Below are 57,067 nucleotides of genomic sequence, written 5' to 3' on the forward strand. Positions count from 1 at the left end.
GCTGATGGTTCGCGAGACGCCACTGCACCGCAATCACCTGCGCAGCATGACCGAGTTGGCCGAACTCGGTGCAGTGATCGCGCCGCCAGTGCCAGCGTTCTATGCCAAGCCGACCAGCCTGGAAGACATGATCGATCACACCGTTGGCAGGGTGCTGGATATGTTCGATATCGAACTGGGTGTCGTCCGTCGCTGGCGTGAACGGCCGGAGCGCGTAGCAACGCTGGATGAGGTGGTCGATGGTTGAGTCACGTTCGGTACATTCAGGCGGGGAGGCGCTCCAGGAATTCGCAGACCAGCTCCAAGGTCCGCTCGGTCGCTTCGGTCTGGGGAAAGTGCCGGCAGTCATCCAGCAACACACAGCGGCAGGGCCCAGGCACCTGTCGCTGGATGACCACCAGTTGCTCGGGCGTGGCGTAGTGGTCTTCGCGACCCTGAATGACCAGCAGCGGCTTTTCGATATAAGCCAACTGCGCTTCAAGATCGTCCAGGGAAAAGTCCGGGTGCAACCAGCTGTCGCTCCAACCGTGAAAAGCGCCGTCGACATTGGTTCCATGGTGGCGTGCCAGGCGTTCGCGCAATTCGCCCTGTTGCCAAACCTCGGTGGTATGTCGAATGCCATCGAGGCTCTCGGTCTCGACAATCACGTGAGGCGCCAGTGCAATGCTGCCCAACACCCTTGGATCGTTGGCGGCGGCATAGGCGAGGACGATGGATGCACCGTCACTGTGACCGAGCAAGACCACGTGCGGCAGTTGCAGGGCATCGAGCAATTGCCGCAGTTCACGTGGGCCGTCGCTGCTCAGGTAGTTCAGCGGACGCGGCAGGGTTACCGGGCTCGAATGCCCGTAACCCTGACGGCTGTAAGTGACCACACCGCAACCGCTGGCCTGGGCCAGGCGCAGGGGGAAGTCTTTCCATTGGTCGGCGCTGCCGAGGCCTTCATGCAACAGCACAAGCGTCGGTCGCGATGGGTCAGCTGCAGGCAGGTGGCGGTATTCCAGACGCAGCGGCCCAAGTTGCAAAAATTGTTGTGGCGACATGTTGAATCAACGATTGGACAAGGTTGCTCGCAGGTTACCGTAAACGTAACCCTGCAGGCAGCACCACGCTTTGCTTGAGGTATAAAACATGCGTCATCTCGATGTTCAGGTGATCGACCAGGCACTGCAATGGGCTCGCGCCGGGCAGGCCCAGTGGCTGTGCACGGTGCTCTCCACCTATGGCTCTGCGCCGCGTGCGCCGGGTGCGATGCTGGTGACCAATGGCACGGGCGAACACGTCGGCTCGCTGTCGGGTGGCTGCGTCGAAGAGGAATTTCTCGAAAGCCTGGCGCGGGGTGAATTACGCGAACCGGCGCAGATCGTCAGCTATGGCGACAGCGTCGAGCAACGCCACCGTCTGCGATTGCCCTGTGGTGGCGTGCTGATCGTGCTGGTCGAGCACCGCGCTGCCAGTCTCGAATGGATCGCGCACCTGGAGGGTCTGCAAGCGGCGTTATTGGGTCAGCGCCGTCTGCTGCGTCACGTCGAGCTGAGTAGCGGTGCCCTGCGCCTGGACCCGGACACCGGGCACGGCAGCGAACGGGTGCAAGTCGTCGACGAAAGGGTGCGCATCAGTGTTGGCCCGGCGCTACGACTGATTCTGGCAGGACTCTCGCCGGTCGCTGAAGTTTGCGCCAGTTTCGCCCGAGCCATCGGCTGCGAAGTTATCGCCTGCGACCCCCGGGAAGAGATGCTGCATGTACATCTCGAAGGCGTGGAGATGCAGCGTGTACTGCCCTCGATGTTTATCGCCGCCGGAGGTTGCCACGCAGCGACCGCGGTGGTGGCGCTGACTCATGATCCGCGAATCGATGATCTGGCGCTGATGGAAGCGGTTCACACCCCGGCGTTTTACGTCGGCGCCATGGGCTCTCAGGCAACCTCGGCCAAGCGCGCCGAGCGGCTCAAACGCATCGGTGGTCTGACGGATGAACAGATTGCCCGTTTGCACATGCCCATCGGCCTCGATCTGGGCAGCAAGGCCCCGGCGGAAATCGCTCTGGCGGTGGTGGCCGATATCCTGCGCGTCTATCACGGGAAAGAACGCCATGCCCTGTAAGGCGGTTTTTCCGATGAGCGTGGGGGCTGCGAAAGTCGAGGTAGACGCTCGGTCATTCGCGCGCGATAGTGGCCAGAAAAGTGCTGAATCATTGAGTGATCGCCGGGGTCCGGAAACACATGGACGCCGCGATAATCCTTCATGGTGGCCGATAACAATATCGCTTCAAGCGAGCGGAGGAATCTGATGTCGATTGCCCAACGGGTTTTCCACGGCAGGTTTGGCCGGGTCGCCTTGCTGAACATGGATCGTTCGCTGGTTACCCACACCCATTCCGAATGCCATGTGCTGGTCAAAGTGTCCGGTGAAGACACTTACTTCAACGTCAACGGGCGGCGGGTGCCGCTCAGCGATCGCACGGCGGTGCTGGTCAACGCCTGGGAGCCGCATTTCTACGATCCGCAGCCGGGTGCCGGTGCCACTGTCATCCTGGCGCTCTACATCGAGCCCGCCTGGCTGGCCACTGCCCAGCAGTCGCTGGCGCTCAGCGGTCGGCCGGACTTTTTTGCCCGGTCATGCATCGAGCTGTCGAGTCGTAATCGCACCTTGGCCGATATCCTGGTCGCCGAAGCGCATGGCTGCGGGATCGTGCCGAAAGAGCGCATGGAATTCATGCTGTTCGACTTCCTGATCGAACTGATCGAGGACTTTTCCAGCTGGCGGCATTTGTCGCTATTAGGGGCGCCGAGCTCAGGTGAGTTCCGGGACGCACGTGTGCGCCGTGGCACCGCCTGGTTGCTTGAGCACCTCGATGATCCGCACCCGATCGACAACGCCGCGCGGGCTTGTGGTCTGTCCCGGGCGCACTTCTTTGCGCTATTCAAGAAAGATACCGGTATGACGCCGACCCTGTTGCTCAACGACGCGCGCATGCGCCGGGCTTTCGCCTGGCTGGAGCGCGAGCGCAGTGGGACGTTGGGCCTGTTGTCGGAGAACCTCGGGTTCTCCGAGCAAGGTCATTTCACGCGGTTTTTTCAGCAACACATCGGCGCCTCTCCCAGCCAGTACCGGAGGGTAGTGGATAGTTATGCGGGGGGTTGAATATCGCCTCAGCTGAATCCTGGTCTGCTCAGGTTCTTTCCTGAAATTCAGACACTAAGGCAAACTTGCGGACGGCAGCGCAAAACTCCATCGCTCAAGGCAAGGCATTCCCTGTGCCTTTCTCCCACACTCGGCTCTAATGCCAGGGGCCGGGTGTGGTTGGCAAAAGCGTTGGCTATGTCTATAGCCGCTTAACCATCCCCGGTCACAATACTGAAAAATGGCTGGACTCGAGAAAATAAAGACTTTTTACGTATAAATGGTTCCTTAAAATAATATTGGACCAGTATTAGTCGACGACTTAGATTCACATTACAAGAAAAGCAAGAACGTGAGTTGAAAATAATATGGCTAATGATGCGATTCTGGAAACTGTTGGTTTGACCAAAGAGTTCAAAGGATTTACCGCTGTTGAAAATGTCAACTTGCGTGTGAAGCGTGGCTCAATTCATGCCCTGATCGGTCCCAACGGTGCCGGAAAGACGACATGTTTTAACTTGCTCACCAAGTTTCTCGATCCTACCCAAGGGACTATTCGCTTCAACGGCCAGGACATCACTCGTGAGCACCCAGCTGCAGTAGCGCGCAGAGGGATGATTCGATCTTTCCAGATATCGGCAGTCTTTCCTCGCCTTACCGTGCGAGAAAACATCTATATTCCGCTACAGCGAAGCCTGGGGACTTCCTTCCATTTCTGGAAGTCGCGCGCTGCACTTGCCGCTCTTGACGATAGAGCGATGGAGTTGCTCGCCCAAGTGGGATTGGAGTCATTCGCCGATCTAGTAGCAATGGAACTGTCCTATGGCCGCAAGCGCGCGCTGGAAATAGCCACCACTTTAGCGCTGGACCCTGAGTTGATGTTGCTCGATGAACCCACCCAAGGCATGGGGCATGAAGACGTCGATTGGGTCATGGAGCTGATCAAGAATGTCGCCGCCAACCGCACTGTCCTGATGGTCGAGCATAACATGAAGGTTGTAGAGGGGATTTGCGACACTATCACGGTACTTGCTCGCGGCAGTGTGCTCGCCGAGGGCAGTTATTCTGAAGTTTCAGTCAATCCACTCGTGGTCGAAGCCTATATGGGGAGTGCCGACAGTGAGCTGCACTCTCCAGGGAGCCATTGATATGACCAATGCTACCGAATACATGCGAGTTGCCAACTTGCAAGCCTTCTACGGTGAGTCTCACGTTCTCCACGGCATTGACTTCACTGTGAAGCAGGGTGAATGCGTTACTTTGTTAGGTCGCAATGGCGCAGGCCGCACCACCACCTTGCGAGCCATTATGGGGCTCACGGGGAAGCGCCAGGGTTCGATCATAATAGACGGTACTGAAACCATCGATCTATCGCCCCATAAGATTGCGCGCCTGGGTGTGGGTTATTGCCCAGAGGAAAGAGGCATCTATGCCAGTCTTTCGTGTGAGGAAAATCTGCTGTTGCTGCCGCGTTTAGGAAACAATGGAATGTGCCTGGAGGAAATCTATGAGATGTTCCCCAACCTCTACGAGCGTCGTCACAGCCAAGGTACCCGCATGTCGGGTGGTGAACAGCAAATGCTGGCCCTGGCCCGAGTCCTGCGCACTGGTGCGCGCCTTCTACTGCTTGACGAGATATCCGAGGGACTTGCACCGGTCATCGTCCAGCGGCTCGCCGAAATCATCCGCCAGCTCAAGAGCAAGGGCTTCACAATCCTTCTGGTCGAACAGAATTCACGTTTTGCCGCCCCCCTCGCGGATCGCATGTACATCGTCGAGCACGGCAAGATTATCGCTGAGATTCACCAGCACGAAGTTGGGCAAAAAAGCGATCTGCTTCAAGAATATTTAGGGATCTAATATCGGCTAAAGCACTTGTCTGGTTTAGACGGTTCCAACGGCGAGCCAAGGGATTTAAAGCCTGCAACCCCTACAACGCACCTTCTGGGTACAAGGCTGAAGCGTGTGGCTCTATAAGTATTCCAGGCTCTTCGGCGAATATCCTACTAATAACAAATCGTCAGGATAAACAATATGGCAACACTCTTCGATGTTCCATTGTCGGCCTTGACAGGCCAACTTATGCTAGGACTGGTTAACGGCTCGTTTTACGCGATCCTCAGCCTGGGCCTGGCAGTTATATTTGGCATGCTTCGCATCATCAATTTCGCGCACGGTGCGTTTTTCATGATGGGAGCGTTTTTTTCATGGATGTGTCTCAATTATTTTGGCGTCAACTATTGGTGGTCATTGTTGCTTGTACCACTCACGGTGGGGATTGTCGGCGTTGTGATCGAACGCGCTCTGCTGCAGTGGTTGTATAAGCTCGATCATCTATACGGTTTATTGCTGACATTTGGGATGGCGCTCATCATCGAGGGCGTTTTCCGTAATGAATTTGGTGTTTCAGGTCAACCCTACGCAGTCCCTGAGGCACTGAAAGGGGCAATGAATCTGGGTTTCATGTTTCTACCCGTCTACCGAGTCTGGGTGATTGTTGCCTCGCTTGCCGTATGCGCCCTGACATGGTTCATGATCGAAAGGACACGCTTGGGGTCATACTTGCGTGCTGCCACGGAAAACCCGGCATTGACCCAGGCCTTCGGCATTAATGTACCTGTCATGGTGATGCTGACTTATGGTTTCGGCGTCGCGCTGGCCAGTTTTGCCGGGGTGCTGGCTGCGCCAGTATTACAAGTCAGTCCCATGATGGGCTCGCAGTTGATTATTGTGGTATTTGCGGTAGTGGTGATTGGCGGGATGGGCTCAATTTTTGGCGCCATTATTACCGGTCTTTCACTCGGCGTGATTGAGGGTTTGGCCAAGCTGTTCTATCCGGAAGTTTCCGCAACCATTGTTTTTATTATCATGGCGATCGTCCTGTTATTTCGGCCGCGGTCTATTTGGGAGGGCTGAGTAACATGTCATCGAGAACGCGACTATTAGGCTGTATCCTTCTGCTCATCTGCGGCGCTATTGTCCCCTTCGCCATATACCCGATACTGGCCATGAAGGTGCTTTGTTTTGCGCTGTTTGCCTGTGCATTCAATCTTTTGCTTGGCTATACCGGCTTGCTTTCGTTCGGTCATGCCGTCTTTTTCGGCGCAGCCGCTTATGTGAGCGCCTACAGCATCAAGGTGTGGGGCTTCCCGCCCGAGCTGGGGATCCTCACAGCGGTTGTGGCTGCCGCCGTGCTGGGGTTGGGATTCGGCCTGTTGGCGATACGGTGCTCAGGCATCTACTTTGCGATGATCACATTGGCGTTGGCGCAGATGATGTATTTCGTCTTCCTGCAATCTCCGTTCACCGGAGGGGAGGACGGTTTACAAGGTGTGCAGCGCGGGCTGTTATTTGGGTTTATCGACCTCAGCAACGACGTAAATCTGTACTACCTGGTGTTTGCCATCTTTGTTTTTGGCTTCTGGTTGATCCATCGCGTTATCCAGTCTCCTTTTGGCCAGATTCTCAAAGCCATTCGAGAAAACGAGTCGAGGGTGATTTCCCTGGGCTATCAGGCAGCCCGATACAAATTGTTGGCCTTCGTTCTTTCGGCTGCTCTGGCGGGGCTCGCTGGCGGTACAAAAGCCGTGGTGTTTCAGTTCGCGACCTTGAGCGACGCCCATTGGCAGACCTCGGGCGAAGTAGTGCTGATGACCCTGCTCGGAGGCCTGGGCACCGTCTTCGGCCCACTGATAGGGGCCGCCATCGTTGTGACTCTGCAGAACGCATTGGCCGATAAGGTGGGCGCGCTCTTGCCAGTCATCATGGGCGTCATTTTCATCGTTTGCGTGCTGCTCTTTCGCCGCGGTATTGCCGGGGAGTTTGCGGCTTTCTACCAAAGCAGGCTGGCGGCAAGGCGCGCTGATGCAAACCGCCGAAAGTCTCTTGGGGCCTCTCGCAAAGGGGGCGGTGCAAGGGGAGCGGATGGTTCGGCGAGGGAGGCGAACCCGTGATGCGGATGTCGAGCATTCAACTTCGAAAAATATAAAAAAACCCGTACTAAACACCCGAATGAACGAGTAGGAGAAAATAATAATGATCAAACAACTGAATACTCATCTGCGCAAGATCTGCTTCGGGCTGTTGGTAGCCGCTCCGGCCGTGCAAGCCCAGGTTTCAGATGGTGTAGTGCGTATCGGCGTATTGAATGATTTGTCAGGTACCTATGCCGGGCTTTCCGGTCCGGGCTCGGTGTGGGCGGCAAAGCAGGCGGTGGCCGACTTCGAGCCTGAAAAACATGGCCTGAAGGTCGAGGTCGTGGCGGCTGATCACCAGAACAAGCCAGATGTAGGGGCCAGTGTGGCCCGTCGTTGGTTCGATGTGGATAAGGTGGATGTGATCGTCGACGTGCCGACTTCGTCGGTCATCCTGGCCGTCAATGAAGTGGTGAGGGAAAAAAACAAGGTGCTCCTGGTATCCGGTGGCGGCAGTTCCGATCTGACCGGTAAGGCGTGCAGCCCGAACACCATTCATTGGACCTACGACACATGGGCGCTTGCCAACGGTACCGGTAAAGCGGTGGTGGGGAGTGGCGGCAAAAGCTGGTTTTTCATGACGGCGGATTACGCCTTTGGTCACGCATTGGAACGTGATACGGCGTCGGTCGTTGAAAAAAGTGGCGGAACAGTGATGGGCAAGGTTCGCCATCCGTTCCCGGGCACCGATTTTTCGTCTTACTTGTTGCAGGCCCAGGCTTCCGGGGCGCAGATAATCGGGTTGGCAAATGCCGGTGGGGACACCATTGTCGCCGTCAAGCAAGCGTCTGAATTTGGCATCACCGCCGGTGGCCAGAAGCTAGCCGGTTTGTTGGTGTTCATTAGCGACGTGCAAGCGTTGGGCCTGGAGGCGGCACAAGGGTTGATGCTGACGGCTGCCTGGTACTGGGACATGAATGACGCGAGCCGTGAATTCGGTAGAGCATTCGCGGCTGCCAACGGCGGGAAATTTCCGACAATGGCGCAGGCTGGTGTTTACTCCGCCGTCACGAACTATCTGCGAACAGTTGCCGTCAACAATGACGATGGTAATGGCGCAGAAGTCGTCGCCCGGATGAAGGCGGTCAAAACCGAGGATAAGCTCTTCGGCGAGGGAAGTATTCGTGCCGATGGTCGCAAGATCCACCCACTCTATCTCTTCGAAGTGAAAAAGCCCTCCGAGTCCAAGTACCCTGGCGACTATTATAAGTTGCTGTCCACAATACCTGCCGATGAAGCATTTCGGCCGATGTCCGCAGGCGGTTGCTCGCTTGTTACTTTCAAATAAGCACTGGGGTTTCAGACCGGTCGAGCATTGGCTTGGCCGGTTTAGAACAAAGGGAGAGCTATAGTGCTATTCGCGGTAGCGATATTGGGTGGCTGGATATAAGAGTTAAAACATTTTCCTTGCAAGTTATGGCGCCACAGAGGGCGCCTTGTCAATTATTAAAGTCGCTCGTGCTCGAAGGCCGTCATCACTTCTTTTGCGGTATCAATAAACGACTGCAATAGCGGCGAAGTGTTACTGCTGCGCCATCCAAGCATCACTTTTACCAAGGGCATCTGCCCCTGAATAGGCCGGTATGTAAGGTGCTCAAGGTGAATGCGCTGAACAGAACTCGGTACCAGGGCCAGGCCTACGCCTGAGCTGACGAGGCCCAGGCAGGCATAAATCTGGCCGACCTCCAGTGCCGCGTTGGGTGTGAAACCTGCTTCCGCGCAAAGGCGATAAATCATGGTATGAAAATCGGGAGCCAGTTTGGGCGCGTACAGGACAAAGCGCTCGGTGGCACACTGACTCAGCGCCACGCTGTCCTGGGACACCAGCGGGTGGTGCTCCGGGATCGCAAGTACGAAGGGTTCTGTCAGCAGCGTCTCGGTGCTGATTCCGTCGAATTGCGATGTGGGGCGCATGAAGGCGATATCGACATCGCCTCGCAGGAGCGCATCGGCCTGGTCCACCACAGGGAACCAGCGCAGGACCACTTCCACATCCGGGAAGCGTTCGCAAAAGGCGCGGTAAATCGGCGGCAGCAGGGTATAGGACATATGTTCGAAGAAGCCCACGGACAGCCGGCCAATCTCTCCGCGTTCGGCGCGTTGAGCCTCCAGTGCCGCGACATCCGTGGCCCGTAGAATCTGCTTGGCATGAATATAAAATACCTGGCCGGCATCTGTAAGTTGCACATGACGCTTGGTCCGTTGAAATAGCGTTACGCCGAGCTCCTCTTCTAATTGACGAATCTGTTGACTCAGAGGCGGCTGGGCAATGTGCAGTCGTAACGCGGCCTGAGTGAAACTCAGCTCCTCCGCAACTGCAATAAAATAGCGCATGTGCCGCAGGTTCATATTAATACCTTTTTAATATTATTCTTGATCAAATTATATATTGGAAGTCTCGGAAGTCAACTCGTAACATGTCTTCCGTGGCCTCAAGACAGTGGCTCAATACATTGATTCGGCTCTTATCGAAAGACATTTTCTGCCATTTGAAAACGGCGCAACTATAGGAGAGATAAGTTGGATAACAAGATTCTCAAGCGCGCAATCGATAGAGTGTTGACACGCATTGACGCGACCCTCGATCAGCCCGGCCAAGGGTTTCCCCATTACGCCGACCAAACCACTGGTGAATGGACTCGTAGTCCGGCAGGTGACTGGACGGGGGGATTTTGGGTGGGCATGCTTTGGCTTGCCGCCTGGCATACAAAAGAGCCGCGTTACCATGATCAAGCGCGGATCTGGGCCGAGCGCCTTGGGCCACGCGCTTCGTCCCAATCGGCGTTCAAGGGCTTTCTCTTCTGGTATGGCACCGAGCTGGGCGCTGAGCTTCTGAACGACGAAACGGCGCGCAATTTGTCGTTGGCAGGCACTCGCGGATTGCTCGACATGTACAACCCCCAAGCGCAATTGATTCCCTTGGGCAAAGAGGCCGAGGAGGCCTCGGATGTCGGCAGCAACGAGGCAAACATCGATGCGCTGCCAGGGCCGGTTCCTTTATTGATCAAGCATGCGGCAGCGCTTGACTCCCTCGAGATTGCTCGCAATCACCTTCGCCAACATATCGCGCTGTGCGTGCGCGATGACGGATCTGTCTGTCAGTCCGCCAGTTTCGATCCGCAAACCGGGGCATTACTGCGCCGTTACACCCACAAGGGCATTCACGGCGAAAGCACGTGGACTCGTGCCCAGGCGTGGGCGATGGTTTCCCTCGCTCAGGTGCTCAATCGCGGAGAAATGGAATTCCGAGACGTCGCCATTCAGGTTGCTGACTGGTGGTTGGAACATCAGCCCAAAGACCATGTGGCGTACTGGGACTTCGATGATCCGGCAATTCCCGATACCAGTCGCGACACCTCGGGTGCTGCCATCGCCGCCGCCGCATTGTTAAAGCTTGCAGTCTGCTTGCCGGAAAGACGTGAGCGTTATCGGCAGTCCGCAGAGGCGATCGTTGAGGCATTGGTGCTGCGCTATCAGACCCCGGTCGATGCCAGCGACTCCCGTCCCGTCGGCATCCTCACCCAGGGTTGTTTCAATCGAAAGCTCGGTGTCGCTATGGAAAACGAGCTGATCTGGGGTGACTACTTTCTTTTCGAAGCCCTGTTGGTGCTCGACGGTCGCCTGGCTTCCGAGCGGGTATGAGCACACAAATCAGTCACAAGGAGACAGCCATGCCTGAGTTCAATAGTCCTCATCGCGGAGAGGTTTCGTCCCTCATCGGCACGCAGACCAGCTACACCCGCACAGTCAGTGAATACGATATCTACGCGTTTGCCGGGATCAGCGGTGACAACCATCCCAATCATGTCGACGAGGAGTATTGCAAGCGCGTCGGCTTGGGCGCTCGGGTGGCCCAGGGGGCAATGTTGGTGGGTTACATCGCTGGCGCCGTCACCAAGTACCTGGGGCTGATCGACCGTCCGGCCGTTTCCTACGGATACGACCGGGTACGTTTCACCCAGTCCGTATTCATAGGTGACACCTTGACCGTGAGCTACCGCATCGCCCGTGCCGATGATGAGAAGAAGCGGCTTTGGGCAGAGGCAGTGCTGACCAACCAGCACGGCGACACCGTGTGCGTCGGCACCCACATCATTCACTTCCAAGAGTAACGCCCTCGGCACTCATAAAAACAAGAGGAGAGTGTAATGACCAAAATATGCTCGGCTGCCGAGGCCGTGGCCGATATTCAGTCTGGCCAGACGGTTGGCTGTGTCGGTGTTATCGGATGGCTCACGCCGGATACCTTGCTGCAGGCGCTGGCGCAGCGTTTCGAGGAGAGTGCCTCGCCCCGGGATCTGACTTTTTTCTTTCCGGTCAGCGTTGGCGACGCGATGGACATCCGCGGGATGGATCATGTCGCGATAGAAGGCTTGATGAAGCGCGTCATCTCGGGCAACTACATCAATACGCTGGATCCGAAGACCGGAAAACGTCCGCAAATGATGCGCTTGATCCGCGAGAACAAGGTCGAAGCCTATTGCTGGCCCATCGGCGCGACCATGCATTGGCTCCGGGAAGTGGCGCGCCGCGGTCCGGGTTACCTCACGCGCATCGGCCTGGGTAGTTACATCGACCCGCGCCAGCAAGGGGGTAAATATACGGCGTGCGCTGAGGAAGATCTGGTCAAGCTGGTGGAGTTCGAAGGCCAGGAATATCTGTTTTATCCTGCTCGACCAGTGGACGTAGCCTTGCTGCGCGCAAGCAGTGCCGATGAGTACGGCAACCTCAGCTTCGAAGACGAGCCGATCACTTCCAGCGCCTTGGCCATGGCGCTCGCGGTAAAGGCCTGTGGCGGCACAGTGATCGCGCAGGTCCGCAAGATCGTCCCCCGCCAGGCGCGGCCGGTGCACGCTGTGCGTGTTCCCGGCGAACTGGTGGATCGTGTTGTCGTTGCCCCTCAAGCCATGATGACCACCGAGGTCGTGTATGACGACAGCTACCTGGGGGGGCAGCTCTTTCCTGGTGGCTGCTCGGCAGTACTGCCGGCCGGTGCCGACAAGATTATCGCCCGGCGGGCGGCTTGCGAGATTCGTCCGGGCGTGCCGAGCATCTTTGGCTTCGGCGCATCTTCCGATATCCCGGGCGTGATGATGGAAGATGGCGCCTTCGATGGCGACGGACTCCTGCGTCACCGCTTTACGACGGAGCACGGTCCGTTCGGTGGCATCGTCATGAGCGGCTGGCAGTTCTCCGCCAATAAGTATCCGGAGGCGCTGCTCGATGGCCCGGCCCAGTTCGACTTCATCAATGGCGGCAACTGCAAGGTCGCAGCGCTGGCGTTCGCCCAGTTCGATGAAAACGGCAACGTCAACGTCAGCCGATTCGGCGCTGCGAACCCGGGGCCTGGCGGGTTCATCGATATCGCCTACAACGCTGAAACCTTGATTTTCACCGGCACCTTCACGACCGGTGGGCTGGAGGTGGCGTACGAGGGTGGCGAGTTGCGCATCGTGCGTGAAGGATCGGTACGCAAGTTCGCCCGCCACGTGCAGGAAATTACCTATCCGGTGCGCCTCAACGTCGCCACCCGTGGCCAGCGCGCCATGCTCATCACCGAGCGGGCGGTGTTTGCCATCGAGCCCGATGGGCTGGTGCTGACGGAAATCGCTCCCGGGATCGACCTGCAAAGCCAGGTACTCGATCTGATGGACTATGCCCCGATGCGCATAGCCGACCCCTTGCCCCTGATGAATGCGGCCGTGTTCAAGTCCTGAGCACGCCATCGTCGCGCCAATAAACGAGGAGATTCCACGCTATGGCTGTTATCAACTATTTGACCACCATCCAATTCGAACAGGGCGCAATCGAGCTATTGCCGTCCGAGCTTGATCGCCTGGGCATACGGCGGCCCTTGATCGTCACCGACCAGGGCGTGCGCGCTGCCGGGCTGCTTGATCGCGTACTCGGGACCCTGGCCTCGCCTCCCGCCGCGATCTTCGACCAGACGCCAGCCAATCCCACCGAGGAGGCGGTCGTCGCCGCTACTGCGATGTTCAAGGACAATGACTGCGATGGCATCGTTGCCCTGGGTGGCGGATCGCCGATCGATCTGGGCAAAGCGACGGCGCTTCTGGCCACCCATCCTGCGCCGCTGCAGCAGTATTCCGTGGTGGATGGCGGTGTCGGGCGAATCACCGATAAAGTCGCGCCACTGGTGGCGATTCCCACGACGGCAGGGACCGGCAGCGAAGTAGGGCGGGCCGGCGTTATCGTGATGAAGTCCGGGCGCAAGCTTGGCCTGTTGAGCCCTTATCTGATGCCTAAAGTGGCCATTTGCGACCCGGATCTGACGTTGGGCCTGCCGCCGATGTTGACAGCGGCTACCGGCATGGATGCGATCGCCCACTGCATCGAGACCTTCCTGGCGCCTGCCATCAACCCGCCGGCCGAGGCCATTGCCCTGGATGGTTTGCGTCGGGGCATGGCCAATATCGAGCGCGCGACGATCGATGGCAGTGACCGGGAGGCGCGCTGGAACATGATGATGGCGGCGACTGAAGGCGCGATGGCGTTTCAGAAAGGACTGGGAGCGGTGCATGCCCTGTCCCATCCCCTGGGGGCCGTGCCCGGCATTTCCTTGCACCATGGCACCCTCAATGCGGTGCTGCTGCCGGCAGTCATGCGTTTCAACCGGCCAGCCGTCGGTGCCAAGTACGAGGCGTTGGCCCAAGCCATGGGACTGAGTGCAGGCGTCGCCCCGGATGAAGCCATTGCCCGGTTGACCGCCCGCCTGGGTCTGCCCGTGAGCCTTGGCGCGATGGGCCTGAACCGGGCTGCGCTGCCAGAGATTGCCCAGGCCGCCCTCAAAGACCACTGCCACGCCACCAACCCCCGTCCTGCCACCGCAGAGGACTACCTGCGGATGCTCGAGGAGTCTTACTGATGAATGAGCAACATGTAATGATTCGCGATGCCGTCAGGCGGTTCGCCGAGCAGGAGATTGCACCGGTCTCCGAACGCCTTTGGGAGGAGCAGGAGTTTGCCTATCAGGTCTGGAAGCAGGCCGGAGAGTTGGGCTTCCTCGGCCTTCCCTACCCGGAGGAGCACGGTGGCGGTGGCGGGGACTGGCTTGGCTTTACCATTGTGCTGGAGGAAATCGCCCGGGTAGACGCGGCTGTGGCATCGTCCATGATGGCCAATTCCACGCCCGCCAGCCTGATCAACAACTATGGCACTCCTGCGCAGAAGGAGCGTTACTTGCGCCCCATCATCGACGGGACGCAGGTCGGCTGCATTGGGCTGACCGAGCCGAATGCAGGCTCGGACGCCGCCAATATCCAGACCCGTGCCGTTCTGCGAGACGGTCAGTGGATCATCAATGGTTCCAAGACCTTCATTACCAATTCGGGTACCGACATCACCGGTCCGATCGTGATCGCAGCCGTTACCGGCACGCGGGACGACGGGCGCAAGGAAATCTCCAACTTTATCCTGCCGTCCGATACCGCCGGTTTCAGTCTGGGGCGCAAGCTGCAGAAGATCGGTTGGCGCGGATCGACCACTTATGAGCTGTTCTTCGAAGATTGCGTGCTGCCGGCCGACCATCTACTCGGCGAACAAGGCGCGGGGCTCAAGCAGACCCTGGGCAACATAAGCACCGGGCGCATCCTGATCGGTGCGCTGGGGCTGGGTATTCTGCAAGGCTCCATGGAACGCTCGGTCGCCTACTTGAAGGATCGCAGCGCCTTCGGCAAGCGGCTCGAACATTTTCAGGCGCTGCAGTTCAAGGTCGCCGACATGGCCACCCATGCCCACGCCGCCCGCCTGATGCTCTACGACGCGGCCTCGCGCAAGGACGCCGGTTTGTCATGTGATGTCGAGGCGTCCATGGCCAAGCTCTTCGCTACCGAGAGGGCGATGGAGGCGGCTCACCAGGCGATCCAGATCCATGGCGGCAACGGCATCATGACTGAATACCCGGTCGCACGCGCTTTCGGCGACGCCAAGGTATTGGAGATCGTCGAAGGCACTTCCGAAATCCAACGCATGATCATTTCCAGGCAAGTGCTGAGCTAAACGCGTCCTGCAGCCTGTGCCGGTTCCGTTGGGGAGCCGGTCGTTCAGCTTTCTTCGGGGAAAATCAGCATGCCAGGCTCCAATCCTTATGACCTCGGCCTTGAGCAAAGTCCGGTCAACTACCGGCCTCTCACGCCGCTGGGCTTCATAGCCCGCACCGCCCAGGTATATCCGCAGCGGCTGGCGGTTATCCATGGTGCGCGTCGATACAACTGGTCCGAGACCTACGACCGGGTCTGCCGCCTGTCATCTGCGCTCAAGGCCGCGGGCATTGGCCGTGGCGATACGGTGGTATTGATCGCCGCCAACACCCCGGAGATGATCGAGGCGCATTTCGGCGTACCGATGTGTGGCGCGGTCTTGTGCACGGTCAACACCCGGCTCGATCCTGCGGCAATCGCCTACATCCTGATGCATTGCGAAGCCCGGCTCGTGATCAGCGACACCGAATACGCGAGCGCCGTCGGCCAGGCGCTGGCACTTTTGGAGCACCGGCCAAGGGTGATCGACATCGATGACAGCGAGGGGCCGGGCGGCGAGCGTCTGGGTGAGCTCGACTACGAGGCGTTCATCGGCGCGGCTTCTACAGACGAGCATTGGCAGGAACCTGTGGACGAGTGGCAGCCGATTGCCCTGAACTACACCTCGGGCACCACAGGGCGTCCCAAGGGGGTGGTTTATCACCATCGGGGGGCTTATCTGGCGGCGCTTTCAAATATGCTCGACTGGCAAATGCCGCGGCACTCCATCTTCTTGTGGACCCTGCCCATGTTCCATTGCAATGGCTGGGGCTTCGTCTGGACCATGGCGGTCAACGCCGGCACTCACGTGTGTCTTCGCCGCTGTGAACCGCAACGCGTGCTGTCGATGATTCGACAACACGGTGTTACCCATTACTGCGGCGCGCCAGTGGTGCACGCCATGCTGGCCCATGCGCCAAAGGAGTGGAAAGTCGGGATCAGCCACCGTGTTCATGGCCTGATCGGTGGCGCTCCGCCCCAACTGCCGGTGATTGCGGCGTTGCATCGAATGGGCATCGATCTTTTGCAGATATACGGTCTGACGGAGGTCTACGGTCCCGCTGTGGTATGTGCCGAGCACCAGGAATGGAGCGAGCTTTCCACCGACTTGCTGACCGAACGCAAAGGTCGACAAGGCGTGCGTTATACGGCTCAGGAAGATATGGCGGTCCTGGACCCCGAGGACTTCACGCCGGTGCCGCGCGATGGCCGCAGCATTGGCGAAGTGATGTTCCGCGGCAACATGACGATGATGGGCTACCTGAAGGATCCGCAGGCCACCGCCGAGGCCTTTTTGGGTGGCTGGTTTCATTCCGGCGATCTTGCCGTTGTGCATGAGGACGGCTACATCCAGATCAGAGACAGGGCTAAGGACATCATCATTTCAGGTGGTGAGAACATCAGTTCGGTCGAGGTCGAGGAAGTGCTTTACCGCCATCCGGCTGTCCGTACCGCGGCGGTGGTTGCCATGCCCCATGCCAAGTGGGGCGAGACCCCCTGTGCCTTTGTCGAGACGAGCCCTGACGCGAGCATCGGCGAAGCGGAACTCATCGCCCATTGCCGTTCCTGCCTGGCCCATTACAAGGTGCCGACGCGGGTCATCGTGGGGGACTTGAGCAAGACGGCAACTGGCAAGGTGCGCAAAGTCGAACTGCGTGAACATGCCTTGCGGCTGGCTACCAGAGATGCGGCCATCCCGATCGATTGAAGGACGTTCGAGACTGAAATTCCGGTTTCCGTAGGCCTGTTCGGGCTTGCGCGATGTTGTGCAAAAAAAATTCAACTGGATGCCTCATCCAGGTCGAGTGACGTTGCAGACGCGGACAGTGTCGGCGGCGATCACGACGGCCCGGTGGTTTCGGTATCCCTGCCTTTTGAGCGAGGAGACACCCATGAAAATTCTCGGCCATAACTACACTGGCGGTACACGTCGCGGTGAAAGCGGCGTCTATCTGCACAGCTACGATGCGACCTCTGGCGAGCGGTTACCCTATGACTTCGTCCAAGCGAGCCCCGCCGAAGTCGATGCGGCTGCCCTGGCCGCCGCTTCGGCTTATCCCACCTTTCGTGCACTGCCGGCTGTCAAGCGTGCGGCGTTTCTCGACGCTATTGCCGACGAACTGGATGCACTGGGTGATGACTTCGTTTCCCTGGTAACCCGCGAAACCGCGCTGCCTGCCGGCCGTATCCAGGGTGAGCGTGGCCGTACCAGCGGCCAGATGCGGCTGTTTGCAAACGTGTTGCGCCGTGGCGATTTCTACGGTGCCCGTATCGACCTGGCGAACCCGATCGCAAGCCGCTGCCGCGTGTCGATCTGCGTCAGTGCAAGATGGGCGTCGGCCCGGTGGCTGTATTCGGTGCCAGCAACTTCCCGCTGGCATTCTCCACGGCAGGTGGTGATACCGCCGCCGCCCTGGCTGCCGGTTGTCCGGTGGTGTTCAAGGCGCACAGTGGCCATATGGCGACCGCCGAGTGCGTGGCCGATGCCATCATCCGTGCCGCGGAACAGACCGGCATGCCCAAAGGCGTGTTCAACATGATCTACGGCGCAGGCGTTGGCGAGGCACTGGTTAAACACCCGGCGATCCAGGCCGTTGGTTTCACCGGCTCGCTCAAAGGCGGTCGCGCGCTGTGCGACATGGCCGCGGCGAGGCCGCAGCCGATTCCGGTGTTCGCCGAGATGTCCAGCATCAACCCGGTTCTGGTGCTACCCGAAGCGCTCAAGCAGCGTGGTGCCAGCGTGGCCAACGAGCTGGCCGCTTCGGTGGTCATGGGCTGTGGCCAGTTCTGCACCAACCCCGGTCTGGTGATCGGCATTCGCTCGCCAGAGTTCTCCAGCTTTATTGAAAAACTTGCCGGCTTGATGGGCGATCAGCCAGCGCAAACCATGCTCAATGCCGGCACCCTGCACAGCTACGAGAAGGGGCTGGCGGCACTTCATTCGCACAAGGCCATCAAGCATCTGGGGGGCCAGGCGCAGGAAGGTGAGCAAGCCAGGCCGCAGTTGTTCCAGGCTGATGTCAGCCTGTTGCTGGATGACGACGAGTTGCTCCAGGAAGAGGTTTTCGGACCGACTACCGTACTGGTCGAAGTGGCTGACAAGGCCGAGTTGATCAAGGCGCTGCATGGCCTGCACGGTCAGCTCACCGCGACCCTGATTGCCGAGCCAGTCGACTTGGCTGCATTCGCCGAACTGGTGCCGGTGCTGGAGCAGAAGGCCGGCCGGTTACTGCTCAACGGCTACCCGACCGGCGTCGAGGTGTGCGACGCCATGGTGCACGGCGGGCCTTATCCCGCCACCTCGGATGCGCGCGGCACCTCCGTCGGTACGCTGGCCATCGACCGCTTCCTGCGCCCGGTGTGCTACCAGAACTACCCGGACGCGCTACTGCCGCAGGCGTTGAGGAATGCCAACCCGCTGGGCATCCAGCGTCTGCTGAACGGTTGCAGTACCACCCAGGCGATTTAAGGCCTCATCCGCAGATGCTGATGCCTGTCGGTTCGCCGGGTATCTCGACGTAGTGCCGTTTGGGATCGCCGATTTACCACCTAACAAGAAGAGAGAGCTATGCACGTACTTCGTCCCACCCAAGCTTTTCTGCTGTCCGGCCTTACTGGGGCTTTCGGCGTTTGTTCATCCGCTTCGGCTGAGTTCCTTGCGGACAGCAAGGCCAGTCTGGACATGCGCAATTTCTATATGAACCGAGACTTCCGCCAGCCAGCGGCCCCACAAAACAAGGGCGAGGAGTGGGCGCAAGGCTTCCTGTTGCGCTACGAATCCGGCTACACCGAAGGACCGGTGGGCGTGGGGGTCGATGCGCTTGGTCTGCTCGGCATCAAGCTGGATTCGAGCCCGGATCGCGCGGGCGCCACCGGTCTGCTACCGCGCGGCGCCGAGTCGAGGAGGGCACCCGATGACAACAGCGAGCTTGGCCTGACTGCCAAGCTCCGGGTCTCCAAGTCCACCCTCAAGGCAGGGACCCTGATTCCCAAGCTGCCGGTATTGCAGCCCAACGATACACGGCTGCTGCCGCAGACCTTCCAGGGTGGCTGGCTGAACTCGACGGACCTCGCGGGTCTGACCTTCGACGCCGGTCGCCTCACCCAGGTGAGCCAGCGCGACTCGACCAACCGCGAAGACATGACAGTCATGAAAGGCCCCAGGCGCAACATCGTAACCGGGGCGAGGGCCACCACCGACCAGTTCGACTTTCTCGGTGGCAATTACATGTGGAGCAAGACGCTGAGTACTGGCTACCACTACGCGCAGTTGAACGACCTGTACAAGCAGCATTATCTGACGGTGATGCATGTGTTGCCCATTGCCGAGGGGCAGGCGCTGAAATCCGATCTTCGTTGGGCCCGATCGACCGATGACGGCAGCAGCAATGTCGACAACCAAATGCTCGGCGCCATGTTCACCTATTCACTGGGCGCGCACGCCTTCGGTCTCAGCTACCAGAAAATGAGCGGCGACACCGGTTTCGCCAACGTTCAGGGCACCGATCCGTACCTGGTCAACCTCCTGCAAATCAACGACTTCGGCAATCAGGACGAGCGCTCCCTGCAAGCCCGTTACGACTTCAACTTCGCCGGCCTCGGCATTCCCGGCCTGACCTTCATGACCCGTTATGTAAAAGGCGACCAGGTCGACCTGGGAGTAGCTTCGGGAACCGGCAAGGAGTGGGAACGTAATACCGACATCGGCTATGTGATCCAGAGTGGCGCGCTGAAAAACGTCGGCATCAAATGGCGCAACGCGACTTATCGTTCGAGCTTTGCCAGTGACATCGACGAGAATCGCCTGATCGTCAGCTACAGCCTGCCGCTCTGGTAAGGCTGTTGCGTCGATGTCCATGGCGGGCGCCGCCGCGGTTATCGGTTGATGCCGTAACCGCGGTAGTGGCGTGTCGGATGACCTTGATGCCTAAAAGCGAAACGTAGAGCGCAGCACCAGTATTTGCGAGTTGTTGCCGCCGGCGCTTTTGATCGCCGAACCGATGTCGGAGAACAAATAATCAAGGTCAACGGAAACGTTAGCGGTCGGCGTCCAATTGGCGTTGGCCTGATACAGGGTGCCCAGGCGTTTTCCGCTGCTGGCGGTTGTTCCGGGCGCTGTGGTCATGCCGGGCAAATAGACGCCGTCATCGTTGCTTTCTCGCCAGGCAGCAAATATGCCCGGTTCGAAACGGAACTTGTTGAAGTGAGTCGGCTTTTCCGACGAGCGTGGGGGCTGCGAAAGTCGAGATAGACGCTCGGTCATTCGCGCGCGATAGTGGCCAGCCAAGTGTTGCTGAACCATAGCGCGATCGCCGGGGTTGAGAAATAGATAGACGCCCCGATGATATGCATTGTGGTCGATAACAATATCGCTTCAAGCGAGCGGAGGAATCTGATGTCGATTGCCCAACGGGTTTTCCACGGCAGGTTTGGCCGGGTCGCCTTGCTGAACATGGATCGTTCGCTGGTTACCCACACCCATTCCGAATGCCATGTGCTGGTCAAAGTGTCCGGTGAAGACACTTACTTCAACGTCAACGGGCGGCGGGTGCCGCTCAGCGATCGCACGGCGGTGCTGGTCAACGCCTGGGAGCCGCATTTCTACGATCCGCAGCCGGGTGCCGCTGCCACTGTAATCCTGGCGCTCTACATCGAGCCTGCCTGGCTGGCCACTGCCCAGCAGTCGCTGGCGCTCAGCGCTCGGCCGGACTTTTTTGCCCAGTCGTGTATCGAGCTGTCGAGTCGTAATCGCACCTTGGCCGACATCCTGGTCGCCGAAGCGCATGGCTGCGGGATTGTGCCGAAAGAGCGCATGGAATTCATGCTGTTCGACTTCCTGATCGAACTGATCGAGGACTTTTCCAGCTGGCGGCATTTGTCGCTATTGGGTGCGCCGAGCTCAGCTGAGTACCGGGACGCACGTGTGCGCCGTGGCATCGCCTGGTTGCTTGAGCACTTCGATGATCCGAACCCGATCGACAACGCCGCGCGGGCTTGTGGTCTGTCTCGGGCGCACTTCTTTGCGCTATTCAAGAAAGATACCGGCATGACGCCGACCCTGTTGCTCAACGACGCGCGCATGCGCCGGGCTTTCGCCTGGCTGGAGCGCGAGCGCAGTGGGACGTTGGGCCTGTTGTCGGAGAACCTCGGGTTCTCCGAGCAAGGTCATTTCACGCGGTTTTTTCAGCAACACATCGGCGCCTCTCCCAGCCAGTACCGGAGGGTAGTGGATAGTTATGCGACGGTTTGAACCGAGAGGAGGGCGGGGGGTATTGGGCAATGCTCCCGCCGATGAAGTTAGTCTTTCATCTTGAAAGCTGGCGGCTTGTATAGGCTACGAAAGTTGTAGCGTCTAATCATCGAGGCCGTAGTTCAGTTTGCTTAGTTGAAACTGATCCATAAGTTGGCGGTCAGGCATTTCTTCAGGGCGAATTCGGCTCTAAGTTGTTTTGCGGTCATGAATGCTTTCTTGTGTCAAACAAGTAGCCGTTTGTTCGAGGTTGGCCCAGTGCTAAATCGGGCTATGTCAATTTCCCGCCATTATCCATCCTCTAACGCCATGAAGTTTACTCAGCTCTTTCACGACTCGAGCCGCGTCCTGCTTCTGTTTATACGGGCCGATGACGACAAAGTTGTTTTCTTTACGCGCAACCGGCAACCCCAGCTGCTGAATGGCTTTTCTGGCGCGATGGCGGCTTGGTGTGTTCAACGCAATTTCGATCACCCACAGACCGGATGAAGGCGTGGCTGAAGCGGCTTTTGCAGCGTTGGAAATGAAGCCGCCGCAGGTCAAACACGGGCGTTCTAGCGTGATTAGCGATCCTCGCACGGTGTGAAAGACGTGCCATTGCGGATCAACGGCTTTTTTGCGGGCGAAGAGTGCCGAGAGCAGGCAGGTAAAAGTGATCAGACCGCTAAGAATAATCGGCCATTTGTGTGCCTGTATGGGCAATGAAGGCAGCGTAAATACTGATGCTTCGTCTGGCTTTTCGATCGAAAACCGTACGGCGTCAGCCTCCGTTGAATCGGGGATGCGGTATTCGTTTTTCGCAAAAGGCGCGAGCCCATCGGAATGCTTTGTACTGAGCTCTGTCGCAACTTTATTAGCGGTGTCATCGAGTAGTTGTTCGAACTTTTTCACTTTTTGCTGGATGTATGAATTGTCGACGTTATTTTGACAAATGGGTCCCGTGGACGTGTAGGTCCATAGTAGTGCTGATAGTTGCCCCAAAACGCCAGTAACCAGGAAGCCCAAGCCAAGCTTTCGCACAACGGCCATCTCCAAATCAAGTGAATAGTTATTTATCCCATTTCTTTCTGATAAGCGGGGTTCTATTGTTGATCCTGGGAGGGGTCTGAATTCTCGAGCGCGTCAGTGTGTCCAAGAGCCAAAACTAGTTGGCTGCTATTTTGTTGTTTGAAAGAACATCGAGCATGCACTTTATAGACTGTTGGTTGACGAAAAAGGCTCAGATTATCGAAAAAAAACCGTATCAGTTGATTGGAGGGTGATCCATTAAAACGCTTGTATTCAAGGTGAATATCGAGGCCAAACCACCTTACTGTCGGAAAGCCTCGACGATTACATCGATACCAATCGGGTGTGCGCAGTCAACGTCTTTGTCGACGGCAAATTTAATGGATTGCCGAGCAGCGTTCCTGTCGGATGTGCTTGATGCCTAAAAGCGAAACGTAGAGCGCAGCACCAGTATTTGCGAGTTGTTGCCGCCGGCGCTTTTGATCGCCGAACCGATGTCGTAGAACAAATAATCAAGGTCAACGGAAACGTTAGCGGTCGGCGTCCAATTGGCGTTGGCCTGATACAGGGTGCCCAGGCGTTTTCCGCTGCTGGCGGTTGTTCCTGGCGCTGTGGTCATGCCGGGCAAATAGACGCCGTCATCGTTGTTTTCTCGCCAGGCAGCAAATATGCCCGGTTCGAAACGGAACTTGTTGAGGGGAGAGAACCTGAGTGTCGGGCCTACCAGAATGATGTTCGACAACGTTGTCAGGCTGGCCTGGCCGTAGAAGGCGTTCTTGGGAAACAACGGGTCGAAAGTACCGGCCTTGTGATCGCCATCCTTATCACCGCTCGCGGCATCGACGCGCCAACCCAGACGCGCTTTCCAGGGACCCGCAAAGGTATAACCGCTGTCGCTGGAAACCGCCCAGGCGTCGATGTCGGCGCTGGCCATATGGCCCACCTGTTTCATCAGATCCCAGCTCCAGTCGAATTTATTCCATGTGCCGAACAACCGCGTGCCGAAGGTGTAGCGATTGTCCTCTCCGGTAAAACCGTCGAGCTTGCGCTGCTCTGTTTCCAGGCCAAAGGCGTACAGATCGGCTTTCAACACGCTGGACAGGGGCAGGGTGCCATAGAGCCCGTAGAACTGTTGCTGATGATTGCTTGGGTCGTTGAACGAGCCATTGTCTCTGCTGACCACGGGTCGGGTGGCGAACGCATCCAGCTTGTAACCATCCTTTGCAACCCAGCTCAGGCGCACACCATCGAATGCCTGCCGTATGTTGGGGATTTCGCGATAGGTCACCAGTACCTGATTACCGTAAGCCATCTCCTGCCGACCGACCCGCGTGGTCAATGTGCCGCTCTGGTAATGAAGATTGCCGTCGATAAAGGCCTGGTGTATTTCATTACGGCTCTGATCGGAAGGGCTGGGCAAGTCCTTGCCCCATGTCCGAGTATTTTGTAATTGGATAAAGGTGCGCAGGCTGTCGTCGAATAAGTGCAGGTCGACATGTACTTGCGCACGTTGCATTAAATAAGAGTCGTCCTTTACTCCGCGCAGGCCGAATACCGGTTGGTCCGCCGCATCGGCGCGATAACGCAGTTCCGCGCCGGTCTGCAGCCAGGCAGAGTCCGACAGGCGCTGAAAACGTAATGCATCGAACGGGTCCGTGCGTTTTGCCGGATTATCGAGGAAGCGATAATCCTCCACCCAACGCGCAGGTCCTGGACGCATAGGGCGGGATACCTCGAGGGGCGAGGGCGGCGTGGCCTGAATCTCTTGGGCCTGAGCGGTCGACGGGACCGTTTGGCCGAGGGCCATAATGATCGGCAAGTGGAACGAGTAACGCTTCAGTGGTGTGCTGAACATCAGAAGACTCCTGTTTTTTATTGTTCATAGGGCAGGTAGACACGCGCGGGGATGCCTCGACATGAAGTTGAATTCGCGTCGATGTTGATCCGTATTAAACGTTTCGCTGCTTTCGCAAGAAGCGCTCTGCGTTTGCGTTGAATAAAGAGTGGGTTGTTTTCAAGGGACGTAAATCCTTATTCATCCCTTGGCGAGCTTTCAATGAAGTGTCGAGTTGTCTCGTTGGTGTTTTAAAGCGCGTTGTTGCCGTATCGTCGACCGAGAAACAGGACGAGTAACCCGGCGATCAACATCGGCACGGCCATGGCATAGAAAACTGCCGAGGGTGACCAGCCCATACCCAAGGCTGCGCCGACCACGATGGGGCCACTAATCCCGCCGATCCGCCCGATGCCCAATGCCCAACCGACTCCGGTCGAACGTATCGGCGCCGGGTAGAAAACCGCCGCCAGGGCGATGAGGCTTTTTTGCCCGCCGCTGATGCAGCAGCCTGCGAGGAAGTTGGCGGTCAACAGCATCCATAGCGGGCTTTTGAACGCCAGACCGGTCAATGCAACGCACACGAATCCTACGAGATAAAGAATACCCAGGGTTTTGTAGGCGCCCAACCGGTCCATGGAGGGGCCGGTAATGAACGCCGCCGCGATACCGCCCACGGTGGTCAGGGTGGTAGCCATCACCACGGTGCTCATTGGGTAGTTGAGTCCCGTCATGATGGATGGCAACCAGCTTTGCAAGGCGTAGAACTCACCCAGGTTAATCGCGAACACCAGCCATAACAGTACGGTGCCCAATACCCGATCTCGGGTGAACAGACTGGCGAGTGCTCCACATTGCCCTTGTCCTTGCTCGAGGGCGTCGACGATGAATGTCGGCTTCTCCTGTCGGGCAACGGCGGGGTCTATTTTTCGGAAAATTCTCAGGATTCGCTCGGCTGCTACCTTGCGCTGGATCATGAACACCATGGATTCCGGCAGGAAACGAATCAGTACGGGGACCAGCATCAAGGGCGCCAGGGCTCCGATCCAGAACATCGAGCGCCAGCCGTAGTGGGGAATGAACCAGTTCGCCGCCAGGCCCGCCGCGATGAACCCGAGGGAAAACCCGCAGTAAATAGCCAGGACAAAGGTTGCACGAAAGCGTTTGGGGCTGTATTCGCCGGTCATGGCGATCGCGCTTGGGGCTGCGGCACCCAGGCCGACCCCGGTGATAAAGCGCAGGATCATCAGCTCGGTCACGTTGTCGGCCCATACCGATGCCAGGGTGCAAAGGCTGAAGACAATGGTGCTGACGATGATTGCTTTCTTATGCCCAAAGCGTTCGGACAGCGGGGTAAGCACCAGATAGCCGATCATCAAACCTGCGAGTGACGAAGAAAATATCGGTCCCAGCATCTGCCTGGGCAGGTTCCATTCACTGGCTATATAAGGCGCCATGTAACTAATGGCCTGGGTATCGAACCCATCGAGGAACATGACAAGACCGCACAGAATGATGACCACGTACTGAAACGGACTCACGGGTCGTTCATCCACGAACTGCGGAAGCTGCAAGGGCTTTGATTCGGGCAACATGGTTTTTCCTCATGGCCATTTTGGCCTTTTTTGTTTTTATTGCGTGCACGCAGGCGGAGAAAAAGCCGCCTATGAAGGCGGCTGGATCTCTCCAGAGGGTACGAAGGCGTCGCAGAAGAATGCATCGGGCGATAACTGGCCTTCGGCAGTCAGGTCATTGAGCGCCGCAGTTGTCATGACCGGATTACCGCAGGCATACACTTGATAGGCGCCCAGGTCGGGGTAATCCTCGAGAACCGCGCGGTGCACCCAACCGGTACGGCCGGACCAGCCGGGCTCGGGCTCGGAAAGCACCGGGGTGAAGCAAAACCCCGGCAGGCGCCTGGACCATTGTGCCGGCAGGTCGCCCAGATACAGGTCGTCGCTGCTGCGTGCTCCCCAGAACAGGTGCATGGGTCTTGAGCCTGCGCGTTTGATCTGGTCTTCGATGATGGATTTGAGCGGCGCCATACCCGTACCGGTGCCCAGCAGGATGACTGGATGGTCGACTTCTTCGTCCAGTGAAAATTCGCCATAGGGCAGTTCGACGTTGAGCGTGTCGCCTTTTTTCAACCCCGCCAGCACGCCCTCGGAAAAGCGCCCTCCGGGAACATGGCGAATATGCAGTTGCACGCCATCGCTCTCATGCGGCGCATTGGCCATGGAGTAGTTACGGCTGTCGCCATCCGCCATCAACACTTTCAGGTATTGACCGGCCTGGAATTTGGCGCGCACACCCGGAGGGAAGCGCAGGTGCAGAACCACGACATCGGCGTTGGGGCGAGTGAGGCGATGGACCTTGGTGGTGATGACCTTGCGCACCGGCGCCGCGCGTTGAACGATGCGTTTGGGGGCGATTTCCACCGACGAGCACGGGCGCGCCTGACACAGCAGCACCCCCGTGGCAGGCCCGCGTGCGAGCCCTTGTCCGCGCACTTGCAATTGCCCGGCGATCAAGCCGCCTTCGCAGGTCGAGCACACGCCCTTGCGGCAGGAGTAGGGGATCGAAAACCCCGCCCGCTCGGCAGCATCCAGCACTGTCTCGTCGGGCTCGCAGGGAAAGACAATGTCCGATCCAGAGATTGTTACGTCGAACGTCATGCCCAAACCTCCTGGCTGGAAAGCGCCGCGCCACCTACCAGGCGCAGCGCGCGGATCACCGCTTCGGGATCGGCGAGGTCTTTACCGGCGATATCGAATGCCGAGCCGTGGCCCACGCTGGAAAAGATCAGGCCGGCACCGATGGACAGCGCCGAGGCGGTACGCCCGGCCAGCAGTTTGATCGGGATGTGACCCTGGTCGTGATACATGGCAATAAAGGCGTCATAGCCATTTTGGCCAAGCATCAGATCGGCGCCGACCGGCCCATGGGCATCGATACCCGCCTGCCGCAGGTGCTCGACGGCTGGGACAGTTATCTGCTGATCGTCCCGGCCGAACAGGCCGTTTTCACCAGCATGAGGATTAATGCCGAAGACGCCAATGCGCGGAGCATCGATGCCCAGCGCGTGGAGTGCAGAAACGGCTGCATGACCTGCGGCCACCACCAATTCGGGCGTCAGCCTGGCCAGTGAATCGGCCAGGCGCTCGTGCAAGGTGACGTGAACGATCCGCATCCCCGCACCGATCAGCATCAGAAACACACGGTCGGACTCGACGCCTACCAGTCTGGCCAGCAGGTTTGGGTAACCGGAAAAATCGATCCCGGCGGCATTGATCGCCGTCTCGGAATGCGGGCACGCGACAATGCCGCGTGCCCGGCCCAGGCTCAGACCCACCACCGCGGCAGACAAATAATCCACCGTGGCAGCCCCTGCCGCGGCATTCACTTGACCAGGCACGAAAGCCTCGGATGCCAGACTATGTACGGGCAGCAGGTGGATCACTCCCGCTTCTGCCGGTGCGGTGCCGTCAGTCTCTTTGACTCGCAGGCCTACGTCCTGCGCATAGGCTTCGACGACAAACCGATCGCCGACAATGACCGGATTCAACTCGGGTTCGTCCTGCAGAGCCGCGACGGCTTTGACAGCGATTTCCGGGCCGATGCCGTTGGGGTCGCCGATGCTCAAGAGGATTCGCGATGCCGGCAGGCTCATAGCGGCAGCGCCAGCAGCGTGTCGATGCGTGAGCTGTCGCACACCACGGTTCGTTCAGCCAACATGGCTGTTTCGCCGTCGACCCGGTAGCAATCGATATAGCGGCCGGAGACGAAGTTCTCGGTCGTGCCGTCGCGCATGATGCGCAGCACCAGAAATGCCGTCTCGCTGCGCACCAGGTTGACGTTGCACTCCAGGATCACCGGCTGATTGAGCATATGGCGGTAGCTGTGCCGCTCGTAGATATTGGCGTCGCGCAAGGCGGATACCCGGTCAATCAACATTCCGCGGTTGTCGGCCCAAATCATGCCAGCGGGCAATCCTTGTCGGTAGTTATCGGCGGTAGTAACGGTATACAGGCACTTCTCCAGGAAAAACTCCGGCCATGCTTCCAGCGGGCCTTCATCGATGCAGCGGGCGTAGAGGGCTTGAGTCTGGCTGATCAGTGCAAAAATATTATGTGTCACGAATGATTCCCTCTTCATAGATCCATGGCCGCGCGATAGGCCTTCCAGAAACCGCGGATAGACGCCTCGGTAATCCGGCTATCACTCGATTCGGCGTCAGTCCCGCCCATTTCCAGCACGGCGCTCTGATTGGAAGCGCCGGCGATGCCACGCTGGACAAAGCCGCCTACGCAACCATCTTCCATGGAGATATAGCCAGCGGGACCGACAAGGTTGGCCTGCTTCAGACGCGTCAGTCGTTGTTCGGGCGTGTCGTCTTCAAAGCCCAGGTAGGTCCAGTTGAGCTGAGTCGTTTCCACGCCCCGTGGCAGCACTTGGCGGACTGCGACCGAATTCTGGATCTGTTGCAGCACGAAGCAGGGGAAGATCGACAGGATTTGCAGCGTGACGTCATCACCGACTTCACTGAAGCCTTCGAGCAAAGAGGGGTCCTGCAACTGATAAGCGCTGTCGGAGCGGATGCTTTGTTCTGCATAGGAGGCATCGCGCTCGGCCTGACGTTCGGCTTCACGGTCGATGGCCGAGTAGCTGACGTGATGTCCGCCGCTCTCATCAACGATGATCGCGCCGCGCTGGGACAGGCGGTTGATCTCGAAGGTGGTGAAGAACAGATGCAGGATACTGGCGTGGTACGAGTCTTTGACGTTCTCGATATACAGCTTCCAGTTGTTGGGCAGCATCTGGGTGAAGCGGCCCAGAACCACTGGCTTGCGTCCGCCGAGAACGCGCTCGATACGGCTGAGGATTTCCTCGCCCAGGTACTCTTCGATATCGGGCACGTCATCGCTGAAGCTGCCGAACACCAGGCCGTGAACAGTCGCTACGCGCAGCTTGCGCGGGCCGTGTTGTTCCATGCAGAACGAAGGCGCCATGCCGCCATTGCCCTTGATGCCATCCTTGAAAGCGACGCCGGTCAGATCGCCTTGCAGGTTGTAACTCCAGGCGTGATACACGCAGGTGAAGTCTTTGGCTTTACCACTGTCCTCCAGGGCAAGGAGGGCGCCACGATGCGCGCAGCGATTCTCGAAGGCATAGAGTTCGCCGTCGCTGTCGCGGGTCACGACAATCGAGGTCTCGCCAATGAAACTGGTCTTGAAGTCGCCGGGCTCGGGAATCTCGGCCTCGAGGCACAGATAACTCCAGTGAGGCCCCTGGAACAGCCGCGTCTGTTCATCCTTGTACACAGCAGCGCTCTGAAAAGCCCAGTAGGGCACACGGGTCAATCCATCGGGCCACAGGGGGTTTTCAGGTACTCGATCAGTAATGATGTTCATTTTTTCTCCCGGATCAGGTCCTCATGGCTGCAGAAAAATGTTCTTTCCGACTAGCACATGGTTGACATGAGGTTTTATTTTTGTTCGAATAGCGAACATTGTTTCATTTCTCGAACAATTAGAGCGTTGGACAATTATGGTTGTCAAGAAAAATACGTCCGCTGATGGCGTAGCTGTGCGCGCCCCGGAAGGTATGTCGGGCCTGGCAAAGGGCCTGGCAATCATCGAAGTGTTCGGTTTGGAGCACTCGCAATTGACGGTATCGGACGCGGCGGCACTGACCGACACCACCCGTGCCGCTGCCCGCCGCTGCCTGCTCACGTTGGTGGATCTGGGCTATCTGACCCATGACGGCAAGCACTTCAGGCCCACGCCCAGGTTCTTGCGACTCGGTGCGGCCTATCTGGATGCGGCGCCGCTACCGCAACTGGCCCAGCCATATTTGGCGTCGGCCCGTGAAGCGCTCGGGGAATCGATTTCCTTGGCGGTATTCGAAGATGGCTGGTCGGTATTCGTCGCCCGTGCCGAGGCGGCAAAAGTCGTGACGACCGGCGTACGCCTGGGTGCGCGCCTACCGGCCTATGGCTCGGCAACGGGGCAGGTCTTGTTGGCGGGGTTGAGCGACGAAGAAGTCCGCCGCTACCTGACTGATCCTCCGTCGCCGACCACGGCCCACATGATCGTCGACCCGAAAGTGATCATGGACAGGATCGAGCAGGCACGGATCGAAGGGTTTGCTTTTACCGATGAAGAGCTCGAACTGGGGATGCGTTCAATGGCGGTGCCGGTGAGAAACGCCCAAGGTAAAGTGGTCGCCGCCATGAGTGTCAGCACATTTACCGCACGTTTGACCCTTCAGGAATTACGCGATCAATGCCTGCCGGTGCTCCAGCAGAACGCTGCCTTGCTTGGGTGTATGCTTTGAATACGGAGTCTCTTGCAAGAGGCGCGGGGCGGTAATGAAAGTCGAAAAGTAGAGATCGTATTGTTCGCGCAAATTATCGGTGCTCCATGGGAGTTCCATGGTCGGTGATCAATGGCCGTGAGCTTGATTGGAAAGACTATTTAAAAACGCCCCTGCAAGTAATCGGCATTAAACGGCTTGAAGCAGTTGATGCCCTACGCCAATAGTTATTTTTAGCATTATGCAGGAAGCCCTCTATTCAGTTTTCAGTGTTGATACAAATGTAGCCAGCGAAGGATCTTTTTCAGCATTTTGCTTGTGCCTGCCGATGAAAATCCACTCGTCCTCTGTCCAAAGAATTCGTGTTGTCTTAGGTGCTTTGCAGTCAAAAACAACCTGATAGATTTTTGTTTCTCGCTGCTGGACGACGACGCATTGCTCAAGGCAAACCCACAATCGCTGCCCGGGCACCAGTGTTGGCGCATTGAGCGGGACACACAGCTTAATTTCTGTTTTTCGCATGATGACTTTCGTCCCTAAAATTCAGAAACCGTACGCGGTAAATCGAAAGACGGTGGTTCTGCTAATGACTAGCCTCCGAGGGTTCATATGTGCATAATATTATCATGCAGTGATAATAGAAAGGCAATCTGCTCGACCTTGCCTCAGGCAGGCGACCTCTTTTGCTTAACTGCCGGGAGGCAAAATCACGCATGAGAACAGCAAGATTTGAGCGCTTGGAGAGCTGCATGAAACGTGAGGACGTAAAAATCAAACACGCTGAAGGCATTCAGTTTGACACCCATTTGATTGCCAATCCGGCCAACACCCAGGAGTGGATCGCCTTCTTTAAAAAGGATGCAGGAAGAAGCTTTTTCCTGGTCAATGACAACGAAGAAATCGAACCCTTCCGACACCTTGATGATTTGATTCATGAGCTGCGTGAAATCGGCATCAAGGTGGCTGAAATTCATTTGTGAATTATTTTTCCTTGGAGTGTCGTCATGTCTGTCAGGGTCGAACATCTGTCTGGTCAGAGTGAAGATCTATGGTCCGTGTGTGTAGGTACCCGGCGAATTCAGTTCCGCAATGAGCAGGGTGCAAAGGACTACGCGGCAACGCTGAAACAGCGGATAGAAGCTCCACATATGTACCCGTATGCAGTGCCGGCAACCGGTAACGGAAACGGCAGTAAGTAATTGAATGTGTTGCCCTTGTTTTGGCTGGACGGTGATCAGCATGGGACCTTTCGCTCTCGGCCCGGAGGGAACAGATATAAAACGCCAGCTCTGACTGAGCTGGCGAATACGTCTATCTAGTCACGCAAGTAGGCTACCAGGGCGTCAGCGAAGGACTCGGTCGTTCCGCTTCCCCCCATATCCGGTGTCACCTGATCGCGGGCGGTTTTCAGGACAACGCGGATAGCGGTACGAATGCGTGTCCCCTTGTCCACCATGCCCAGATAATCAAGCATGTCCGCGGCAGCCAACAACAATGCACAAGGGTTCGCGATGTTCTTGCCAGCGATGTCCGGTGCCGAGCCGTGGACCGCTTCGAAGATGGCCGCATCGGCACCGATGTTCGACCCGGGCGCCAAGCCCAATCCACCCACCAGGCCTGCGCACAAGTCTGAAAGGATGTCGCCAAACAGGTTGGTGGTGACAATGACATCGAATTGATGGGGGTTCATTACCAACTGCATACAGGCGTTATCGACGATCATTTCGTGGAATTCGATTTCCGGATAGTCCGCAGCGACCTCACGCGCGACCTCAAGAAACAAACCGGAGCAAGACTTGATGATATTGGCCTTGTGCACCGCGGTAACTTTCTTGCGGCCTTTGCTACGAGCCAGCTCGAACGCGTATCGCACGATGCGTTCGGAGGCTGTGCGTGTTACGCGAATGCTCGCCAAAGCGACTTCGCCGTCTTCGGAAATACTCTGTCCTTCGGGTAAGTACGCCCCCTCGGTATTTTCGCGCACCGTGATGATGTCGATATCTTCGAAGCGCGAACGGGTCCCCGGGAAACTGATCGCCGGTCGGACATTGGCGTAGAGATCGAAATGGCGGCGCAAGTGGACGTTGATCGATGAGAACCCGCGGCCAATCGGTGTCGTCAGCGGGCCTTTAAGTGCGATGCCATGTTTGGCGATCGTATCGATAGAGGCGGGCGGCATCAGCTGTCCATGTTGCTGCAACGCCTCCAGGCCGGCCTCAACGAAGTCGTAGCGAAGATTGCAGTCAAGGGCGTCGAGTACGCGTAGCGTCGCTTGCATGATCTCGGGGCCGATGCCGTCGCCCTTGATGATTGCGATTGTTCTGCTCATGGTCTCTTCCTTAACAGAGCTTTGTCAGCCTGCTGTATTGATTGGTTGATTGAGACGGGTGTCGCGAATATGCGCATAACATTACCATACAATGTTAATGTTTTGCGGCGGGCGCGCTCAGCAAAAGTCATTGGCTCACTTTCGCATGACGCGGCGGACAAAAAGCCTGACGTCATCAAAGGCAGGCACGATTGCCAGCGTCACCAGAACCATCGCGAGCGGTACCGTTGAGATGTAACCAATGTGCTTGAACCCGAATGCCCCCACCACGCCGCCGAAGAAAAAATTCAGCGCCAGCAGTATCAGTATTTTGAGCCGGGTCCGATTGGCGAGAACTTTTGGGTGTGTCGATGGGCTGGCGGCATTCCAGTAAAAGAGTTTTCCCAACTCGATTCCGATGTCCGTGATGATGCCGGTGATGTGTGTCGTGCGGATTTCGGCTTTTGAAATTTTGGTGATCACCGCGTTTTGTAGCCCCATGATGAAGCACAGGAGCATCACGGTGACTGACACGAACAAACCATTCACTGTGGAGAGTCGCGCCCAGAAAGCCAAAGCAGATAAGCAGAAAGGCCTCGACCAGAAGGGGCACTGCAAACTCACTGTGCATCCGTCTGCGTCGGGAGTAATTGACCATGACCGCAGAGCACGCAGCCCCAACCAGAAAAGACAACAATGCGCCGGTGCCACTGAGCACCAGGTCGTAGGCGCCCAGCACACTGTTGTCTGCCATCGAAGAGACGATGCCGGTCATGTGTGAGGTGTACTGCTGCACTGCCAGGAAACCGCCAGCGTTGATTGCTCCCGCGACGAAGGCCAAGGCAAACCCAAGATGTCGGTTTGCAGCGGTGGTACGCCTTCGCCCGGTGAGACTCCTGACATATTTGATCGGCATTTATTCACCGTTGTCTCAAGCATATGAGGAGCAAAAGCTTAAAGCGGGTAGTGCTCCGGGTAATGCAGCTTTGCAACGCCGGTGTCGATAGCGGCCTTGGCCACAGCACCGGCTATTGCTCCGAGCAGACGAGCATCGAGCGCTTTGGGGAGAATGTAATCGCGGCCAAACTCAAGTTTATCGACGTTGAATGCTTGCAGCACTTGCACCGGTGTCGGCTCCTTGGCCAATTGGCGCAGGGCTTCCACCGCCGCAATTTTCATCGCTTCGTTGATCCGGGTTGCGCGAACATCCAGCGTTCCGCGGAAAATGAACGGAAAGCCCAGGACGTTATTGACCTGGTTCGGGTAATCAGAGCGACCGGTCGCCATGATCAGGTCATCACGTGTGGCCATGGCCAGCTCGTAGCTGATTTCAGGGTCCGGGTTAGAGCAGGCAAACACGATCGGGTCAGGTGCCATCGCTGCCAATGCTTCTGCCGGGAGGAGATTGGCTCCAGACAGGCCGACAAACACGTCAGCGCCGGTCATGGCTTCCATCAGCGTACGAGGGCCACCGTCGTTGACGAACTGTGCTTTGTATTGATTGAGGCCTTCCCGAGCGGAGTGGATGACACCGACACGATCGACCATGTACAGGTTGCTTTTCTGAGCGCCGAGACTAAGCAGCAGGCGCATGCAAGCAGTGGCGGCGGCACCGGCGCCGAGGCAGACAATTCGCGCATTCCCCAGGGTTTTGCCCTGGATCTCAAGTGCATTGAGCATGCCGGCGGCCGTGACGATGGCCGTACCGTGTTGGTCGTCATGGAAAACTGGGATGCTGCACTGTTCGATCAGTGCTTCTTCGATTTCAAAGCACTCAGGCGCTTTGATGTCTTCCAGGTTGATGCCGCCAAAGGTGTCGGCAATGCGCACGACGGTCTCGATAAAGGCCTGGGAGCTCTCGGCATTGACTTCGATATCGATCGAATCGATTCCGGCGAAACGCTTGAACAGCAATGCTTTGCCTTCCATGACCGGCTTGCTGGCCAAGGGGCCCAGATTGCCGAGGCCTAGAATGGCCGTGCCGTTGGTGATCACGGCCACCAGATTTCCTTTACCGGTGTAGCGGTAAGCGTTCTCCGGGTCCTTCGCAATTTCGCGTACGGGCTCCGCTACGCCTGGGCTGTAGGCCAGTGCGAGTTGGGCGGCTGTGTCGGCGGGCTTGGTCAGCGCGATGCTGATTTTTCCTGGGGTTGGGAATTCGTGGTAATCCAGTGCAGCCTTCTTGAAGTCGGTAGTCATGCGATCACCTGATTAGACATTGATTACAATCGCATGTTAACACTATTATAATGCGAGGCAACGAAGTCCTGACCCACAGACCAGGATCTCATTGCCGGCTGAACGCTGCTGATGAAGGGGTTTGTCAGCCAGCGGACCCATTCTATTGGCCCTGAGACTTCAGGGTGGGCCTGTATCTGTTGGTCAATAGAGATCCTCCTATGCTTGAACCCGTCTTAGGCCACCTCGTGTGGCCATTTTTTTGCGCGCTCGAATGTCCCCAGCGTCAAGACGCTGAAGTGATGGACGTGGCTCAAATGAAGGCGGTGATCAAAATAGCGGGGAGCGAAAGGGGAGCAGGCCATGACAAAGGCGCTGAGACAACAGTTCAGGTGTCGTTCCGAGCTGTCTTTCGAACAGTCAGAAATGAACTTCGGCGGACTTGATACCCAGCGCTCGAAGCTCGCGGATCAGTTCATCGAGTTGTCCAAATGACTCGATTTCCTCGTTGTCATTGACCAGGAAATAGCTTCTCCCAGCTTCCTTTTTGAAAAGGATGATCCATTCGTGCGTATTGGCCGGGTTGGCTATCACATGCGTGTCAAAATGCATGCCTTCACCGTGTTTGGTTTTGACGTCTTCGCGTTTCATTCGGGGTCTCCGGGCATATGTTTATGCGCTCTCGACACTGTATCTACTGTGTCGCTGGTGTCGTACGAGGCCAGGCCAATTGCTTTACTATTATCACTACGTGTAAATAGTATGCACATGCCATCAAAGCGAGGCTAGTCATGATTGCGATACGAGAAGCTTGGAAAGCAGGCTTGTTAGGGCGCGAGCATTGGCTTCGAAATATCGTCTCGGGGGTCATCGTCGGCGTCGTGGCGCTACCCTTGGCCATGGCATTTGCCATCGCCTCGGGCGTCAAACCTGAGCAAGGGATTTACACCGCCATTGTCGCGGGTCTCTTGGTTTCGCTCTTCGGCGGGAGCCGTCTTCAGATAGCTGGCCCGACAGGGGCATTCATTGTCATTTTGGCGGGTGTGACCGCCAAATATGGCGTTGATGGCTTGCAGATCGCGACGATGATGGCCGGTGCAATATTATTGCTGCTCGGCATCACCAAGCTTGGCGCACTAATCAAGTTCATTCCCGATCCCGTGATCGTTGGGTTCACCGCCGGCATCGGGGTGATCATTTGGGTCGGGCAATGGAAAGACTTTTTGGGCTTGCCGAAAATCGGTGGCGACCATTTTCATGAGCGGCTTTGGCACCTCGTCCAGGCTCTGCCCGGCCTCCATGTGCCCACGACCCTGTTAGCCCTTTTAAGCCTGCTGTTGGTGATACTCGCGCCTAAAGTACCCGGCGTAAGGCGTGTTCCCGGTCCTCTGATTGCCATGGTCGTTGTGACGGCGTTGCACGCCTGTTTTCAATTCGATGGCGTGGCAACGATCGGGAGTGCATTCGGGGGGATTCCTCAAGGACTGCCCAACATTGGCCTTCCTGAAATAACGCTGCCGCAGATCATTGAATTGATTGGTCCTGCGTTCGCGATCGCGATGCTGGGGGCGATCGAGTCGCTGTTGTCTGCTGTTGTCGCCGACGGGATGGCCGGCACCAAACATGACTCCAATCAGGAGTTGATCGGACAAGGCATTGCCAACCTGGTCACTCCTCTGTTTGGTGGCTTTGCTGCGACAGGCGCGATCGCTCGAACAGCGACCAACATCCGCAACGGTGGCAACAGCCCCATTGCCGGTTTTGCGCACGCTGTCACGTTGATTTTATTGATCCTCTTCCTGGCACCTCTGGCTTCGGATATCCCGCTGTGCGCGTTGGCCGCGATCTTGTTCGTGGTCGCTTACAACATGAGCGAACTGAAGCACTTCAAACGCATGGTCAAACGAGCCCCAAAAGCGGACGTTGCGATCCTTTTGATCACGTTCAGCCTGACCGTTTTCAGCGACCTGGCGATTGCAGTGAATATCGGGGTCATTCTCGCCATGCTGCAGTTCATGCGTCGGATGGCTTCATCTGTAGGGGTGCAGTTAATGGTCGAAAAAGAGCTGGAGGCAGAGTTGCGCCTGAATGGGCATGTACATCTTCCACCTGGTGTTTTGGTTTACACCATTGAGGGGCCTCTCTTCTTTGGCGCCGCAGAAACCTTTGAGCGGGTTTTGGCTCAGACGCACACCGATCCCGGGACGTTGATTATTCGTCTGAAGCGGGTGCCGTTCATGGATATCACGGGCTTGCAAACGCTGCTCGAAGTGATTGAGCAGCTGCGTAAACGCAGCATCGTCGTGAAGTTGTGTGAAGCCAACGAAAAAGTCCTTGGCAAGCTCGACAAGGCAGGGGTTCTTCAGGCACTCGGCTCACAGCATTATCATGCTGACTTCAGTGGTGCACTGGGCAGCTACGCCGAGATCGACAAGCCCCAGGGCTAGCGATGAGGTGCAACAGAGTAGAAGGCGCGATGAGCAGGCATTCGTCGTGCCCGCTCATGCGCAGATGAATCACTTGCCATTGGCCGCAGTTTTGCTTTTGGTGGCGTAGGACACGCCGTGCGTCTCCAGATAGTCCCGAATAAGCTGACGAACGACCTGAGAGGGCGTCAGATCCTGAGACGCGCACAGCTCTTCAAGCGCTTTTTTCTTGACGGGATCAATGAGCACAGTTAGTCGTGCAGTCTTATTTTCCATGGAATTGCCACTACCCTAAAACGGTCGATGTTAATCAAATTGTAATAGTCGGGGATTTATTTGTCACCGATTAGGTTCGTAGAAGCGCTTTTCCCTCCATCACCGGCTTGCTGGCAAGAGATCCCTGGTTGCCCGGATGCAGAATCGACGCTCCGTCGGCAATGATCGCGACGAGGTGGCCTTTACCTCGCACGCCTCAGCTGTGCTTTTATTATCATACTATGATAATGTTATTAGACCTTGATGTGTGTCTAAGAGGGCGCTTCATTTCAAGAACTTCTCCCATTTGCAGTACAGGCTGGTTCCGTAGATGAAGGCTTACCACGCTGATTGGGTGATTTATTACTGTGAGTTGTCAGGCGTTGCAGCCTTCGCAGTGACCGGCACCCTGATGGCAGGGCGAAAATCGTTGGACTGGTTCGGTGTAATCACCCTCAGTTTGGTCACCGCTTTAGGCGGCGGTGCCTTGCGTGACGTACTGATGGCACATTATCCGATCGAGTGGATTTCCAATGAGAATGGCTTTTTGGTAGCGGTCAGTGCTTCGCTAGGAACCATGATTTGGGCGAGGACCTTGAAAACCTTCAACGAGAAGGTGTTGTTGGTAGCCGATGCATTTGGATTGGCAGTATTTACGGTCAGAGGAACAGATATGGCTCTTCAGCAAAACCTCCCTCCCAGCATCGCAGTGATCATGGGTGTAGCTACCGCAGTCGCCGGGGGTGTGATACGTGATGTGTTGTGTAACGAAATACCGTTGGTGTTTAAACGTGAGGTTTATGCATCCATCAGTATTCTGGGTGCCGTCGCCTACATCACGCTGTTGAATTTGCAGATGTCTCTTGAAGTAGCGTCTGCAATCGCCATTGCGTTCGTTTTCGTCAGCCGTATTGCCGCCATTCATTGGAAATGGAAGCTACCCAGGTTCCATGTAGTCGATTGATCTTGTTGCCTGGCCGACAAAGCTACGCTCTATAAAAAAAACATGAGTGATGCCAAGTCTCTCTGCCCCCCCATCCCTGAGGCTGCTCCTGCAGCCTTTTTTTTTTCCTTCGCCATCAGATGACTACGCCCGCACATTGCCGTCTTGCCAGCCGTTACGTTTACTTGGTCGCGACGATCATGGCTGTGGGTACATTGTCGGAGCGGGCTGGCTTGGTTTTACTGAACAGCGCTAAAACCGCGGCCAGTAATGATGTGCCCACCAGGATGTATATTCCGCTCTGAATCGAGCCGGTTTTTTGCTCCAGGATTCCGAACATGCTTGGGCTGACGAAGCCTCCAAGCGTCCCGACCGCATTCACCAGGGCGAGTACCGCCGCAGACACGCGTGCGTCGAGATAGGCCTGAGGAATCGGCCAGAACATCGCCGTGGCGGATTTAAAGCCGATGGCGGCAAAGCAAATGGCATGAAACCGAACAGCGGCCCACCCAGCGTCGACACGAACAGTCCCGCTGCGGCAATCAACAGGCTGATGCACAGCCAGGCTTGTTGGGTTAACCATTTGCCGGCCATCACGGCAAACGAATACATGGCGACGATGGCGATCAACCAGGGAACGGAATTCAGCAGGCCCACCTGAATATCGCTGAGACCCCCTAATCCACGGATCATGGTTGGCAGCCAAAAGGTGACGCCATAGACGTTCTGGGCAATGGTGAAAAACAAGAAACAGAACAGCAGGATCTGCTTGTCGGCCAACAGTTTCAGGGCTGGCAGATGGGCTCCGCGTGACGCTTCGCGGGCCTGTTGTTCTTTCGCGATGACATCCGACAGGGCGGCTTTTTCGTCGCGGCTTAGCCAGTTGGCGTCTTTGGGATAGGAATCCAGTACTTTCCAGACCAAGAGACACAAAATGACGGAGGCGAATCCTTCGATCAGAAACATCCGAATACCGTCCGGTTCTTGCTCGCCGCGCAATGGATCAGCACCGGCACATCGCCTGATTCGAACAGCCCGAATAACGCAGGCAGATGCGGCGCGAGCATGGACGGAAAGCGTCGGGAGAAATCCAGCATCATCTTTTCGGCATTTTCAGCACTGGGATCTTCAGCCAGTCGCTCGACTAAAACCGGGTCGGCGCGCACGTCGGCGATTACCTCCAGTATCAACTGGCGTAGGCCGTGTCCAGGCAGCTGATACTTATCGCGCTGTTGGCTGTTTGTCGCCGATGGGCAACTCCCCACCTGGGAGGGGTGTTTCAATTTTGATTCTGATAATAGAATCAAGTACTGTATAAAGAATAATACAGGATGAATCGCCTGTTCAGTCACGCCCTATAAAAACAAAAAATGGTAACCAACATGTCATTCCTGAAAGGCCTCTCCATCGGTGCCAAGCTCCTCGTGCTACCGGGCTTGTTTGTGCTCGCTCTACTGGTAGTCTCGGGAATGGCCTACTACGGGCTGGCCAAGCAACAGGCGGTCATCGAAGAAATCGACCAGTTACGATTCCAGCAGTATCGCCAAGTGCTGGAAACCTCGGCCGCCTCGCAGGCGGCGATGGTCGGCGCCTATGCTACCGGCGCGCGCATTCTCGAATCCAATGGGCAAGCTTCCGCGGAAGACCTTGAGTCATATCTTGAAGATATGCAGGCCAGTGTCGACGATATGCGCACAGGGCTGGACAAGGTGGCCCGCGAGACGCGGCTGGGCGAGGAAGAGAAGGCGCTCTATCAGGCAGTGCAGGAGCAAGCCGCAGTGGTCGGCGAGGGCCTGGCCGATTTCAAGCGCACCGCCTTGAGTGATCAGACACAGGCGGCCTCGCTGCTGGGGAGGGTGCGTGCCGACAACAATGGTCTGCAAGGACAATTTAATCGCCTGCTGGGCCTGCAGGCGCAGTTGACCTCCGGCGCCTTTGCCGAGGCCGGTGCCACGCAGCGACAGGTGTCACGGATGCTGGTCACGGTACTGCTGGGCGCCAGCGTTCTGGCCGTGTGGGTGAGTCTGTTGCTGCGTGCGCAGATCATCCGGCCCATCCGCGAGATCGAGCAGGCTTCGATCGACTTGCGCGATGGCGACCTGACCCGGCGCGTGCGGGTCATGGGTCGAGACGAAGTTGCCCACACAGCTCAGGCATTCAACGAACTTATCGATAGCTTCCAGCAGGCCATGCGCAAGGTAGCCTGCGTCGCGGCATCGGTCGGCGCGTCGGCAGAGGAACTGGTGGGGACCTCGGCTCGAGTGGCCGAAAGCTCCACCGCGCAGGCCGGTGCGGTGGGCGCGGTGTCGATGACCATCGAGCAGATGAGCGACGGGATTGCGGCGATCTCCAGCCATGCGCAAAGCCTGCGCAGTTGTGCCGAAGCCAGCTTGCGCGGTGCGCAAGACGGGCATCTGGCGTTGTCGCGACTGCTCGAGAAAATCGACAGCGTGCGCCTGGCATTCTCGGCTATCCGCGGCTCGGTGGGCGATTTCGTCGAGAGCACCACGGCGATCACCGCGAGCATCGGTCAGGTCAAGGACCTTTCCGCGCAGACCAGTATGCTGGCGCTCAACGCGGCGATCGAGGCGGCGCGAGCCGGGGAAAGCGGACGCGGCTTCAGTGTGGTGGCCGATGAAGTGCGCAACCTGGCACAACGCTCTGCCCTGGCAGCGAATTCGATCAACCAGTTGACACTGAAGCTGGAGAACCAGTCCGGGATCGTCGACGAAGCATTGCGCGCAGGCACGGTGGCGCTGGATGACAGCGGCCGATTGCTCTGTGAGTTGGAAAGCACCCTGCAACAGGCGGCGGAATTGGTCGGCGACTCCACCCGCGGGGTGGACCGGATTGCCGATGCGGTGAGCGTGCAGAGCGAGGGTGGGCGGGGCATTGTGGCGAACGTCGAGCACATCTCCCGCATGGCCGGCGAGGGTGATGCGATCACCCATCAGGTATCGAGAGCCGTGGTCTCTTTGCGCGAGCTGTCCGATGAGCTGAATCTTGCGGTGGGACGGTTCCGCTTCGAGGTCTGACGGCGATTATGCCGAGGTGCCACGGTGAAGCTTGGGCGTGCGGAATATCAGCAACAGCGGCATGACCCCGATGGACAACAGCATCAGTAGCTTGAAGTCATCCAGATAGGCCACCCAACTGGCCTGTACGGTGATCATGCTGTCCAGCGCCGCACGTCCGCCTGCGGTTGCCGGGTTGAGGTGGTTGCTCACTGGCCAGGCATCGAACAGGCGGTTGAACGGCGTCACGTAGGCGCCGATTTCGGCATGGTTGATTTGCGTGTTGTGTGCCAGCAGCACCGTCACGATCGAGATGCCGACACTGGAGCCGACGTTGCGTGAAAGGTTGTACAGGCCGGTGGCTTCGCCGCGCAGTTGCGGGGGCAGGGTGGTGAAGGCAATGGTGGTCAGCGGGACGAACAACAGGCCCAGGCTCGCGCCCTGGACAAAGCCAACGTAGACGATGGTGTCGATGGACACTGCCGGGGTCCAGCCGGTCATCATGTACATCGACCAGGCGGACAGCACCAGGCCGCAAAACAATATCCAGCGGATATCCATTTTGCCCATGATCTTCCCGGCCAGGAACATACTGAGCATCGTCCCCAGGCCGCGCGGGCCCATCACCAGGCCGGCGGTGAGCACCGGGTAGCCCATCAGGGTTTGCAGGTAGGGTGTCATCAACGCGAGTGACGCCAGATAGGTAATGCCGATGATGAAAATAAATACCACCGCCACCGAGTAATTGCGGTCCTTGAACAGTTTCAGGCTGATAAATGGCTTGTCATGGGTAAAGGTGTGGACGATGAAAATGTACGAAGCGATGGCGGCCACCAGCGCTTCCAGGATTATTTCGCCAGAGTCTAACCAGCCCAGTTGTTCACCGCGGTCGAGAAACAATTGAAACGACAGGATGGCCACGCTGAGCGAACCAAAGCCCAGCCAGTCCAGGCGGGCGGTTCTGTCGGCCGGGGTTTCCTGAATGAAGCGCATCATGCCGATAAAGGCCAGCAACCCGATAGGCAAGTTGATGAAGAACACCCAGCGCCAGCTGAGGTGTTCCGTCAGCCAGCCGCCGATCATCGGACCCAGCACCGGACCAACCATCACCGATACCCCGAACAGGGCCACTGCCGAGCCTCGGTCTTTCTGCGGGTAAATATCCAGCAGGATGCCTTGCGACAAGGGTACCAATGCCGCCCCTGCCAGTCCTTGCAGCAGACGGAACAGGATGATTTCTTCCAAGGAACCGGCAATGCCACAGAGCACCGACGTCAATACAAAACCGAAGATCGACCACAGCAATACGCGCTTGCGACCGAAGCGCCGGGCAAGGAATGCCGAAGGTGGCGTCATGATCGCGGTGGCGACGATGTAGGAGGTCAGCACCCAATTGATCTGATCGGCGCTGGCCGACACGCTGCCCTGCATATAGGGCAGGGCGACGTTGGCGATGGTGGTGTCCAAGGCTTGCATGACCACTGCCAGCACCACGCAAAGCGTGATCAGTACGCGCAGCGGCGAAGGCGGCAGCGGCCCGGTCACTTCACTCATGATGACGGGCAAACAGGTCGGCCAGCGGTTTCGGCAGTCCACGGGCAGTGCCGGTATCGATCTCTACTACGGCACTCATGCCATGGCGCAGCGCTGGTTTGCCTGCGGCATCGTCGATGCGGATCCGCACCGGAATACGCTGCACCACCTTCACCCAGTTGCCCGTGGTGTTCTGTGCCGGCAGTAGCGAAAAGCTGGAGCTGGACGCCGGGCTGATGCTTTCCACGGTGCCGTGCCAGGTGACACCGGGGTAGGTATCGACCTCAATGGTTGCGCCCTGGCCTACGTGAGCGTTCGTCAGCTCGGTTTCTTTCGGTGAGGCGGCCACCCACAGGTGCTCGCTGGACACCAGGCTGAAGCCCGATTGTGGCGGTTGCAGGTACGCACCCACTTGCAACGAGTCGACGTTGGTCACTACGCCGCCGAACGGTGCGGTCACCACGGAGTTACGCAGGTTACGTTCGGCTTCATGCAGCGCCGCTTGTGCTTGCAGATAGGAGGGGTGTTGCTCGAGTGGCCTGTCCAGCCGTCCACCCAGTTGGGCTAATGCCGCGCCAGCCCGGGCTTTCGCTACCGACACCTGCTGGCGGGTATTGTCGAGGTCCTGACGGGCGTCGTCGTAGATTGTTTTTGATACGGCGGAGACGCTGACCAGCTTTTCCAGCCGTTGGAAGTTGGTCTGGTAGTAGGGCAGCCTGGCTTCAGCCTGGGTGATCTCGGCCAGCGATTGGTTGTAGCTGGCCTTGAGGTAAAGGATTTGATTGCGCGCGTTTTCCAGTTGCGCTCTGGCGCTGGCCAGGGCGATTTCAAAGGGTTCGGGCTTCAAGCGAAACAACACCTGGCCCTTGCGCACGACTTGGTTGTCACTCACTTCAATGGCCGCCACGATCCCGGACACATCGGTGGAAACCCCCACCCGTTCGGCCTGGATATAAGCGTTGTCGGTGCTCACCACCTGGCCCCCAAACACATACCAGGCGGCACACATCACGACGGCGAGCGGTGCCAGTAGGAACAGGCCTGTACGCCAGCGTTGCCGCGCCGCGCCAGGCGGTTCTTGCGCGAGGCTATCAAGGGCTGGAGCTTCAGGCATCTGCACGTGAAGCTTTTCCAATGACTCGATCGGTCGGGCCTCGGCTTGCACCGCAGGACGCTGCAATGTCGACTCAGCCATGTTTCACCTCGCCTGAAATTAAGTTAGCGAGCTCATGATAATCAGGCTTATGAATTTTCTACCAGCCGTTTGACTAAAAATTTGATCGATTTTCACGTATCTGTTCATTTTTTGAGTGGGTTTCAGGTGATCAGCTATGAAACCGATCAACTGTAGGAGCGAGCTTGCTCGCGGTGCTCTTGAGTCCATCGCGGGCAAGCCCGCTCCTACAGGGGGGGTGTCAGTATTTAGACAATAACAAAAAATCTGTATATTTATGATTGCCCTGTCAGCATTGAGACGCTACCGTTAGCCTTGATAACGCTGAACACAGCTGCCCGAAAACAACAACAATGAGGCAAACCGATGACGACCCCTGGCTGGTGGGCCATGGCGCTTTGCGAGGCCGTGAATGATCAAACGCCATTGGCCGTGGCCTTTGGTGGCGAGGAGCTGGTCCTGTTCCGCAACGCCGCCGGCCAGGCTTTTGCACTGGAAGACCGTTGTCCACATCGGCGTGTGCCCCTGGCGCTGGGACGAGTGGTCGAGTCCGGTTTGCAATGCGGTTACCACGGCTGGACCTTTGATGGCGCCAGTGGCGGTTGCACAAAAATTCCCAACCTGCACGCTGATGAGCGAGTTCCGCCGCGCTATGCCGCGCGGGCGTTCGCGGTGCGCGAAGCAAACGGTTTTGTCCATGTCTGGTTGGGTGAGGGCACGCCGCATGGCGAGCTGCCCAGCAGCGATTACCTGCCGATCGGGCGAGAATTTACCGGCTCCACCATCGTCAACATGAGTCATGACCAGTATTTGGCGGCGATGCTCGATGGCCCGGATTGCCTGCTCGGCTTTGCCCATGTGCGCCTCACCGATTTCTTCCTTGGCGATCTGCGCAGCGAGCAGGGCCGCGTCGTGCTGGAGCGCGGCGCGGTCTGGACCACACAATTGCTGCCCTCGCAGTTTGTGGTGGACTATCCCTTGATTGTCCGCACTGCAGTCCCCCTGAGTGGCGGCAGTGTCCGGGTGGATTTGCTCAGCGAGGACGAGTTGCCGCTCATCACTCTGATGATTGCAACCGGGGCTAATCGCCGTGGCACCACCAGCCTGTGCTGGCGAGGTTTTGTGCATGACCGGTTGCCGGTTCATGCACCGTTGCGCTGGCGTTTTGCCCGGACGCGCAAGCAGGCGCCGTTCCAAGTGAAAAACCTGATCGATGGCGTAGCCGTCGCGGCCCTGCTGCAAGCCCCATCCCGCGACCTGCGGGCCATGCGCCGTCCGCATTTGATTGCCGCCAGCGCCGTCGTCTGAGCACAGGAGAACTCACCATGCATGCCGTGCCTTCCTCTACCGACACCCACTCGCGCAAAGTGCGGGGCGACTGGACGCCGATCAACTACGACCTGCACGACACCTGGTTTCCGGTATCCCATAGCCGCGACCTTGGCGCGCGACCGATCCGCCGGATTATCCATGCGCAGACCTTCTACCTGTGGCGGGAAAACGGGCAGCCGGTAGCCGCTGAATTTCACCCCTATCGTCTGCGTGACAAGGCGCCGGTGTTGACTGCGTTTACTGCAGGCACAGGGTTTTATCCGCTGGTTGAGCGTTACGGCTATATCTGGGTCTGGTACGGCAATCCGGACGCTGCCGACAGGCTGTTGCTACCGCATATCCCTTTTCTACCGCAGGACGGCAGCCTTCCCGGCTACACCCAGCGCACCGTGCGTTTTGATGCAACCTCGGCGCTCTCGGTGGAAAACCTGATTGACCTGACCCACGCCGATTTCCTGCACGCCAATACCATCGGCGATGGCATTTCCGAATCAGACGAGGTGGAGGTGCAATGGACATCTGAAACGGTGACCCGCACCCGTACCGTTGCACAAAAGTCAGTGGCGCCGATCATGCGCTGGGTCGGCGGGGTGCGCGCCAAATACCAGGATTTTCGCGCGGTGCTGCACATCCACTTGCGCAGTAATGTGTGCATCTCCTATCCGCGCTTTCGTCCTGGTTATGACGTGCCTAACCTGCAACCGTTCTTGCCGGTGGGCAAGCATCGCTCCCGATGTGACGTCACCTTCAACACCACCGCCGCACCGGTGCCGTTTCGCTATGTGATGCCGCGAATCAATTACATCATCCAGCCCCAGGACAACTCGGTGGTGCGCCCGCAGAATCAACGTTATTTCGACACCGACGAACGTCGTGACCTGCACTCGCGTTTTGATACGCCGGGCACTCGTTATCGCTACCAGATGGAGCAACTGGTCGAACGCCAGCGCGCCGGTCAGTTCGCCTACGGCAGCGATGCTGAACCAGGACGCGATATCAGTGCCTTGTTGGGCATGAACGACTGACGCCTTCACACAAGGAGTACGGCTATGGATCTGGGAATCGGCGGACGCATTGCTGTGGTTTGCGCATCTTCCCGAGGGCTTGGCAAAGCCTGTGCGCTGGCATTGGCCCAGGAGGGCTGCGAGGTGCTGATCAATGGCCGCAATGCCGAGACCCTGGCGCAAACTGCCCAGGAAATACTTCGCAGGACTGGCCGGCTGCCCCGCACGGTGGTGGCCGATCTGTCCACCGCTGCCGGGCGGACGACGTTGCTCGCCGCCTGCCCGGTGGTGGACATTCTGGTGACCAACAACGGCGGCCCGGAGCCGGGTCGTCTGGAGGACTGGGATCACGCGGCCTGGCTGGCTGCCATCGAGGCCAACATGCTCTCGGGCATTCTGCTGATTCAGGCGCTGGTTGGCGGAATGCGCACCCGAGGTTTTGGCCGCATCGTCAATATCACCTCGGCGATGGTCAAGTCGCCACGCTTGCCCTTGGGTTTGTCTACGGCAGCGCGTGCGGGGCTGACCGCTTTTTGCAAAGCCCTGTCAGTCGAGGTGGCGCGGGACAATGTGACCATTAACAACCTGCTCCCGGAACGTATTGAAACCGACCGCCTGCGCTTTATGACCGAGCAGTTGGCCAAGCATCGCCAGCTCAGTGTTGAGCAGGCGCGGGTGGAAATGCTCAAGCCGATAGCCGCGCGCCGATTTGGCCAGCCGAGCGAATTGGCAGCCGCCTGCGCGTTTCTCTGTTCCGCCCAGGCCGGCTATATCACCGGGCAAAATCTGCAGATCGACGGCGGCAGTTACTCCGGCTTGATTTAGCTGCCCCGGCGATCCTTCCAATCGACGGGCGGCACTTCGCTGGGGTCGAAATCAAGCTCCACTTCAACGCCGTTGGGGTCCTGCATGAACAACTGCCAGGTGCGCACATTGCCGGGAGCACGGATCACCTTGAAGCGCACGCCATGCTCCTCCAGGTGCGTCCACATCCTCTGCAAGCCACGGGCGTGGAAGGCCATATGGTCGAGCACGCCACGTCGCGGCTCCGGCATGTGCGATACGCCCACCACGTGCAATACCGGGTGCTCCTGGGCGTAGAGCCAGAACCCGGGAACCGGGAAGGGCGGGCGAGGCCCCTCAGCCAAACCCAGCACCTCAACATAGAAATTCCGGGTCGCCTGCAGTTGGTCAGAGACGATGGTGAAGTGGTCCATGCGCAGGATCATAGCGAGGCCCTTAATCGGCTGATTTGAACGAATTTTCAAGTATTGTTCATGTTAAGACTTATGATTCTATATTCGGAATACTAATCTATCTATGGAATATTGTATCGATGGCTTAAGGTGAAGCACTGGATTCGTTCTGCAGCTTCGCTGCAGAGCGCTATAAGCAGAACAAGACATTCGCAGGTGCTAAATGAGCCAGGCAATCCTCGAAGGTATTCGCGTCATCAGCCTGTGTTCCGGCATTGCCGGTTCAGCAGCCGGCTTGCAACTGCGCGAGGCCGGCGCCGAAGTGGTGATGGTTGAACCGCCCGGCAACCCTGCCAGAGATCAACAGGCACTGTTTTCGGTGCTTAACCGTGGCAAGCGCAGTGTCGTCCTCAACCTGGAAAACGCGGTAGACCGTCAGCAGTTGCAGTTGCTGCTGGCCAGCGCCGATGTACTGCTGCACGACTACACGCCTGCGGTATCGCAGGCCCATGGTCTGGCGGACGCGCAGCTCGCTGCAGACTTCCCTCGATTGGTGATCTCGGCGATCGGCGGCTGGCCGCAACGGCTATGCACTGGCGAATGCCATCCCCCGGGAAACGTTGATCCTGGCGCGCCTAGGCCTGTTGGACGAGCAGCCGGCGCATCGCCCCGGCCCGGTGTTTGTGCGCATGCCATTTGCCAATTGGCTGGCCTGCTGGCTGTGTGTGGTCGGGGTGATGGCGCGGTTACTGGCGCGTGACCGTGATGGCTGCGGCGGCATCGCTCATACCAGCCTGGCCCAGGCGGCGTTAGTGCCAATGACCATGCATTGGAACCGCGCGCAAACGCCGACGCCGGCCTTTGCCAAAGGTCTGGATAAACACATTCCTATTCCGCTGCACCAATGTGCGGATGGCCGCTGGTTGCATGTGCACTATTCGCCGGATAAATCACCATGGATGGCCGCAGCGCTCAGTGAGTTCGGCCAAACCGAAGTGACCCGTTTGAACGCACTGTGGCCGCCGAGCCATGTGGCCCCAAACTTCGGAGCCAACAAGGCCGTTATCGCCACACGGTCGGCACAGGACTGGGTCGAGCATTTCTGGCAGCACGATGTTGCCGCGCAAATTGCCGCGCCCTTCGGCGAGATCTACTTCGACGAGCAAGCCCGCCTGAATGGCTACGTGGTTGAAGTCGACGATGTGCAGTTGGGCAAGACCCTGCAACCAGGCCCGGCCTGGCAGGTGCAGCCACCCGCGCAAGTGGGCGGCAGTGCACCTCGGGCCGGTGAAGGGAACGCGGAACTGACAGCCGCCGATGCCGTGATCCCGCTGCAACCGCGCAGCTCGAACCCGGCGCCTTTGCCGCCGCTGCACGGTCTGAAAGTGCTGGACCTGGGCGCCTACCTGGCCGGGCCGTTTGCCTGCATGTTGCTGGCGGACCTGGGGGCAGAAGTCATTAAGGTCGAGGCGCCCAAGGGCGATGCCATGCGCCGCCTGGAGCGGATTTTCAGTGGTACCCAGCGCGGCAAGTTGGGGGTAGCGCTGCAGTTGGGCGATCTGCAAACCGAGCCCGTGGTCGAGGCGTTGGCACGTTGGGCCGATGTGGTGCACCACAACATGCGACTGCCGGCCGCACGCAAACTCAAGGTCGACTACGAGAGCCTCAAGGCACTGAACCCGCAACTGGTGTATTGCCACGTCAGCGCCTACGGGCCAACCGGCCCGCGCGCGGATTGGCCAGGCTTTGACCAACTGATGCAAGCCTCCTGCGGCTGGGAGATGGAGCAGGGCGGCGAAGGTCAGGCGCCGATGTGGCTGCGCTTCGGCGTGGGTGATTTCTTTGCTGGGTTGTCCTCGCTCTATGCGTTGCTGCTGGGATTGTACGAGCGTAACCGCAGTGGCGTCGGGCAAATGGTCAGCTCCTCATTGTTGGGCGCTACCTTGCTGTCGATGAGCGAAGCGGTGGTGCTGGAGGACGGCAGCCTTACGCCAATCGAGCACATGGATGCGCAACAGACTGGCCTGAGTGATGCGCACCGCTTGTATCAGTGCAGTGATGCCTGGCTGGTGGTGGCAGCACTGCAGCCTGATGAGGTGCAGCGTTTCAAGGCGCTGGTGGGTGATCATCCCGACACCTGGTTTGCAGGTCTTGCCCGGCAAGCGGCGCTCGCCGCATTGGCTGCCGCGCAAGTGCCTGCGCAGGCTGTGCTGGAGGCGCAGATGGATGCCTTTCTCGACAGCCCCGAGCACGCCGCCGCAGGTCTGCACGCCCACTATTCCCATGCCGTGTACGGCGACCTGCAACAGATCGGCGCGTTCTGGGATTTCGGCAACTTGCCGTTATCGCTGCAGCGCCCACCGCCCGCCCTCGGCCAACATACCCGGCAAGTATTGGAAGCGCTCGGCTGTACCCATAGCGAGCTTGAACGCTTGGCCTCGGCAGGTCTGGTGGCGCTGTAAACGCGTACCGATGGCCCGGCAGCATTCTTCGACAAGCACAAGGAATACCCATGTACGAGTTGGATTTCAGCGGCAAAACCGTGCTGGTGATCGGCGGTTCCAGTGGCATCGGCAATGGCATTGCGCAGAACTTTCGCCAGCGCGGTGCCGAGGTGCATGTCTGGGGCACGCGAGCCTCGGCGGCGGCTTATCACGATTCACCCGACTCTAACCTTCAAGGCTTGCATTATGCCCAGGTCGACGTCGCGGATGCGGCGCAGATCGAAGCGGTCAGTGTGCCATTCACCCGCCTGGATGTGTTGGTGCAGGCGCAAGGCACGGTGCTCTACGACCGTCAGGAATTCCTCACCCAGGGCTTCAAGCACGTCATCGACGTCAACCTCACCAGCCTGATGGTGTGTGCGCAGAAATTTCATCCGCTGCTGATGGAAGCCAAGGGTTCGATGATCACGGTCAGTTCGGCAGCCGCGTTCCACTCCACCCGTGGCAACCCTGCGTACAACGCCTCGAAAACCGGCGCTTTCGGGCTGACGCGTACCCTGGCCGAAGCCTGGGCCCGTGACGGTATCCGGGTCAACGGCATTGCCCCGGGGCTGGTGGAAACCAAGCTGACACGGGTAACCACCAGCAACCCTAAACGCCTCGAAGGCGCGTTGCGCGCCATTCCTCAAGGGCGCCTGGGCACCCCTCAGGACATGGCGAATGTGGCGATGTTTCTTGCTTCGCCGCTGGCCAGCTATGTGCTCGGCCAAACCCTGTTGGTCGACGGCGGCATGCTGCTGGCCTGATCGCTATTTGCTAGGAGAAACACCATGGCCTGGGACTTTCAGACCGACCCCGAGATTCAAGTGGAACTGGATTGGATCGAGCAGTTTGTGCGTGAGGAAGTCGAGCCCCTCGATCACGTATTGGGCAGCCCGTGGAATATCCACGACCCGTTGTTCATAAAGCTTGTGAAACCGTTGCAAGCGCGGGTGAAGGCACGCAAGTTATGGGCGTGTCACCTGGGGCCGGAACTGGGCGGGGCAGGGTATGGCCAGGTGCGCCTGGCATTGATCAATGAAATTCTCGGCCGCTCGCTGTTCGGCCCGATTGTGTTTGGCTGCCAGGCACCGGACTCCGGTAACGGTGAAATCCTCGCCCATTACGGCACGCCGGCGCAGAAGCAGCGCTACCTGCAACCCTTGCTGGACGGCGATATCGTGTCTTGCTTCGCCATGACCGAACCGCAAGGTGGCGCGGACCCTGCGGTCTTCACCACCGAAGCAGTGCGTGATGGCGATGACTGGCTGCTGAGCGGCGAAAAATGGTTTGCCTCCAATGCCCGCTATGCAGCGTTCTATATCGTGATGGCGGTCACCGATAAAAGCGTCTCGGTGTATGAAGGCATGTCGATGTTTATCGTCGCCGCCGACGCTCCCGGGGTGAGCATTATCCGTAACGTCGGTATCGCCGATGACCCGGCCGCCACCCATGCTTATCTGTCGTTCGACAAGGTGCGAGTACCGGCTAGCGACATGCTCGGCGCGCCCGGCCAGGCGTTTGTCGTGGCCCAGGTGCGTCTGGGGGGCGGTCGCGTGCACCATGCCATGCGGGTGATTGGCCAGGCGCAGAAAGCCCTTGATGCACTCTGTGAACGGTCCCTGTCGCGCAGTACTCAGGGCAGCCGCCTGGCGGACAAGCAGATGATCCAGGAAAAAATTGCCGACTCATGGATCGAGCTCGAGCAATTTCGCTTGCTGGTGATGCGCACGGCGTGGCGCATCGACCAGTATCAGGACTACAAACGGGTGCGCAAAGATATCGCCGCGGTGAAGGCCGCCATGCCCAAGGTGTTGCATGACATCGCCGCACGCGCCCTGCATGTGCATGGTTCGCTGGGGATCAGCGAAGAAATGCCGTTTACCGGCTACATCGTCCGCTCCTTCCAAATGGGACTGGCCGACGGGCCGACCGAGGTGCACAAGGTCACGGTCGCGAAACAACTGCTACGCGACTATCAACCCTGCAACCAATTGTTCCCCGATTACCACCGGCCCACCGCAGCGGCCCGTGCCCGGGAAAAATACGCCGACGTGCTGGCCAGCCTCGGCGAGCGCGACGCATGAACGACTGGCAGGATCTGATCGACCTGGAGCGCCTGGCCGACTGGATGGACACCCAAGGCCTGGAAAGCGGCCCCATCGAGGCAGCGGTACGTTTGACCGGAGGCACACAGAATCTGTTGCTGCGCTTTCGGCGAGGCGCGCGTGAATTCGTGTTGCGTCGGCCTTCCCGGGAACTGCGCGAAGTCGGCGGTAAAACCATTGCCCGTGAAGCGCGTTTGCTCAAGGCACTGGCCGAATCGCAGGTGCCCCATGCCGGTTTGATCGCCGACTGTGCTGACCAGGCCGTTCTGGGTGCCAGCTTCTACTTGATGGAACCGGTACAAGGGTTCAATCCCAATTGCGCCGCAGGATTGCCAGCACCCCATGCTGAACAGCCGGCGCTGCGCAGGCGCATGGGCCTCGCCATGGTAGATGCGCTATTGCGCCTGGGTGAAATTGACTACCAGTCGGTGGGGCTGGCGGACTTTGGCCGGCCGGAGGGTTTTCATCAGCGCCAGGTCTCACGTTGGCTGGCGCAATTGGACAGCGTCAAAGACTACCCCGGTTGGCCGGGCGCGAGCGGCCTGCCAGAACTGGAACGCTTGGCCGACTGGCTGAGCGATCATTGCCCGCAGCAGTTTCAGGCCGGTATCCAACATGGCGACTTTCACCTGTCCAACGTCATGTTCCGGCATGACTGCGGCGAGCTGGCCGCGGTAGTCGATTGGGAACTGGCGACCATCGGTGATCCGTTGCTCGATCTGGCCTGGCTGGTAGTCACCTGGCCCGGTGCCGACGGTCGTGGTGCCGGCACCATCGAAGTGCATCCCTGGGACGGCTTTTGCAGCAGCGATGAATTGGTTGCCCATTACCGCGCCGGCAGCTCGCGCTCGTTGGCGGACTTCACCTGGTACCTGGTATTGGCCGGCTTCAAGCTCGGCATCTTTCTCGAAGTCAGTCATGCCCGTGCCTGTGCCGGTAAAGCCTCCATGGTCACGGGTGAAAAACACCATGCCTCAGCACTGCGCCTGTTCACTGCGGCGTTGCAGCGCATCGATCAAGCAGCCTGAAAACCCCTGATAAATCCAAGACAAGAGGAACAGCCCATGCAACTGGCCGCTAAACGAATCATCGTCACGGGAGGCGCCAGGGGTATCGGCGCAGCAGTGGTCAAGGCGTTTGTGGAGGAGGGCGCCTACGTCGTCAGCCTCGACCTGGGTGAAGCCGCTTCGATAACGGCTGACGGTGGCGGTTGGGCGCACACGCGAGTCTGCGACATCGCTGACAGCCAATCGGTGGACGCGGCCTTTGCCTGGGCCAACGAACAGCTCAACGGTCTGGATGTGCTGGTCCATGCCGCGGGCATCGCGCCAAACGCCAGCGCCGATAGCATCACGCTGGACGAGTGGGAAAAGGTCTTTGCGGTGAATACCCGCGGCACCTTCCTGACCAACCGCGCGGCCTATGAACTGCTGAAGGGCAGCGGTGGACGGATCATCAACTTCGCCTCTGCGGCCGGTGTACTCGGGCAGCCTGGCAAAGCCCATTACGCCGCCAGCAAGGGTGCCGTGCTGGCCTGGACGCGTACGGTGGCGCGGGAGTGGGGTCCATTGGGCATAACCGTCAACGCCATTGCTCCGGCGATGTGGACACCGATGTACGAAGCCACCCGCGCGAGTATGAGCGCCGAACAATTGCAGCAGCACGATGCGTACATGGCCGGGCAAGTGCCCATCGGCGGACGGCTGGGAGAACCTGCCCGCGACCTGGCGCCCGTGCTGGTGTTTCTTGCCGGCGACGGTTCGCGATTTGTCACCGGACAAACGTTGATGATTGATGGCGGGATGCTGATGCTCAGTTAAGTTGTCTGCCGCGTGCCTGAATGTAGGCGCTCGATCTTTTAGTGGTGTCTGATCTGACGCTTTCGCGAGCAGGCTCGCTCCCACATTGGATTGAGGGTGCCCACCTGTTTTGTGTTCACTGAAGATCCACTGTGGGAGCGAGACCGGCTTGCCGGCGAAAGCGGCCTGACAGCTGACCTGGATGTTCGACTTCGCCGAACGGCGCTACGCGCTCACCCCCGGATCAACTGCAAGAACTCCTGGCGGGTGTTGTACGACTCGCGGAAGGCGCCGAGCATCACCGAAGTGCTCATCACCGAGTTTTGCTTTTCCACGCCGCGCATCATCATGCACATGTGTTTTGCCTCGATCACCACCGCCACCCCGGTGGCATCGGTCACCTGTGCAATCCCGTCGGCAATCTGCCGTGTCAGGTTCTCCTGAATCTGCAAGCGGCGGGCGAACATATCGACAATGCGCGCAACCTTCGACAGCCCCAGCACCTTACCGGTGGGTATGTAGGCAACATGCGCCTTGCCAATAAACGGCAGCAGATGGTGTTCGCACAGCGAGTACAGCTCAATGTCCCGGACGATGACCATCTCATCGTTGTCCGATTCGAACAGCGCGCCGTTGACAATCTGTTCGAGGCTTTGCTGATAGCCGTGACACAAGTACTGCATGGCTTTCGCCGCGCGCTTTGGCGTGTCCATCAACCCTTCGCGTTCTGGATCTTCACCCACGCCACGGAGAATTGCCCGGTAGTTTTTCGCCAGTTCTTCATTCATCAGTCGACCTTGTTGTTATGGGTGAAAAAGTGGGTCCGCTCTGCCTGCACCTTACTCGACCCGCTCAACACCAGGCTACTGAACAGCGCCGCCAGATTTTCCAACGGCGGCCGCCCCCCATTCGGATAACCGGCCCCCACGCCATCGAGCAATACCTGCATGCCCAGCGCTATCCGGGTGCGCTCGCTGGCCGGCAAGGCACAACGGCCGAGGATATATTCCAGATGCCGGACGCGGGCGTTGCGTAGCCGCTCGATATTGTCCCGTTGCTCCAGGCTGAGGCTGTGAAACTCCAGGCGGACGAGAGTGTGGCGCTGATCATGCAGGCAGTTGAATTGCAGGTGCATACGAACATAGGTTTCCAGTTGCAGCAGGCCGTCCGCCTGTCGCGGCACTTCCGTTTGCAGCAGCTCCCGCAAATCGTTTTCATGTTCTTCGATCAGCTCGAACAGCAGCGCCTGTTTGCTTTCGATGTGGTTGTACAGCGAGCCCGCCTGCACAGGCAGCACCGCTGCCAACTGACGCAGGCTGACACCCTGAAACCCATGCTCAGCAAACAACTCCAGTGCCATCTGGCGCAGCAATTGCCGGGTTCCCACATCGCCGTCCGGCACGCCCAGCCAGGGTAGCTGCGAAAAGGTGGCCGGTGTTGAGCGGGCGCCAATCATTGGCGTTCCAACAGCAGGGCCACACCGATGGCAGTGCGGGTGGTGGCGACTTTGACGACTGCTTGCATGCTGAGCTCCATTTTCCAATAGGCGGCGTGGTGCCTTTCCTGGTCGCGACGCCCACCTGGCAGAACATTGTGCACCCGGGCGCTGCAGCGCAGGGTGTCGGTGCTTAGAGTTGGGTAACGGCGATTTTTCCTGAGGTCTGGCTGGCATCGTGAAACGAGGCACTCGGACCCTTGCGCCATTGCTCCAGCAATTGCGCCTGGCGCTGTTCGGCGTGGCTGAGGAAGCGTTCCTTGACCGGACCATAACCGCGAACGCTGTCAGGTAACTCCGCCAGCTCCTGAGCCAGGCTCAGCTTGTCGGCGGTCAAGCCAGTCAGCACTTCGTCGAGGACGCTTTCGTAGTTGGCCAACCAGTTGCGTTCCACCTTGCGCTCGTGAGTGCGGCCGAACGGATCGAGCCAGGTGTTGCGCAGGAACTTGAGCCTGGCCAGCAGTTTGAAGCCTTGCAGCATCCACGGGCCGAAGCTGCGCTTTTTCGGCTCGGCGCCGCTACCGTTATCGTTCAGCAGCGGTGGTGCCAGGTGAAAGCGCAGGCGGTAGTCGCCTTCGAAGCCAGCCTGGATTTTTTCCAGGAATTGGCCATCGGTGAACAGGCGGGCCACTTCGTATTCATCCTTGATCGCCAGCACTTTGAAGTAGTAACGGGCGACGCTTGCCGACAACTTGCCCGGTTGCCCGAGCAGTGCCGTTTCCGCCTTCATGAACTGCTCGACCCGTTGCCGGTAACGTTGGGCATACGCCTTGTTCTGGTACGCCGTGAGAAATGTCATGCGTCGTTGCAGTGTTTCTTCCAGGCTTTGCGACAGCAGGCGGTCTGCGTTCTGCACTTTGCCTGCTTCGAGTTTGCGCAACACCCGCGGCAAGTCTTCAGCACTGCGCCGGCCCCAGGCAAAGGCCGAGAGGTTGAAGGGCACCGCAGTGCCATTCAGTTCGATTGCCTGTAGCAGCGCCGCTTCGCCCACCGGCAACCAGCCTTTCTGGTAGGCGTAGCCGAGCATGAAGGTGTTGGTGGCAATCGAATCGCCCATCAATGCCGTGGCGATTTTGCTCGCGTCGACAAAGTCGGCCTGGGCATGGCCAACCGCTTCGGCGATTTGCGCCGACATGTTTTGGGTCTGGAATATCGGGTCCGGGTGTTTCAGCAAATCACCGCTTTCCGCCTGTTGGGCGAAGGTGCGCACAAAGGCGCTGGTGATGCTTTCTTCGCTGTTGATCAGCGCATGAGTAACGCCCTGGCGCAGCTTGGA

General features: G+C 58.3%; 48 protein-coding genes and 8 pseudogenes (2 of these 56 only partly in view). 31 read left to right on the forward strand and 25 right to left on the reverse strand.

What is annotated here, in order from left to right; all coding sequences use genetic code 11:
- Positions 1-247: pseudogene (locus BZ163_RS31210) on the forward strand (UbiX family flavin prenyltransferase); it begins 376 nt to the left of the window's first position.
- Between the two features lie 16 nt (positions 248-263).
- Here the strand turns inward: BZ163_RS31210 and BZ163_RS31215 are convergent.
- A complete protein-coding gene (locus BZ163_RS31215; protein ID WP_128874136.1) occupies positions 264-1,043 on the reverse strand; it encodes an alpha/beta fold hydrolase in 780 nt (259 codons plus the stop codon).
- A gap of 88 nt (positions 1,044-1,131) precedes the next feature.
- Between BZ163_RS31215 and BZ163_RS31220 the strand changes: the two genes are divergently transcribed.
- From BZ163_RS31220 to BZ163_RS31250, 7 genes and pseudogenes are all read left to right on the forward strand, one after another.
- Positions 1,132-2,103, forward strand: coding sequence for an XdhC family protein (locus tag BZ163_RS31220; protein WP_128874137.1), 972 nt, complete (start codon positions 1,132-1,134; stop codon positions 2,101-2,103).
- A 186-nt stretch (positions 2,104-2,289) separates the two neighbouring features.
- Positions 2,290-3,144 (forward strand): AraC family transcriptional regulator, encoded by an 855-nt coding sequence (locus BZ163_RS31225; protein WP_128874138.1) that lies wholly within the window; start codon positions 2,290-2,292, stop codon positions 3,142-3,144.
- A 347-nt stretch (positions 3,145-3,491) separates the two neighbouring features.
- A complete protein-coding gene (locus BZ163_RS31230; RefSeq protein WP_103406127.1) occupies positions 3,492-4,271 on the forward strand; it encodes an ABC transporter ATP-binding protein in 780 nt (259 codons plus the stop codon).
- A 1-nt stretch (position 4,272) separates the two neighbouring features.
- Complete coding sequence (locus tag BZ163_RS31235) at positions 4,273-4,983, forward strand: ABC transporter ATP-binding protein (RefSeq protein WP_083348737.1); 711 nt, start codon at positions 4,273-4,275, stop codon at positions 4,981-4,983.
- Positions 4,984-5,157: 174 nt separating this feature from the next.
- Positions 5,158-6,043 (forward strand): annotated as a pseudogene (locus BZ163_RS31240) (branched-chain amino acid ABC transporter permease).
- A 1-nt stretch (position 6,044) separates the two neighbouring features.
- Positions 6,045-6,941, forward strand: a pseudogene (locus tag BZ163_RS31245) (branched-chain amino acid ABC transporter permease); the annotation flags it as partial.
- 217 nt (positions 6,942-7,158) lie between these two features.
- Positions 7,159-8,385 carry an ABC transporter substrate-binding protein gene (locus BZ163_RS31250; protein WP_128874141.1) on the forward strand — a complete coding sequence of 409 codons (1,227 nt, stop codon included), beginning with the start codon at positions 7,159-7,161 and terminating at the stop codon, positions 8,383-8,385.
- Positions 8,386-8,543: 158 nt separating this feature from the next.
- Here BZ163_RS31250 and BZ163_RS31255 read toward each other — a convergent pair whose 3' ends face one another.
- Positions 8,544-9,446 carry a LysR substrate-binding domain-containing protein gene (locus BZ163_RS31255; protein WP_128874142.1) on the reverse strand — a complete coding sequence of 301 codons (903 nt, stop codon included), beginning with the start codon at positions 9,444-9,446 and terminating at the stop codon, positions 8,544-8,546.
- A gap of 171 nt (positions 9,447-9,617) precedes the next feature.
- Between BZ163_RS31255 and BZ163_RS31260 the strand changes: the two genes are divergently transcribed.
- From BZ163_RS31260 to BZ163_RS31295, 8 genes and pseudogenes are all read left to right on the forward strand, one after another.
- Complete coding sequence (locus tag BZ163_RS31260) at positions 9,618-10,739, forward strand: glycoside hydrolase family 88 protein (RefSeq protein ID WP_128874143.1); 1,122 nt, start codon at positions 9,618-9,620, stop codon at positions 10,737-10,739.
- Between the two features lie 29 nt (positions 10,740-10,768).
- Positions 10,769-11,209: a MaoC/PaaZ C-terminal domain-containing protein gene (locus BZ163_RS31265; RefSeq protein WP_069556824.1), complete on the forward strand. Its 441-nt coding sequence runs from the start codon at positions 10,769-10,771 to the stop codon at positions 11,207-11,209.
- 36 nt (positions 11,210-11,245) lie between these two features.
- Complete coding sequence (locus tag BZ163_RS31270) at positions 11,246-12,814, forward strand: acyl CoA:acetate/3-ketoacid CoA transferase (RefSeq protein WP_128874144.1); 1,569 nt, start codon at positions 11,246-11,248, stop codon at positions 12,812-12,814.
- Positions 12,815-12,855: 41 nt separating this feature from the next.
- Positions 12,856-13,983, forward strand: coding sequence for an iron-containing alcohol dehydrogenase (locus BZ163_RS31275; protein ID WP_083348744.1), 1,128 nt, complete (start codon positions 12,856-12,858; stop codon positions 13,981-13,983).
- The gene (locus BZ163_RS31280) at positions 13,983-15,116 is read left to right on the forward strand and encodes an acyl-CoA dehydrogenase family protein (RefSeq protein ID WP_069556827.1); all 1,134 of its coding nucleotides are present in this window, start codon (positions 13,983-13,985) and stop codon (positions 15,114-15,116) included. Before BZ163_RS31275 ends, BZ163_RS31280 begins: the two co-directional genes overlap by 1 nt.
- 69 nt (positions 15,117-15,185) lie before the next feature.
- On the forward strand, positions 15,186-16,844 hold the full coding sequence (locus tag BZ163_RS31285) for an acyl-CoA synthetase (protein WP_083348745.1): 1,659 nt from the start codon (positions 15,186-15,188) through the stop codon (positions 16,842-16,844).
- A 184-nt stretch (positions 16,845-17,028) separates the two neighbouring features.
- Positions 17,029-18,605, forward strand: a pseudogene (locus BZ163_RS31290) (aldehyde dehydrogenase (NADP(+))).
- A gap of 99 nt (positions 18,606-18,704) precedes the next feature.
- Positions 18,705-19,973 carry an OprD family porin gene (locus tag BZ163_RS31295; RefSeq protein WP_128874145.1) on the forward strand — a complete coding sequence of 423 codons (1,269 nt, stop codon included), beginning with the start codon at positions 18,705-18,707 and terminating at the stop codon, positions 19,971-19,973.
- 90 nt (positions 19,974-20,063) lie between these two features.
- Here the strand turns inward: BZ163_RS31295 and BZ163_RS31300 are convergent, their stop codons facing one another.
- Complete coding sequence (locus BZ163_RS31300; protein ID WP_256579177.1) at positions 20,064-20,438, reverse strand: alginate export family protein; 375 nt, start codon at positions 20,436-20,438, stop codon at positions 20,064-20,066.
- A gap of 93 nt (positions 20,439-20,531) precedes the next feature.
- Here BZ163_RS31300 and BZ163_RS31305 point away from each other — a divergent pair, with 93 nt between their 5' ends.
- Positions 20,532-21,386 carry a helix-turn-helix transcriptional regulator gene (locus tag BZ163_RS31305; RefSeq protein WP_128874146.1) on the forward strand — a complete coding sequence of 285 codons (855 nt, stop codon included), beginning with the start codon at positions 20,532-20,534 and terminating at the stop codon, positions 21,384-21,386.
- 276 nt (positions 21,387-21,662) lie between these two features.
- On the opposite strand, the gene BZ163_RS31310 is transcribed toward BZ163_RS31305, so the two are convergent.
- The 7 genes from BZ163_RS31310 to BZ163_RS31340 all read right to left on the reverse strand — a co-directional run bounded on the left by BZ163_RS31310 (position 21,663) and on the right by BZ163_RS31340 (position 29,639).
- The gene (locus BZ163_RS31310; protein ID WP_256579178.1) at positions 21,663-22,415 is read right to left on the reverse strand and encodes an SPOR domain-containing protein; all 753 of its coding nucleotides are present in this window, start codon (positions 22,413-22,415) and stop codon (positions 21,663-21,665) included.
- Positions 22,416-22,815: 400 nt separating this feature from the next.
- Positions 22,816-24,249, reverse strand: a complete 1,434-nt coding sequence (locus tag BZ163_RS31315; RefSeq protein WP_128874147.1) for an alginate export family protein — start codon at positions 24,247-24,249, stop codon at positions 22,816-22,818.
- 230 nt (positions 24,250-24,479) lie between these two features.
- Positions 24,480-25,823 (reverse strand): MFS transporter, encoded by a 1,344-nt coding sequence (locus tag BZ163_RS31320; RefSeq protein WP_128874148.1) that lies wholly within the window; start codon positions 25,821-25,823, stop codon positions 24,480-24,482.
- 69 nt (positions 25,824-25,892) lie between these two features.
- A complete protein-coding gene (locus BZ163_RS31325) occupies positions 25,893-26,903 on the reverse strand; it encodes a 2Fe-2S iron-sulfur cluster-binding protein (RefSeq protein ID WP_128874149.1) in 1,011 nt (336 codons plus the stop codon).
- Positions 26,900-27,898, reverse strand: a complete 999-nt coding sequence (locus BZ163_RS31330; RefSeq protein ID WP_128874150.1) for a PdxA family protein — start codon at positions 27,896-27,898, stop codon at positions 26,900-26,902. The genes BZ163_RS31325 and BZ163_RS31330 overlap by 4 nt, the downstream gene beginning before the upstream one ends.
- Positions 27,895-28,365 (reverse strand): aromatic-ring-hydroxylating dioxygenase subunit beta, encoded by a 471-nt coding sequence (locus BZ163_RS31335; RefSeq protein ID WP_128874151.1) that lies wholly within the window; start codon positions 28,363-28,365, stop codon positions 27,895-27,897. Before BZ163_RS31335 ends, BZ163_RS31330 begins: the two co-directional genes overlap by 4 nt.
- 14 nt (positions 28,366-28,379) lie before the next feature.
- Positions 28,380-29,639, reverse strand: a complete 1,260-nt coding sequence (locus BZ163_RS31340) for an aromatic ring-hydroxylating dioxygenase subunit alpha (protein ID WP_128874152.1) — start codon at positions 29,637-29,639, stop codon at positions 28,380-28,382.
- Positions 29,640-29,775: 136 nt separating this feature from the next.
- Between BZ163_RS31340 and BZ163_RS31345 the strand changes: the two genes are divergently transcribed.
- Entirely contained in the window at positions 29,776-30,564 is a 789-nt protein-coding gene (locus BZ163_RS31345; protein ID WP_128874153.1) for an IclR family transcriptional regulator C-terminal domain-containing protein, read from the forward strand.
- A 234-nt stretch (positions 30,565-30,798) separates the two neighbouring features.
- Here the strand turns inward: BZ163_RS31345 and BZ163_RS31350 are convergent, their stop codons facing one another.
- Positions 30,799-31,065 carry a hypothetical protein gene (locus BZ163_RS31350; protein ID WP_128874154.1) on the reverse strand — a complete coding sequence of 89 codons (267 nt, stop codon included), beginning with the start codon at positions 31,063-31,065 and terminating at the stop codon, positions 30,799-30,801.
- Between the two features lie 227 nt (positions 31,066-31,292).
- Here BZ163_RS31350 and BZ163_RS31355 point away from each other — a divergent pair, with 227 nt between their 5' ends.
- On the forward strand, positions 31,293-31,523 hold the full coding sequence (locus BZ163_RS31355; RefSeq protein WP_128874155.1) for a hypothetical protein: 231 nt from the start codon (positions 31,293-31,295) through the stop codon (positions 31,521-31,523).
- A gap of 335 nt (positions 31,524-31,858) precedes the next feature.
- Here the strand turns inward: BZ163_RS31355 and BZ163_RS31365 are convergent, their stop codons facing one another.
- The 4 genes and pseudogenes from BZ163_RS31365 to BZ163_RS31380 form a co-directional block, all read right to left on the reverse strand.
- Positions 31,859-32,872: an isocitrate dehydrogenase gene (locus BZ163_RS31365; protein ID WP_128874157.1), complete on the reverse strand. Its 1,014-nt coding sequence runs from the start codon at positions 32,870-32,872 to the stop codon at positions 31,859-31,861.
- Positions 32,873-33,034: 162 nt separating this feature from the next.
- Positions 33,035-33,767 (reverse strand): annotated as a pseudogene (locus BZ163_RS31370) (YoaK family protein); the annotation flags it as partial.
- Between the two features lie 38 nt (positions 33,768-33,805).
- Complete coding sequence (locus BZ163_RS31375) at positions 33,806-35,050, reverse strand: malic enzyme-like NAD(P)-binding protein (RefSeq protein ID WP_128874158.1); 1,245 nt, start codon at positions 35,048-35,050, stop codon at positions 33,806-33,808.
- Between the two features lie 399 nt (positions 35,051-35,449).
- Positions 35,450-35,680 (reverse strand): hypothetical protein, encoded by a 231-nt coding sequence (locus tag BZ163_RS31380; protein ID WP_128874159.1) that lies wholly within the window; start codon positions 35,678-35,680, stop codon positions 35,450-35,452.
- Between the two features lie 140 nt (positions 35,681-35,820).
- On the opposite strand from BZ163_RS31380, the gene BZ163_RS31385 reads away from it, so the two are divergent.
- On the forward strand, positions 35,821-37,476 hold the full coding sequence (locus tag BZ163_RS31385) for a SulP family inorganic anion transporter (RefSeq protein ID WP_128874160.1): 1,656 nt from the start codon (positions 35,821-35,823) through the stop codon (positions 37,474-37,476).
- 69 nt (positions 37,477-37,545) lie between these two features.
- Here BZ163_RS31385 and BZ163_RS31390 read toward each other — a convergent pair whose 3' ends face one another.
- Positions 37,546-37,731, reverse strand: a complete 186-nt coding sequence (locus tag BZ163_RS31390) for a ribbon-helix-helix protein, CopG family (RefSeq protein ID WP_045060687.1) — start codon at positions 37,729-37,731, stop codon at positions 37,546-37,548.
- A 79-nt stretch (positions 37,732-37,810) separates the two neighbouring features.
- Positions 37,811-37,918, reverse strand: a pseudogene (locus BZ163_RS36170) (hypothetical protein); the annotation flags it as partial.
- 123 nt (positions 37,919-38,041) lie between these two features.
- On the opposite strand from BZ163_RS36170, the gene BZ163_RS31400 reads away from it, so the two are divergent.
- A complete protein-coding gene (locus BZ163_RS31400; RefSeq protein WP_128874162.1) occupies positions 38,042-38,674 on the forward strand; it encodes a trimeric intracellular cation channel family protein in 633 nt (210 codons plus the stop codon).
- 160 nt (positions 38,675-38,834) lie between these two features.
- Here BZ163_RS31400 and BZ163_RS31410 read toward each other — a convergent pair.
- Together BZ163_RS31410 and BZ163_RS31415 are read right to left on the reverse strand one after the other, a co-directional pair.
- Positions 38,835-39,619, reverse strand: a pseudogene (locus BZ163_RS31410) (MFS transporter); the annotation flags it as partial.
- Positions 39,610-39,936: a hypothetical protein gene (locus tag BZ163_RS31415; RefSeq protein WP_128874165.1), complete on the reverse strand. Its 327-nt coding sequence runs from the start codon at positions 39,934-39,936 to the stop codon at positions 39,610-39,612. The pseudogene BZ163_RS31410 and the gene BZ163_RS31415, both read right to left, overlap by 10 nt.
- A gap of 99 nt (positions 39,937-40,035) precedes the next feature.
- Between BZ163_RS31415 and BZ163_RS31420 the strand changes: the two genes are divergently transcribed.
- A complete protein-coding gene (locus BZ163_RS31420) occupies positions 40,036-41,688 on the forward strand; it encodes a methyl-accepting chemotaxis protein (protein ID WP_128874166.1) in 1,653 nt (550 codons plus the stop codon).
- 6 nt (positions 41,689-41,694) lie between these two features.
- On the opposite strand, the gene BZ163_RS31425 is transcribed toward BZ163_RS31420, so the two are convergent.
- Positions 41,695-43,221 carry a DHA2 family efflux MFS transporter permease subunit gene (locus tag BZ163_RS31425; RefSeq protein WP_128874167.1) on the reverse strand — a complete coding sequence of 509 codons (1,527 nt, stop codon included), beginning with the start codon at positions 43,219-43,221 and terminating at the stop codon, positions 41,695-41,697.
- Positions 43,214-44,395, reverse strand: a complete 1,182-nt coding sequence (locus BZ163_RS31430; RefSeq protein WP_128874168.1) for an HlyD family secretion protein — start codon at positions 44,393-44,395, stop codon at positions 43,214-43,216. Before BZ163_RS31430 ends, BZ163_RS31425 begins: the two co-directional genes overlap by 8 nt.
- 345 nt (positions 44,396-44,740) lie before the next feature.
- On the opposite strand from BZ163_RS31430, the gene BZ163_RS31435 reads away from it, so the two are divergent.
- The 3 genes from BZ163_RS31435 to BZ163_RS31445 are packed head-to-tail and all read left to right on the forward strand — an operon-like array spanning position 44,741 to position 47,535.
- A complete protein-coding gene (locus BZ163_RS31435; RefSeq protein WP_128874169.1) occupies positions 44,741-45,682 on the forward strand; it encodes a Rieske 2Fe-2S domain-containing protein in 942 nt (313 codons plus the stop codon).
- Positions 45,683-45,699: 17 nt separating this feature from the next.
- Positions 45,700-46,731 (forward strand): aromatic ring-hydroxylating dioxygenase subunit alpha, encoded by a 1,032-nt coding sequence (locus tag BZ163_RS31440; protein ID WP_128874170.1) that lies wholly within the window; start codon positions 45,700-45,702, stop codon positions 46,729-46,731.
- Between the two features lie 24 nt (positions 46,732-46,755).
- Complete coding sequence (locus BZ163_RS31445) at positions 46,756-47,535, forward strand: SDR family oxidoreductase (protein ID WP_128874171.1); 780 nt, start codon at positions 46,756-46,758, stop codon at positions 47,533-47,535.
- Here the strand turns inward: BZ163_RS31445 and BZ163_RS31450 are convergent.
- The gene (locus tag BZ163_RS31450) at positions 47,532-47,978 is read right to left on the reverse strand and encodes a VOC family protein (RefSeq protein WP_256579179.1); all 447 of its coding nucleotides are present in this window, start codon (positions 47,976-47,978) and stop codon (positions 47,532-47,534) included. The two genes, BZ163_RS31445 and BZ163_RS31450, sit on opposite strands and share 4 nt — an antisense overlap.
- Before the next feature lie 151 nt (positions 47,979-48,129).
- Here BZ163_RS31450 and BZ163_RS36175 point away from each other — a divergent pair, with 151 nt between their 5' ends.
- From BZ163_RS36175 to BZ163_RS31475, 6 genes are read left to right on the forward strand one after another with little or no spacing between them, the layout of a single operon-like run.
- Complete coding sequence (locus BZ163_RS36175; protein WP_256579180.1) at positions 48,130-48,666, forward strand: CoA transferase; 537 nt, start codon at positions 48,130-48,132, stop codon at positions 48,664-48,666.
- Entirely contained in the window at positions 48,584-50,368 is a 1,785-nt protein-coding gene (locus tag BZ163_RS31455; RefSeq protein ID WP_256579185.1) for a CaiB/BaiF CoA-transferase family protein, read from the forward strand. Before BZ163_RS36175 ends, BZ163_RS31455 begins: the two co-directional genes overlap by 83 nt.
- A gap of 50 nt (positions 50,369-50,418) precedes the next feature.
- A complete protein-coding gene (locus tag BZ163_RS31460; RefSeq protein WP_128874172.1) occupies positions 50,419-51,156 on the forward strand; it encodes an SDR family NAD(P)-dependent oxidoreductase in 738 nt (245 codons plus the stop codon).
- Between the two features lie 24 nt (positions 51,157-51,180).
- Positions 51,181-52,476, forward strand: a complete 1,296-nt coding sequence (locus BZ163_RS31465) for an acyl-CoA dehydrogenase family protein (RefSeq protein WP_128874173.1) — start codon at positions 51,181-51,183, stop codon at positions 52,474-52,476.
- Positions 52,473-53,525: a phosphotransferase family protein gene (locus BZ163_RS31470; protein WP_128874174.1), complete on the forward strand. Its 1,053-nt coding sequence runs from the start codon at positions 52,473-52,475 to the stop codon at positions 53,523-53,525. Before BZ163_RS31465 ends, BZ163_RS31470 begins: the two co-directional genes overlap by 4 nt.
- Positions 53,526-53,561: 36 nt before the next feature.
- Complete coding sequence (locus tag BZ163_RS31475; protein WP_128874175.1) at positions 53,562-54,317, forward strand: SDR family NAD(P)-dependent oxidoreductase; 756 nt, start codon at positions 53,562-53,564, stop codon at positions 54,315-54,317.
- A 212-nt stretch (positions 54,318-54,529) separates the two neighbouring features.
- Here the strand turns inward: BZ163_RS31475 and folE are convergent, their stop codons facing one another.
- From folE to BZ163_RS31490, 3 genes and pseudogenes are all read right to left on the reverse strand, one after another.
- Positions 54,530-55,084 carry a GTP cyclohydrolase I FolE gene (gene folE / locus BZ163_RS31480; protein WP_128874176.1) on the reverse strand — a complete coding sequence of 185 codons (555 nt, stop codon included), beginning with the start codon at positions 55,082-55,084 and terminating at the stop codon, positions 54,530-54,532.
- The gene (locus BZ163_RS31485) at positions 55,084-55,752 is read right to left on the reverse strand and encodes a TetR/AcrR family transcriptional regulator (RefSeq protein ID WP_168187425.1); all 669 of its coding nucleotides are present in this window, start codon (positions 55,750-55,752) and stop codon (positions 55,084-55,086) included. The genes folE and BZ163_RS31485 overlap by 1 nt, the downstream gene beginning before the upstream one ends.
- A 172-nt stretch (positions 55,753-55,924) precedes the next feature.
- A pseudogene (locus tag BZ163_RS31490) lies at positions 55,925-57,067 on the reverse strand (indolepyruvate ferredoxin oxidoreductase family protein) (it continues 2,420 nt past the right edge of the window).

It is taken from the genome of Pseudomonas sp. VI4.1, from assembly GCF_002029345.1.
In the GTDB taxonomy this organism is placed as follows: domain Bacteria; phylum Pseudomonadota; class Gammaproteobacteria; order Pseudomonadales; family Pseudomonadaceae; genus Aquipseudomonas.

What these genes read in the sequence shown, in the direction of transcription:
- BZ163_RS31215 (WP_128874136.1), bottom strand. Translation starts at nt 1,043, where the DNA reads ATGTCGCCACAACAATTTTTGCAACTTGGGCCGCTGCGTCTGGAATAC.
- BZ163_RS31220 (WP_128874137.1), top strand. Translation starts at nt 1,132, where the DNA reads ATGCGTCATCTCGATGTTCAGGTGATCGACCAGGCACTGCAATGGGCT.
- BZ163_RS31225 (WP_128874138.1), top strand. Translation starts at nt 2,290, where the DNA reads ATGTCGATTGCCCAACGGGTTTTCCACGGCAGGTTTGGCCGGGTCGCC.
- BZ163_RS31230 (WP_103406127.1), top strand. Translation starts at nt 3,492, where the DNA reads ATGGCTAATGATGCGATTCTGGAAACTGTTGGTTTGACCAAAGAGTTC.
- BZ163_RS31235 (WP_083348737.1), top strand. Translation starts at nt 4,273, where the DNA reads ATGACCAATGCTACCGAATACATGCGAGTTGCCAACTTGCAAGCCTTC.
- BZ163_RS31250 (WP_128874141.1), top strand. Translation starts at nt 7,159, where the DNA reads ATGATCAAACAACTGAATACTCATCTGCGCAAGATCTGCTTCGGGCTG.
- BZ163_RS31255 (WP_128874142.1), bottom strand. Translation starts at nt 9,446, where the DNA reads ATGAACCTGCGGCACATGCGCTATTTTATTGCAGTTGCGGAGGAGCTG.
- BZ163_RS31265 (WP_069556824.1), top strand. Translation starts at nt 10,769, where the DNA reads ATGCCTGAGTTCAATAGTCCTCATCGCGGAGAGGTTTCGTCCCTCATC.
- BZ163_RS31270 (WP_128874144.1), top strand. Translation starts at nt 11,246, where the DNA reads ATGACCAAAATATGCTCGGCTGCCGAGGCCGTGGCCGATATTCAGTCT.
- BZ163_RS31275 (WP_083348744.1), top strand. Translation starts at nt 12,856, where the DNA reads ATGGCTGTTATCAACTATTTGACCACCATCCAATTCGAACAGGGCGCA.
- BZ163_RS31280 (WP_069556827.1), top strand. Translation starts at nt 13,983, where the DNA reads ATGAATGAGCAACATGTAATGATTCGCGATGCCGTCAGGCGGTTCGCC.
- BZ163_RS31285 (WP_083348745.1), top strand. Translation starts at nt 15,186, where the DNA reads ATGCCAGGCTCCAATCCTTATGACCTCGGCCTTGAGCAAAGTCCGGTC.
- BZ163_RS31295 (WP_128874145.1), top strand. Translation starts at nt 18,705, where the DNA reads ATGCACGTACTTCGTCCCACCCAAGCTTTTCTGCTGTCCGGCCTTACT.
- BZ163_RS31300 (WP_256579177.1), bottom strand. Translation starts at nt 20,438, where the DNA reads ATGGTTCAGCAACACTTGGCTGGCCACTATCGCGCGCGAATGACCGAG.
- BZ163_RS31305 (WP_128874146.1), top strand. Translation starts at nt 20,532, where the DNA reads ATGTCGATTGCCCAACGGGTTTTCCACGGCAGGTTTGGCCGGGTCGCC.
- BZ163_RS31310 (WP_256579178.1), bottom strand. Translation starts at nt 22,415, where the DNA reads ATGGCCGTTGTGCGAAAGCTTGGCTTGGGCTTCCTGGTTACTGGCGTT.
- BZ163_RS31315 (WP_128874147.1), bottom strand. Translation starts at nt 24,249, where the DNA reads ATGTTCAGCACACCACTGAAGCGTTACTCGTTCCACTTGCCGATCATT.
- BZ163_RS31320 (WP_128874148.1), bottom strand. Translation starts at nt 25,823, where the DNA reads ATGTTGCCCGAATCAAAGCCCTTGCAGCTTCCGCAGTTCGTGGATGAA.
- BZ163_RS31325 (WP_128874149.1), bottom strand. Translation starts at nt 26,903, where the DNA reads ATGACGTTCGACGTAACAATCTCTGGATCGGACATTGTCTTTCCCTGC.
- BZ163_RS31330 (WP_128874150.1), bottom strand. Translation starts at nt 27,898, where the DNA reads ATGAGCCTGCCGGCATCGCGAATCCTCTTGAGCATCGGCGACCCCAAC.
- BZ163_RS31340 (WP_128874152.1), bottom strand. Translation starts at nt 29,639, where the DNA reads ATGAACATCATTACTGATCGAGTACCTGAAAACCCCCTGTGGCCCGAT.
- BZ163_RS31345 (WP_128874153.1), top strand. Translation starts at nt 29,776, where the DNA reads ATGGTTGTCAAGAAAAATACGTCCGCTGATGGCGTAGCTGTGCGCGCC.
- BZ163_RS31350 (WP_128874154.1), bottom strand. Translation starts at nt 31,065, where the DNA reads ATGCGAAAAACAGAAATTAAGCTGTGTGTCCCGCTCAATGCGCCAACA.
- BZ163_RS31355 (WP_128874155.1), top strand. Translation starts at nt 31,293, where the DNA reads ATGAAACGTGAGGACGTAAAAATCAAACACGCTGAAGGCATTCAGTTT.
- BZ163_RS31365 (WP_128874157.1), bottom strand. Translation starts at nt 32,872, where the DNA reads ATGAGCAGAACAATCGCAATCATCAAGGGCGACGGCATCGGCCCCGAG.
- BZ163_RS31375 (WP_128874158.1), bottom strand. Translation starts at nt 35,050, where the DNA reads ATGACTACCGACTTCAAGAAGGCTGCACTGGATTACCACGAATTCCCA.
- BZ163_RS31380 (WP_128874159.1), bottom strand. Translation starts at nt 35,680, where the DNA reads ATGAAACGCGAAGACGTCAAAACCAAACACGGTGAAGGCATGCATTTT.
- BZ163_RS31385 (WP_128874160.1), top strand. Translation starts at nt 35,821, where the DNA reads ATGATTGCGATACGAGAAGCTTGGAAAGCAGGCTTGTTAGGGCGCGAG.
- BZ163_RS31390 (WP_045060687.1), bottom strand. Translation starts at nt 37,731, where the DNA reads ATGGAAAATAAGACTGCACGACTAACTGTGCTCATTGATCCCGTCAAG.
- BZ163_RS31400 (WP_128874162.1), top strand. Translation starts at nt 38,042, where the DNA reads ATGAAGGCTTACCACGCTGATTGGGTGATTTATTACTGTGAGTTGTCA.
- BZ163_RS31420 (WP_128874166.1), top strand. Translation starts at nt 40,036, where the DNA reads ATGTCATTCCTGAAAGGCCTCTCCATCGGTGCCAAGCTCCTCGTGCTA.
- BZ163_RS31425 (WP_128874167.1), bottom strand. Translation starts at nt 43,221, where the DNA reads ATGAGTGAAGTGACCGGGCCGCTGCCGCCTTCGCCGCTGCGCGTACTG.
- BZ163_RS31430 (WP_128874168.1), bottom strand. Translation starts at nt 44,395, where the DNA reads ATGGCTGAGTCGACATTGCAGCGTCCTGCGGTGCAAGCCGAGGCCCGA.
- BZ163_RS31435 (WP_128874169.1), top strand. Translation starts at nt 44,741, where the DNA reads ATGACGACCCCTGGCTGGTGGGCCATGGCGCTTTGCGAGGCCGTGAAT.
- BZ163_RS31440 (WP_128874170.1), top strand. Translation starts at nt 45,700, where the DNA reads ATGCATGCCGTGCCTTCCTCTACCGACACCCACTCGCGCAAAGTGCGG.
- BZ163_RS31445 (WP_128874171.1), top strand. Translation starts at nt 46,756, where the DNA reads ATGGATCTGGGAATCGGCGGACGCATTGCTGTGGTTTGCGCATCTTCC.
- BZ163_RS36175 (WP_256579180.1), top strand. Translation starts at nt 48,130, where the DNA reads ATGAGCCAGGCAATCCTCGAAGGTATTCGCGTCATCAGCCTGTGTTCC.
- BZ163_RS31460 (WP_128874172.1), top strand. Translation starts at nt 50,419, where the DNA reads ATGTACGAGTTGGATTTCAGCGGCAAAACCGTGCTGGTGATCGGCGGT.
- BZ163_RS31465 (WP_128874173.1), top strand. Translation starts at nt 51,181, where the DNA reads ATGGCCTGGGACTTTCAGACCGACCCCGAGATTCAAGTGGAACTGGAT.
- BZ163_RS31470 (WP_128874174.1), top strand. Translation starts at nt 52,473, where the DNA reads ATGAACGACTGGCAGGATCTGATCGACCTGGAGCGCCTGGCCGACTGG.
- BZ163_RS31475 (WP_128874175.1), top strand. Translation starts at nt 53,562, where the DNA reads ATGCAACTGGCCGCTAAACGAATCATCGTCACGGGAGGCGCCAGGGGT.
- folE (WP_128874176.1), bottom strand. Translation starts at nt 55,084, where the DNA reads ATGAATGAAGAACTGGCGAAAAACTACCGGGCAATTCTCCGTGGCGTG.
- BZ163_RS31485 (WP_168187425.1), bottom strand. Translation starts at nt 55,752, where the DNA reads ATGATTGGCGCCCGCTCAACACCGGCCACCTTTTCGCAGCTACCCTGG.